Source organism: Pseudomonas mangiferae (assembly GCF_007109405.1).
Classification (GTDB): Bacteria; Pseudomonadota; Gammaproteobacteria; order Pseudomonadales; family Pseudomonadaceae; genus Pseudomonas_T; species Pseudomonas_T mangiferae.
The window spans coordinates 223,634-280,182 of record NZ_VJOY01000007.1; the positions used below are offsets into that span (position 1 = coordinate 223,634).

Genomic DNA, 56,549 nt, shown 5'->3' on the forward strand with positions numbered 1-56,549 from the left:
CGACGACATCGACAGCCGCCTGAAGTCGCGCCACCCCTACAAGCAATGGCTGCGCAAGAATGCCCTGCGCATCCGCGCCACCATGGACGACGACCACGGCGTGGCCAGCTACGACGGCGAGCAGCTCAAGCAGTACATGAAGATGTTCCAGGTCACCTTCGAGGAGCGTGACCAGGTGCTGCGCCCCCTGGGTGAGCAGGGCCAGGAAGCCGTGGGCTCCATGGGCGACGATACCCCCATGGCGGTGCTGTCGCGGCGCGTGCGGTCCCCCTACGACTACTTCCGTCAACAGTTCGCCCAGGTCACCAACCCGCCCATCGACCCGCTGCGCGAAGCCATCGTGATGTCCCTGGAGACCTGCCTGGGCGCCGAGCGCAACGTCTTCGAGGAAACCGCCGACCACGCCAACCGGGCGATCCTCAGCACCCCGGTGGTATCGCCGGCCAAGTGGCGCACGGTGATGACCCTGGAGCGCCCCGGCTTCGAGCGCCAGGTCATCGACCTCAACTACGACGAGGCCCTCGGCCTCGAGGCGGCGGTGCGCAACATCGCCGACCAGGCGGAAGAAGCGGTGCGCGGTGGCAAGGTACTGCTGATCCTCACCGATCGCCACATCGCCCCCGGCAAGCTGCCGGCCCATGCTGCACTGGCCGTCGGCGCGGTGCACCACCGCCTGGTGGAGAAGGGTCTGCGCTGCGACTGCAACATCCTGGTGGAGACCGCCACCGCCCGCGACCCGCACCACTTCGCGGTGCTGCTGGGCTTCGGCGCCACCGCCGTCTACCCGTTCCTCGCCTACGAGGTGCTGGCTGACCTGATCCGTACCGGCGAGGTGCTGGGCGACCTCTACGAGGTGTTCAAGCACTACCGCAAGGGCATCACCAAGGGCCTGCTGAAGATTCTCTCGAAGATGGGCATCTCCACCATCGCCTCCTACCGCGGCGCCCAGCTGTTCGAGGCCGTGGGCCTGGCGGAAGAGGTGGTGGACCTGAGCTTCCGCGGCGTGGTCAGCCGGATCAAGGGTGCGCGCTTCGTCGACCTGGAGAACGAGCAGAAGCTACTGGCCGTCGAGGTCTGGAGCAGCCGCAAGCCGATCCAGCAGGGCGGCCTGCTGAAGTTCGTCTACGGTGGCGAGTACCACGCCTACAACCCGGACGTGGTGAACACCCTGCAGGCCGCCGTGCAGCAGGGCAGCTATGAGCGCTTCAAGGAATACACCGCCCTGGTGGACAACCGGCCGGTGTCGATGCTGCGCGACCTGCTCCAGGTGAAGACCGCCACCCAGCCGCTGCCGCTGGACGAGGTGGAACCCCTGGAGGCGATCTTCAAGCGCTTCGACGCCGCCGGCATTTCCCTCGGCGCCCTGTCGCCAGAGGCCCACGAGGCCCTGGCCGAGGCGATGAACCGCCTGGGCGGGCGCTCCAACTCCGGCGAGGGCGGCGAGGACCCGGCGCGCTACGGCACGCTGAAGAGCTCGAAGATCAAGCAGGTGGCCACCGGCCGTTTCGGCGTCACCCCGGAGTACCTGGTCAACGCCGAAGTGCTGCAGATCAAGGTGGCCCAGGGGGCCAAGCCCGGGGAGGGCGGCCAGCTGCCCGGCGGCAAGGTCAACGGCCTGATCGCCCGGCTGCGCTATGCGGTGCCCGGCGTCACCCTGATCTCGCCGCCGCCGCACCATGACATCTACTCCATCGAGGACCTGGCGCAGCTGATCTATGACCTCAAGCAGGTCAACCCCCAGGCCCTGGTGTCGGTGAAGCTGGTGGCGGAAGCCGGGGTCGGCACCATCGCCGCCGGCGTGGCCAAGGCCTACGCCGACCTCATCACCATCTCCGGCTACGACGGCGGCACCGGCGCCTCGCCGCTGACCTCCATCAAGTACGCCGGCGCGCCCTGGGAACTGGGCCTCGCCGAGACCCACCAGACCCTGCGCGGCAACGACCTGCGGGGCAAGGTGCGGGTGCAGACCGACGGTGGCCTGAAGACCGGCCTGGACGTGGTCAAGGCGGCCATCCTCGGCGCCGAGAGCTTCGGCTTCGGCACCGCGCCGATGATCGCCCTGGGCTGCAAGTACTTGCGCATCTGCCACCTGAACAACTGCGCCACCGGCGTCGCCACCCAGAACGACAAGCTGCGCAAGGACCACTTCATCGGCACGGTGGAGATGGTCACCAACTTCTTCACCTACATCGCCGAAGAAACCCGCGAATGGCTGGCGCGCCTCGGCGTGCGCAGCCTGGGCGAGCTGATCGGCCGCACCGACCTGCTGCAGCTGCTGCCCGGCGAGACCGAGAAGCAGGGCTACCTGGACCTCTCGCCGCTGCTGGGCAGCGACCGCATCCCGGCGGACAAGCCGCAGTTCTGCGAAGTGGAGCGGAACCCGCCCTTTGACCCCGGCCTGCTGGCCGAGAAAATGGTGGAGCTGGCACGGCCGGCCATCGCCGATGCCTGTGGCGCCGAGTTCGCCCTGGATATCTGCAACTGCGACCGGTCCATCGGCGCCCGGGTGTCCGGCGAGATCGCCCGGGTGCACGGCAACCAGGGCATGGCCCGCGCACCCATCACCTTCCGCTTCAAGGGCACCGCCGGGCAGAGCTTCGGCGTGTGGAACGCCGGCGGCCTCAACCTCTACCTGGAAGGCGATGCCAACGACTACGTGGGCAAGGGCATGACCGGTGGCCGCGTGGTGATCACCCCGCCCGCGGGCAGCCCGTTCCGCACCCAGGACACCGCCATCGTCGGCAACACCTGCCTGTACGGCGCCACCGGCGGCACCCTGTACGCCGCCGGCACCGCCGGCGAGCGCTTCGCGGTACGCAACTCCGGCGCCCACGCGGTGGTGGAAGGCACCGGCGATCACTGCTGCGAATACATGACCGGCGGTTTCGTCTGCGTGCTGGGGCGGACCGGCTACAACTTCGGTTCCGGCATGACCGGCGGCTTTGCCTACGTCCTCGACCTGGACAACAGCTTCGTCGACCGGGTGAACCACGAACTGGTGGAAATCCAGCGCATCAGCAACGAGGCCATGGAGTCCTACCGCAGCCACCTGGAGCGGGTACTCGCCGAGTACGTCCAGGAGACCGGCAGCGAGTGGGGCCGGACCCTGTGGGAGAACCTGGACGACTACGTGCGCCGCTTCTGGCTGGTGAAGCCGAAGGCCGCGAACCTCGCGTCGCTGTTGACCAGCACCCGGGCCAACCCCCAATAAGCAGCGCCAGGCGGCGGGCCGACCCCAGCGGCGGCCCGCCCCGCACACCGTGATTGTCTTGCAGCTGCAGCCGGCGGCTCGTCGCTGCTGTCGAGAGGTTTGAAATGAGCGAACGTCTGAACAACGACTTCCAGTTCATCGAGGTGGGCCGCAAGGACCCGAAGAAGAAGCTGCTGCGCCAGCGCAAGCGCGAGTTCGTGGAGATCTACGACCTGTTCAAGCCGCAGCAGGCGTCGGAACAGGCCCACCGCTGCCTGGGATGCGGCAACCCGTACTGCGAGTGGAAGTGCCCGGTGCACAACTTCATCCCCAACTGGCTGAAGCTGGTGTCCGAGGGCAACATCCTCGCAGCCGCCGAACTGTCCCACCAGACCAACACCCTGCCGGAAGTCTGTGGCCGGGTCTGCCCCCAGGACCGCCTGTGCGAGGGCGCCTGCACCCTCAACGACGGCTTCGGCGCGGTGACCATCGGCTCGGTGGAGAAGTACATCACCGACACCGCCTTCGCCATGGGCTGGCGCCCGGACATGTCCCAGGTCAAGCCCACCGGCAAGCGGGTCGCGGTGATCGGGGCCGGTCCGGCGGGCCTGGGCTGCGCCGACGTGCTGGTGCGCAACGGGGTGACCCCGGTGGTGTTCGACCGCAACCCGGAGATCGGCGGCCTGCTGACCTTCGGCATTCCCGAATTCAAGCTGGAGAAGAGTGTCCTCAGCCGTCGTCGCGACGTGTTCACCGGCATGGGCATCGAGTTCCGCCTGAACACCGAGATCGGCAAGGACGTGACCATGGAACAGCTGCTCGCCGAGTACGACGCGGTGTTCATGGGCATGGGCACCTACACCTACATGCAGGGCGGTTTCCCCGGCGAGGACCTGCCCGGCGTGCACGACGCGCTGGACTTCCTCATCGCCAACGTCAACCGCAACCTGGGCTTCGAGAAGGCGCCCGAGGACTTCATCGACATGAAGGGCAAGCGGGTGGTGGTGCTGGGGGGCGGCGACACCGCCATGGACTGCAACCGCACTTCGATCCGCCAGGGCGCCAAGAGCGTCACCTGCGCCTACCGCCGCGACGAGGAAAACATGCCGGGCTCGCGCCGGGAAGTGAAGAACGCCAAGGAGGAGGGCGTGAAGTTCCTGTTCAACCGCCAGCCCATCGCCATCGTCGGCGACGGCCGGGTGGAAGGCGTGAAGGTGGTGGAGACCCGCCTGGGCGAGCCCGATGCCCGCGGCCGGCGCAGCCCCGAGCCGATCCCCGGTTCCGAGGAAATCCTCCCGGCCGACGCTGTGGTGATCGCCTTCGGCTTCCGGCCCAGCCCGGCGCCCTGGTTCGAGCAGCACGCCGTGGGTACCGACAGCCAGGGCCGCGTGGTGGCCCCGGCGGACGGCGCCTTCAAGCACCAGACCGCCAACCCGAAGATCTTCGCCGGCGGCGACATGGTGCGCGGCTCGGACCTGGTGGTGACGGCCATCTTCGAAGGCCGCAACGCCGCCGAAGGCATCCTCGACTACCTGGGCGTCTGACGGCCTGCCGGGCGCTTCGGCGCCCGGCGCCAGCCCCGCTCGGTCGAGACCGTGCCGGGCGATAGAGTGTCGGCACGTTGGTTTGCGTCGTGCGTTGCGTGATCCACGTCGTTCGCTTTAGGGCGTGTGCGGCTTTCGCTTCGTGGGCGAGGGCCGGACGCATGGAGGCGGGGCTCAGGGCCCCCTCACGGTGGCCGCGGCTCGCCCGGTCTGACCGTTCACCGTTCACCGTTCACCGTTCACCGTTCACCGTTCACCGTTCACCGTTCACCGTTCACCGTTCACCGTTCACCGATCCCGGCAGGCCGCTTTGGGCGGCTTCGTCACGGGTGTCTACGAGTCACGCGGCCTGCGCGATTCGCCCCTTCGGTCGCCCGCCTCCGGCATCAACGCCATCCGCTGCCTGACCGGGCTGCGGAAAGGCAGCCGGCACGTTCCGGCCGACCGCCGCGCTGGCCTGTGGCGGCGCAGGGTTGGGCACGAAGGCAGGGACGTCTAGAGTGTCAGCGGCGCGGTGGCGTGCGTTTCCGGCGGCCTCGGCCCAGTTCCGGACCGCTGCCCCGCGAACTTCAGATCCGGCGACCCAGGTTGTGTACGAAAAGTCGTCGAGCGAAGGTCAGGCGAGGAAAAAATGGGAGAGGAAGCGGCGTTCACGCGCTGTAAATGAGCATTCCGAACCCATTTTTAACGAAGCATCACCGAGCGCAGGCACTTTTCGTACACAACCTCGGTTAGCAATCCTGGATTGAGGGCCCTGCCATAGCGCCCGCCTCGCCGTCGTCCAGAAAAGGGAGCCGTGTCTCCCTCATCGGCCTTTAGCCCCAGGCCGGCAGCCGCCCCCGAGGACGGCCGCCGGCCTGTGCCTGGGCTCAGGCCGGATCGAGCTTGATCGAGGGGCCGGGATGCTCGGGCGGCAGGCGGTCACCGCGGCCGAACAGCTTGTGGCGCAGGGTGCCGTCGGCGTAGGCGGTGCGGTAGCGGCCGCGGCGTTGCAGCTCGGGCACCACCCGCTCCACCACTGCCTGCAGGTCGTCCGGTGCCACTCCGTAGGTGAGGTTGAAACCGTCGATGCCGGTGGCGTCCAGCCAGTCCTCCAGTTGGTCCGCCACGCTCTCGGGCGTGCCGCTCAGCACCGGTCCGCGGCCACCCAGGCCGACGAACTGGGCCGCCTCACGTACCGTCCAGCGACGGCTCGGGTCGGCGGTGGTGAAGGCCGCCAGGGCGGTGCGGCCGGCGTCGTTCTCCAGGTACTCCAGGGGCGCGTCCGGGTCGTAGGTGGAGAAATCGATCCCGGTCCAGCCGGACAGCAGCGCCAGGGCGGCATCGGTGTCCACGTAGCTGCGGTATTCCTCGAGCCGCGCCTCGGCGGCCTCGGCACTGTCGGCCACGATGACCAGGGCCTGGGCGTAGATCAGCACGTCGTCCGGGCGGCGGCCGGCGTCCACCACGGCCTGGCGGATGCTCGCCACGTAGCGGCCCAGGGCCACCTGGCTGGGCGCGCTGACGAACACGCATTCCGCGTGACGGGCGGCGAACGCCTGGCCGGTGGCCGAGGCGCCGGCCTGGAACAGCACCGGGGTGCGCTGGGGCGAGGGTTCGCAGAGGTGGATGCCGGGCACCTGGAAGTGCTCGCCAGCATGGCGGATCGGGTGCACCCGGGCCGGGTCGCTGTAGCGCCCGCCGGCGCGGTCGTGGCGCACGGCGTCGTCGTCCCAGCTCTTCTCCCAGAGCTTGTAGAGCACCTGCAGGTACTCCTCCGCCAGTTCGTAGCGCGCATCGTGGCCCAGCTGGCGCGCCAGGCCGAGGTTGCGCGCGGCGCTGTCCAGGTAACCGGTGACAATGTTCCAGCCGACCCGGCCCTTGCTCAGGTGGTCCAGGGTCGACATGCGCCGGGCGAAGGGGTACGGGTGCTCGTAGGTCAGCGAGAAGGTGATGCCGAAGCCCAGGTGGCGGGTGGCCGCGGCCATGGCCGGGACGATCAGCAGGGGGTCGTTGGTGGGCACCTGCACGCCGCCGCGCAGGGCTTCCTCGGGGCTGCCCTGGTAGACGTCGTAGACGCCCATCACGTCGGCGATGAACAGGCTGTCGAACAGCCCGCGCTCCAGCAGGCGGGCCAGTTCGGTCCAGTGCTCCAGGTCGGTGTAGCGGGTGGAGCGGTCGCGGGGGTGGCGCCACAGCCCGGGGGACTGGTGGCTGGCGGCGTTCATGGTGAAGGCGTTGAAGCGGATCGGTCGGGTCGAGCCCATGGGGCGGTCTCCTGGCGGTATGGCCTCGGAAGCGCCGGCAGCCTGCCGGCGCGGCAACGGGGCCGCTCGTGGCGGCCCGCGGGCGTCAGGGCAGCACCGACTCCGGGTAGACGGCGTCGCTCACCTTCAGCGGCTTGGGGATCAGCTGGATGCGCTGGAAGGCGTCGGCCAGCTTCTGCTGCTCGGCGACGATGCCGGCATCCAGGGCCACGGCAGCGTAGTTGCGGCGCTCGGTGGCCACCTTCAGCACGTCGGCGGGGATGCCAAGCTGCGGCGCCAGCAGGTCGGCCACCGCCTGGGGGTTGGCGTTGGCCCACTGGGCGGTCTGGCCCAGCTGCTGGAAGAACACCTTCAGCAACGGCCGGTTGGCGTCGGCGAAGGCCGCGGTGGACAGGTAGAAGGTGCGGTTGTTGGAGAGCCCCTGGCCGTCCCGCAGGGTCTTCACCGACAGGTTCTTCTGGGCGGCGGCGAGGAACGGGTCCCACAGGCCCACGGCGTCCACGCTCTTGGATTGCAGGGCGGCCACCGCGTCGGCGGCGTTGTTGACGTAGGCCGGGGTGATGTCGGCGTAGGTCAGGCCGGCTTCCTCCAGCGCCAGCACCAGCAGGTACTGGGCGTTCCAGCCGCGGCCGATGGCGACCCGCTTGCCCTTGAGGTCGGCCACCGTGGCGATCGGCGCGTCCTGGTTCGCCAGCAGGCCGATGCCCTTGGGATAAGGCTGCTCCGCGGCCAGGTAGACCACCGGTTTGCCAGCCGCCTGGGCGAACACCGAGGGCGTGTCGGCGGCGTGGCCCAGGTCGATGGCGCCGGTGGCCAGCGCTTCCAGCAACTGCGGCCCGGCGGCGAACTCGTGCCAGCTGACCTTCACGTGCTGGTCGGCCAGGGCCTTCTCTAGGGCGCCGGTGCCCTTGAGGATGTTCAGGCTGTTGAACTTCTGGTAGCCGATGCGCAGGGTGCGCTCGTTGTCGGCCGCGGCGGGCGCGGCCCCCAGGGAGGCGCCCAGGGTCGCGGCGATGAACAGGGAGGCGAAACGCTTGCCGAACTGCTTAATACTCATTGCAAGGTCCTCGTAGTGCGATTTCGATTTCTAGTTATAAGTCGAACCGCGACTATAGGAAGGGCCGCCCGGGATGCTCAACGTTTTTATTCCCTTTCGCTAGACCGTTTTGGAAAAACGATAGCTTTTCAGAATATAAACCGCTGCAGGGCCTATGCCTCGCTGCCCGGGAGTTGCCGCTGCGCCGCTGCGGCTTTCCCCTGGGGGCGTTTGCGGCGAAAATGCTCGCACTTTTTTGCCGGAAAACGCCATGACTGCCCTGAAGAACGATCGCTTTCTCCGCGCGCTGCTCAAGCAGCCCGTCGACGTCACCCCGGTGTGGATGATGCGCCAGGCCGGGCGCTACCTGCCGGAGTACCGGGCCACCCGCGCGCGTGCCGGCGACTTCATGAGCCTGTGCAAGAACCCCGAGCTGGCCTGCGAAGTCACCCTCCAGCCCCTGGAGCGCTACCCGCTGGATGCGGCGATCCTGTTCTCCGACATCCTCACCATTCCCGATGCCATGGGCCTCGGCCTGCACTTCGAGACCGGCGAGGGGCCACGCTTCCGCAAGGCGCTGCGCAGCGCCGCCGATATCGAGGCGCTGCCGGTGCCGGACGCGGAGCGGGACCTGGGCTACGTCATGGATGCGGTGCGCACCATCCGCCGCGAGCTGAATGGCCGAGTGCCGCTGATCGGCTTCTCCGGCAGCCCCTGGACCCTGGCCACCTACATGGTGGAAGGCGGATCCTCCAAGGACTTCCGCCGCAGCAAGGCGATGCTCTACGACGAGCCCCAGGCCATGCACCTGCTGCTGGACAAGCTGGCCCGCTCGGTGACCGACTACCTCAACGCGCAGATCCGCGCCGGCGCCCAGGCCGTGCAGATCTTCGATACCTGGGGCGGCAGCCTGTCCTCGGTGGCGTACCTGGAATTCTCCCTCGCCTACATGCAGCGCATCGTCGACGGCCTGATCCGCGAACAAGACGGGCGCCGCGTGCCGGTGATCCTGTTCACCAAGAACGGCGGGCTCTGGCTGGAGTCCATGGCCGCCAGCGGCGCCGACGCCCTGGGCCTGGACTGGACCTGCGACATCGGCGATGCGCGCCGCCGGGTCGGCGAGCGGGTTGCCCTGCAGGGCAACATGGACCCCAGCGTGCTCTACGCCCAGCCGGCCACCATCCGCGCCGAGGTGGCGCGCATCCTGGCCAGTTACGGCCCAGGGCCGGGTCACGTGTTCAACCTCGGCCACGGCATCACCCCGGAAGTGGACCCGGCCCACGCCGGTGCCTTCATCGAGGCGGTGCACGAGCTGTCGGCGGCCTACCACCAGGGCTGAGCCGCAGGCCCTGCAGGCCGGGCTAGCCCTCGGGCTGCACGCGGATGTCGTGGATCTCCAGCACTTCCGCCTGTTCCAGGATGGCTTCCGGGCTGTCGTCCGGGGCGGGGATCAGCAGGCTGTTCTCGGCATCGGCGTAGTGCAGCACGATCAGCCGGTAGGCGACCTGGTGCGGCGCGGGGTGCGCCTCGTCGAAGTCCAGCAGGTGCTGGCGCGGTTCCTGGCGGAACCGGTAGTGCACGGCAATGGCGGGCATGGAGCCTCCGGAAGGTCCTTGGAAAGACTTCCGGGTTGACCCGGAGGTCAGGTTCTTCGTTCCCCCCGGCGGCCCGCCGGCGTGCCAGCCCCCTGAACGAAAACGCCCCGCGGGGCGGGGCGCTTCGTGGCGGCCGAAGGCTTACTTGACCTTGGCCAGGTCGCCCTTGAGTGCGACGCCGGCGACGAACGCCCCGGCGTGGCACTCGTAGTTCTGGCTGTCGCGGTGCTCGCTCTTCTTGTAGTAGCTGACCAGGTTCACCACCGCGTTGGCGCCGGCGGCCTTGGCCGCGTCCTGCATGCGGATCAGCGCGGACTGCAGCACCCAGCTGCAGGCTTCCTCGTCGCTCTTGTTGAAGGCGTTGGTTTTCTGGTTTGTGGTCACGTTGGGCTTGATCACGCTCACCGGGCCGGCCGGCTTCTTGTTCAGGTAGAACTTCACGGTGCCGTCCAGGCGGCCGGCTGCGGTGGCTTCGGCCACGGCCGCTTCGAACGGCAGGTACAGGGCGGTATCACGGGCCTGGCTGATGCCCGGCAGCGCGGCGCCCAGGCACAGTGCGGCGACGATCCAGTTCTTGTTCTTCATGGGTACTCCTTGGGGTTTTTTAAGGTCGTGTGAAGCTGTTCAGGCCCAGCGGCGGAAGATCAGCGAGGTATTGACCCCACCGAAGGCGAAATTGTTGTTCATCACGTACTCGTGGCGCATGGTCCGCGGTTCGCCGCGCAGGTAGTCCAACGCCCCGCAGCGCGGGTCGAGGGCGTCCAGGTTGAGGGTGTGGATGTAGCGGTCGCCGTTCATCATCTCGATGCTGAACCACGACTCCAGCGCGCCGCAAGCGCCCAGGGTGTGGCCGAGGAAGCTTTTCTGTGAACTGATCGGCATGTCCGCGCCGAACAGGCTGCTGGTGGCCAGGGTCTCGGCGATGTCGCCCTGCTCGGTGGCGGTGCCATGGCCGTTGACGTAGCCGATCGCCGAGGGCGGCAGGCCGGCGTCGGTCAGGGCCAGCTGCATGGCGCCGCGCATGGTGGCCAGCTCCGGCTTGGTGATGTGCTGGCCGTCGGCGTTGCTGCCGAAGCCGACGATTTCCGCGTGGATGTGGGCGCCCCGGGCCAGGGCGTGTTCCAGGTCCTCCAGCACCAGCATGCCGGCGCCCTCGCCGATCACCAGGCCGTCGCGGCCCTCCTCGTAGGGGCGCGGGGTGGTGTGGGGCGCGTCGTTGCGCAGGCTGGTGGCGTAGAGGGCGTCGAAGACCATGGCCTCGGTGGGGCACAGCTCCTCGGCGCCGCCGGCGAGCATCAGCGGCAGGCGGCCGAACTTGATTGCCTCGTAGGCGTAGCCGATGCCCTGGCTGCCGCTGGTGCAGGCGCTGGAGGTGGGGATCAGGCGTCCGGTGAGGCCGAAGAAGATGCTGATGTTGGCCGCCGTGGTGTGGGGCATCATGCGCACGTAGGAGTTGGCGTTGAGGCCGTCGGCCACCGAGTTCAGCAGCATGTTGCCGAACGCCTTGATCTCCTCGGTGCTGCCGGTGGAAGAGCCACAGGCCACGCCCATGCGGCCGTCGCGGATGCTGGCGTCGCCCAGCAGCCCGGCGTCTTCCAGGGCCCGCTCGGCGGCCCGCACCGCCAGGCGCGAGACCCGGCCCATGCTGCGCAGCTGCTTGCGGGTCCAGGCCTTGGGCACGGCGAAGTCGTCGACGGGCCCGCCCAGCCGGGTGTTCAGTTCGGTGTAGCGCTCCCACTCGTGCATGTAGCGGATGCCGCTGCGATTGGCGGCGAAGTTCGCGGAAATCCCCGCCCAGTCGTCGCCCAGCGCGGTGATCCCGGCCATCCCGGTCACCACCACGCGCCTGAAGCCGTTCATCAGCACAACCCTCCGTTCACCGCGATGACCTGGCGGGTGATGTACGCCGCTTCCTCGGACATCAGGAAATTCACCACCCCGGCCACTTCCTCCGGGGTGCCCAGGCGCTGGGCCGGGATCATCTTGAGCATCTCGTCCACCGGCACGCGCTCGTCCAGCATGTCGGTGTCGATCAGCCCGGGCGCCACGCAATTGACCGTGATGCGGCGCTTGCCCAGCTCGATGGCCAGGGCCTTGGCGGCGCCGATCACGCCGGCCTTGGAGGCGCTGTAGTTGACCTGGCCGCGGTTGCCGATCAGCCCGGATACCGAGGTGATGCAGACGATCCGCCCGGGCCGGCGGCGGCGCACCATGGGCATGGTCAGGGGGTGCAGCACGTTGTAGAAGCCGTCCAGGTTGGTGCGCAGCACCTGGTCCCAGTCGTCGTCGCCCAGGGCCGGGAAGGCGCCGTCGCGGGTCAGACCGGCGTTGCATACCACCCCGTAGTAGGCGCCATGGGCCTCCACGTCGGCCTCCAGGGCGGCGCGGCAGGCGGCGCGGTCGGATACGTCGAACTGCAGCACCCGGGCCTGGCGGCCGAGGGCGAGCACGTCATCGCGCACCGCCTCGGCCTCGGCGCGGCCGCTGCGGCAGTGCAGCACCAGGTCGTGGCCGCCGCGGGCCAGGCGCAGGGCGATGGCGCGGCCAATGCCGCGGCTGGAGCCGGTGACGAGGATCGGGTCGGTCATGGAGCGGGTTCCTCGAGGAAGCGGGACGGCTGGGGCGGGCGGTACACGTTGAGGCGGGCCTCGGCGAGGATGCCCGGCCCTTGCAGGCGGCATTCGAACACGCCCATGCCGTTGTCGTCCTGCAGCGAGCACGTGGCGTCGATCCGCAGCTCGCTGCCGGCGGGAAAGCGCTCGACGTTGCAGGTGAAGCGGCGGGTGCCCAGCAGGAAGCCCAGGGCCACCGGCTGCCCGGCGCGGCGGGCGTGGCAGCCGGCGTAGGCGGCCACGCTCTGGGCCATCAACTCGACGCCGACCCAGGCCGGCAGGCCGCCGTCGGCGTCGCTGAGCAGGCCGGGGCGCACCTGCAGGCGGGTCGCCACGTGGTCGTCGTCGAACGCCAGCACCGCGTCCAGCAGGATCATGTCGCCGGCATGGGGCAGCAGCTCGGCGATGGGCCAGGGAATCATCAGGCGTCTCCGATAATCAGCGAAAGGTTGTTGCCGCCGAAGGCGAACGAGTTGCTCATCAGCCGGCGCTCGCCGCGGCCGGGCAGGCGGGTGCCTGGCGCCACCAGCGCCAGGGGCAGCAGCGCCGGATCCGGCTGGCCGTCCCAGAGGTGCGGCGGCAGCAGGCCGTCGGGGTTGCAGGGGCTCAGGGTCAGCCAGCAGAAGGCCGCCTCCAGCGCCCCCGCCGCGCCCAGGGTATGGCCGACCTGGCCCTTGCTGGACGAGCAGGGCAGGTCGGCGCGGAACAGCTGGCGCACCGCCAGGCTTTCCATGGCGTCGTTATGTGGCGTGGCGGTGCCGTGCAGGTTCAGGTAGTCGATCTGCGCGGGCGCCAGGCCGGCGCTGGCCAGGGCCCGGTTCATGGCCTCCAGGGCGCCCAGGCCGTCGGGCTGCGGCGCTGAGATGTGATGGGCGTCGGAGCTGGCGCCAGCCCCCAGCAGGGCGATGGCCGGGCGGCCGGCGGCGGGTCGCTCGCGGGTCATCAGGAACAGCGCGGCGCCCTCGCCGATGTTGATGCCGCGGCGGTTGGCGGAGAACGGCAGGCAGCGTTCGTCAGCCACCGCTTCCAGGGCGGCGAAGCCGTTCAGGGTGAGCCGGCAGAGGCTGTCGACGCCGCCGCACAGCACCGCGTCGCAGACCCCCAGGCGCAGCAGCCGCGCGGCGCTGAGCAGCGCGCGTCCGCCGGACGTGCAGGCGGTGGACAGGCAATAGGCCGGGCCGCCGAGGCCGAGCCAGTCGGAGAGGAATACCGCCGGCGCGCTCATTTCCTGCTGGGCGTAGCGGTACGCCGGCGGCAGGTGGCCGTTGCGGGTGTGCTCGGCGATGCCCTGGCTGGCCTCGTGGATGCCCGAGGTGCTGGTGCCGAGGACCACGCCGATGCGCTGGGCGCCATAGCGCGCCCGAGCGCGCTCGATGTCCGCCTCGATCTGCCGGGCGGCGGCCAGCAGCAGGCGGTTGTTGCGGCTGTCGCAGTCCGCCACGGGGGCCGGCAGCGGCGCCAGCGGCGTACGCACCGCGCCCACGGTGAGGCGACGGCCGGTGACCCAGCCGTCCGCCGGCGCCAGCCCGCCGGGGTCGCCGGCGAGCAGCGCGGCGGCCACCGACGGCGCGTCCGCGCCCAGGGCGCAGACCAGCCCGAGGGCGTCCAGGTAGGCGGTCATCGGGCGTCGTCCCCGTTGGCCAGGGGTTCGGTGCGGTAGCGTTCGCCGGCCGGGCCGCGCAGCTCGAGTCGCCCGGGGCCGGCCGCGGTCACCCGCCAGCGCCCCTGCAGCACCCGGCTGCCGTCCGCCTCGCGGCGCCAGTCGGCGGCGGGGTAGAGGGCGTCCAGCTGGTCGTCCGGCACCAGGCCGAACAGCAACGCGGCGAACAGTTCGCGGGCGGCCGGGTTGGGCGGCAGCAGGCCGTCGTTGTGCCAGGCGCCCTGGTCCAGGCGCTGCCGCGCCAGGGGCACGCCCAGGGGGTCGAACAGCGACCAGCGCAGCGCGTCGTCTTCTGCCTGGATCACCAGCAGGCTGTCCTCGGGCAGGCCGGCTTCGGCCGGCCCGTCCAGGCGCTGCACGTGCAGCGACAGCGGCCAGGCCAGGGCCGGGCTGCGGGCGGGCAGCGCCGGGGCCGTGGCGCAGGCAGCCAGCAGCAGGCAGAGCAGGGCGGACAGGGACGCGCGAAGGATCATGCACGGGGCTCCAGGGGTTTGCGCGCGGCGACGTTGACCAGGGTTTCGTCCCGCTGGCCCACCGGCTTGGGCCGGCTCAGGCCCCAGCGCTCCAGCAGGCCGAAGTCCTTGGACCGGCTCCACCAGAGGTAGGGGAAGGATACCTGGGACGGGCCGAAGCAGAAGCCCTGCTGGCGCAGCATGGCCAGGTATTCGTCGGCGCTGCGCTGCACCTCCATGGGGTGGCGGAACAGCCAGCGGATCACCCAAGTGTCGATGTAGAAGCGGGTGGATTCGGCGAACAGCAGCAGGCCGCCGGGCCGCAGCACCCGCCAGAACTCGGCCAGGGCCTTCTCCTGCTCCACCAGGTGGTGGAAGGTCTGGTGGCAGAACAGGATGTCCACGCTGGTGTCGGGCAGCGGGATGCCGGCGCAGTCGCCGGCCAGCAGCTCCACCGCCAGGCCGGCCTGCTGGGCCTCCGAGCGGGAGCAGTCGAGGCTGTGGGGGTCGGCGTCCAGGCCGATCAGCCGGCTCGGGCGGAACGCCCGCTGCAGCAGGCCGAACGACTTGCCCTGGCCGCAGCCGGCGTCCAGCAGCACCGGCGCCTCCGGCAGCGGGCCGTCCACCCGCCGCACCAGGTCGTCGATGGCCACCCGCAGCACGTGGTGCTGCCAGACGTGGCTGCGCAGGAACCAGACGCCGAAGCGGGTCTCCTCGACGTAGGTCTCGGCGGCGCGGGGAGCGGTCATGAAGCCTCCGGGGCGCTGGCGCAGAGTTCGGCGAGGACCTTCAGGCGCCGCCGCGGCTCGGCCACGTAGGGGTTGCCCAGGTCCCAGGCGTAGCCGGCGAGGATCGAGCTGATCATCCGGCGGATGTCCGGCGAGGCATTGGGGTGGAAGATCACGTCCTGGAAGCTGCCGTCGTACCAGCCTTCCACGTAGACCCGGAAGGTGTCCACGCCGCGCTTGAGGGGCACGGCGAAGTCCGCCTCCCAGTCCACCGTTTCGCCCTCCAGCTGGCGGTGCAGCAGGCCGGCGGCCATGCTCGCCGAGCGCATGGCGATGGTGACCCCGGAGGAGAACACCGGGTCGAGGAATTCCGCGGCATTGCCCAGCAGGGCGAAGCCCGGCCCGTGCAGGCGGCTGACGTTGGCCGAGTAGCCGTTGAGTTCGCGCACCGGGGTGTCCCAGTGGGCGTTGCGCAGCAGCCCGGTCAGTTGTGGGGTTTCCGCCAGGAAGCTGTCCAGGCAGGCCTGCAGGTCGTCGGGCCGGCCGGCGTAGCGGCTGGCGTCGGCCACCACCCCCAGGGAGCAGCGGCCGTCGCTGAAGGGAATGGTCCAGAACCACACGTCGCGGTGCTGCGGGTGGACGCTGATGAGGATCTTCTCGCGGTCGAAGTCGGCGGCGTCGATGCGGTCCTCGACGTGGGTGAACAGCGCCCGGCGCACCGGGAAGGCGGACGGCGTGTCCAGCCCCAGCAGGCGCGGCAGCACCCGGCCATAGCCGCTGCCGTCGAGGACGAAGGCAGCGCTAACGCGGTAGGCGCTGCCGTCGGCGCGGCGCACGTCGAGGCAGGGGCGGGCGCCGGAGAAGTCCGCGGCGACGATCTCCTCCTCGTAGCGGATCTCCACCCCCTGCTCGGCGGCGCGGTCGGCCAGCAGCGTGTCGAAGGCGGCCCGCTGGACCTGGAAGGTGGTGTCCTTGCCGGGGGTGAACTTGTCGCGGAAGTCGAATTCGCTGCGCCGCTCGCCCCAGGCGAAGGCCGCGCCGTGCTTGATCTGGAAGCCCGCCGCGCGCACCGCGTCGAGCATGCCCGCTTCCTCGACGAAGTCCAGGCAGTGGGCCAGCAGGCTCTCGCCGATGGAGAAGCGCGGGAAGCGCTGGCGCTCCAGCACCAGCACGTCGTGGCCGTGGCGGTTGAGCAGGGCGGCGGCGATGGCGCCGGACGGGCCGGCGCCGATGACGACGACGGTGCGCCGTTCGATCTCGAGGGTGGAGGTCATGGGGTTTCCTTGGGCTGCATCGACAGCGGGACGGTGGGCGCGCGCAGGCCGAGCAGCGCGGGCAGCAGGGTGCAGAACAGGCTCATCAGCAGCAGGCCGACGTACAGGGTCGCGTCGATCAGCGCCTGCTGGAACAACAGGTTGAGGAAGACGATTTCGGTCAGCCCGCGGATGTTCAGCAGCAGGCTCTCGCGCCACTTCGCCGTGGCCGGTTGCGAGGGCGTCGCCCAGTGCAGGCCCAGCCAGTTGCCGGCCACCTTGCTCGCCGGCGGCGCCAGCAGGAGCAGTGCCAGCAGAGCCCAGTCCGGCTGCTCGAACACCGCCCGCATGTCGACCCGCAGCACGCCGACCGCAAGGATCAGCGGTACGCAGAGGCCGTCCTGCAGGGCGCGCCACAGCGGCATCGGCAGGGGCAGGCGGAACGGCAGGCGCAGGCTGGCCAGCACCAGCAGGTAGGCGATGCCGAAGACCAGGGCATTGAGCGTGTACAGGTGCAGCAGTGGCATCAGGACGAAGAACGGCAGGCCGTAGGCGACGCCGTTGCGCAGGCCCAGGGCGCGCAACGGCAGCGGCAGCAGCGCGGCCATCAGCGGCCAGAACAGCGTGCCGGGCTGCAGGCTGCCCTGGGCGACGCCGAACACGCTCCAGCCGATCAGGTCCATGAGAATCGCCGCATGGAGCAGCCGGCGGGTGTCGTCCGGCGGGTAGCCGATGCCTTGCAGGTAGAGGTAGAGCACCGGGATCGCGGTGATGGCGAACAGCAGGCCCAGGGACAGCACGCTGAGCCAGGGCTGTGGCGGCAGCAGCCAGGCCGCGCAGGCCACGCCGCAGCAGAACGGCACGGCGAAGCTGGGCAGGGCGATGCGCAGGCTGCGGCTGTCCACCCGCAGGTCCACCACGTCGCCGAGGATGTGCCCCAGCAGCAGGGCGAAGCACACCCCGTAGAGCAGCTCGATCGCCGGCGTGTGGGTCAGCTGGGCGGCGCTGGCGCCCCAGACCGGCTCGGCCAGCCACAGCGCCAGGGGCGTCAGGCAGGCGATGGCGGCCAGCAGCTGGCTGACCACCGGGATCATGCCGAAGCGCCGGCCCACCCGGGTGGCGAGGGCGAACAGCGCCAGCACCGCCAGCCAGAACGTCAGGGTCTGCATGCCACGTACTCTTCGTCAGCGTCCGCCGCCCACGGCGACAGCAGGAAGGCGAAGCCCAGGCCGAGGCCCACGGCCAGGCCGAAATTGCTCACCGCCGGGGTGCCGGACAGCGCCAGCAGGCCGAACGACAGCCAGGTGGTGAGGGCCGCCATCAGGGTGCCCAGCAGGCTGGTGGCGGCGCCGCCGACCCGTTCGCGCATGAGAATCGCGTAGTCCACACCGATGGCGGTCACCAGCAGCAGGCCGAACAGGCTGAACAGGGTCAGCGGCTGCCCCAGCCAGCCGAGGCTGGCCAGGCTCGCCAGGGCCCCCAGCAGGGACACGCCCAGGGTGCGCAGGGCGCCGCGGGGGCCGAACGGCAGGCACAGCAGCAGGAAGATCAGCAGGCACGACAGCGCCTTGAGTTCGGCAGCGCTGACCTGGGTGGCGGCGAACAGCCGGTTCAGTTCCCCCAGGCGGTCCACCAGCTCGACCCCCGGCAGGCCCTCGGCCACGCGCGCCAGACGCGAGGCGTCGCTCAGGCCGTCGAGGCTCACCAGCCCCGCCACCCCCTCGGCGTCGGCACCCAGCCAGAGCGGCCGCCAGGGTTCTCCCAGGGGGCCGGCCAGGGCCTCGGGGATGTCCAGCGTCGGCAACTGGCGCAGTTGTTCGGCTTCCGCCGCCAGGGCCGCGGGATCGACCCCCAGGGCCTGCAGTGGCGCGCTGGCCGCCAGCAGGCGGTCGAGGCCGGCGCGCAGGCGCGCCTGCTCCGCCCGCGGCGCCACCACCTGGGCCAGGGAGCGGTAACCCTTGAGAGCGCCCTCGGCCACCAGGCGGTCGAGGCGCCGGCCCAGCTCGGCCTGGCGCTGCAGCAACTGGTCGCCGTCGGCGGCGCGCACTAGGTAGAACTGGCTGGTGGGCTGCACGTCGACGATGCGCCCGACCCGCTCGGCTTCCGCCTGCAACTGCGGCGCCCGGGCGATCCACTGGCGCAGGTCGTCCTTGAGCGACAGCTGGGCCACCCCGCCGAGGCAGAACAGCGCCAGCAGGCCCGCCAGCCAGGGGGTCGGCAACCGCCGCAGCAGGCGCCGGCGCAGGGCCAGCAGCGCGTCGGCCAGCCGCAGCGGCGCCGGCCACGGCACGATGGGCGCGCGGCCCAGCAGCGCCGGCAGCAGGCACACCGCGCAGAGGTAGGAGCCGAGCAGGCCGGCCACGGAGAAGATCGCCACCTGGGTCAGGGCCGGGAACGGCGTGAAGCTCAGGGCCAGGTAGCCAACGGCATTGGTGGCCAGGCCCAGGGTCAGCCCCGGCAGGGTGGCGCCGAGGGCGCGCCAGGTGTTCCAGGGTTGCAGGGTCCAGCTCTTGGACAGGTAATGCAGCGGGTAGTCGATGGCCACGCCGATCAGGCTCGCCCCCAGCACCAGGGTCAGGACGTGGATATGGCCGAACAGCGCCACGCAGGCCACCGCCCCGGCCAGCACCCCCACCAGCGCCGGCAGCAGCGCCAGCAGCACCCGGACGCGACGGAACACCAGCAGCAGGAGCAGCAGCGAGGCGACGCTGGAGACGCCGCCGATCAGCCCGCTCTCGCTGCGTGCCTGGCGCTGGCCCTGGGCGGCGTAGAGCAGACCGCCGGCCGCCAGCAGCTCGCCGCCGGCGGCCTGCACCGTGTCGCGGGCGGCGGACACCTGCTCGGCGACCCGCAGCGGCAGGTCGCCCTCGAAGGCATCGCCGCGGGTGCGTGCCCGCAGCAGGGTCCAGCGCTCGCCGTCGTGTTCCGCCAGCAGGCTGCCATCCAGGTCGACCACCACCCGGCCGGGGCGCGGCAGGCTGCGCGGGATGGCTTCGGCCAGGCCCAGCCAGTCCTGCTCGGCGGGCACCAGGGAATAGCCGCCGCCGAAGGCATCGTAGAGGTTCTGCACCCGGGCCTGGAGGAAGGCCTCCGGTTCGTCCAGCAGGCGCTGGCGGTCGGCGGCGCTCAGCAGGGCCAGGCGGCCGGCCAGCAGCTGCGCCCGCAACGCCGGCAGGTCGGCCTGCAGGTTCCACTGCACCCGTTCGTAGAGGCCGCTGCCCTGCAGGCGCTCGCCGATCCCGGCGACCAGCGCCTGGGCGCGGGCGTCGTCGGGGTGGCGCAGCAGCAGCACCAGGTCGCGATTCAGCGGTTCTTCCATGCGCCGTTCGGCCTGCTGGCGCAGGGCGTCGGGGGCGCCGGCGGGCAGCAGCTCCAGCAGGTTGGCGCTGACCGGCGGGCCGTCGCGCCACTGCCAGGCGGCCAGGGCCAGCAGGCCCAGCAGCGCTACGGCGAACAGCCACGGCAGGCGCCGCCGCCAGGCCAGGGGAACGCTGTCAGCCGGCGAAGTCATGGCGCTCGGCATCGCTCAAGGCGTCGTCCACCTGGCTGTCGGGCAGGCGCAGCACGGTGCGGTCGCCCTGGGTTTCCAGCAACTCGATGCGCTCGACCCGCGCGCCGCCCTGGATGCGGATGGCCTGGAAGATCTGCTGCAGCAGCAGAGCGCGGGGCGTCAGGGTCAGGGTCCAGGCTTCGGCGCTGCCCTCCAGGCTCGGCGCGAAGTCCCGTTGCAGCGCGGCGCTGTCGCCGCTCAGCAGGGCCAGGGACAGCTGGTTCTGCCGGGCGCCGGCGCCCTGCTGGGGCAGGGGCTGCCAGGCCTCGCCCTGGCGCCGGGCGATACCGGCCAGGGTGATCCGGTAGTCCTGGCGCAGCGGCGTCTCCAGCAGCCAGAGCAGGCCCTGCTGGCGCGCCAGTACGTAGTGGCCGCGGCTCACCAGGGGCTGCTGCAGGGCACGCAGGTGCTTTTCCTGGACGAAGGCGCCGCGCACCACGGCGGGTTTCTGCAACTGGCTGGCCAACTGGTCCAGGTCGAAGGCCCAGGCCAGGGGGGCGACCAGTGTGGCGACCAACGTGGCGGTCAGCAGGCGGGCGCGGCGCGCCAGGCTCATGGCGCGCCCCCGGCCAGGGCCCGTTCCACCGCCTCGACGAACACCCGCGGCGAGGCCAGCAGCATCTCGCGGCTGGCCATGTCCACGGCCACCTGCACGCTGCTGCCGCGGGTCATGCGCTCGCCGCTGGCGGCGTCGCTGATCAGGTAGTGGATCTTCAGGCGGTTCTCCCACTCCACCAGGTCGGCGCGCACCCGCAGGCGCTGCTCGAAGCAGGCGCCGCGCACGTAGCGCAGCTGCAGGTCGATGATCGGCCAGGCGTAGCCCGCCGCGCGCATGTCGCCGTAGGTGTGGCCGATGCGCTCCAGCAGGGCGCAACGGGCGATCTCCAGGTACTTCACGTAGTGGCCGTGCCAGACCACGTCCATGGAGTCCACGTCGAAGAACGGCACGCGGATCTCCACCTCGGCCTGCAGTACCCCGTCCTTACGCATAGAGCCTCCAGTGGCGGGCGCGGATGCGCGTCAGGCACAGCCGCAGCTCGGCTTCCAGGGCGCGGTCCTCCTGCAGTGGCGGGAAGTCCTCGGCAAGCGCCTGCTGCATCGCCGCCAGGGCCGGCGGCAGGGCGCGCGCGCCGTCCTCCCGCTGGCGCAGCCAGACGCCCTGGCGCGCCGCCAGCAGGGTGGCGGCGGCCACCTGCTCGGTCAGCTCCAGGCTGCGCAGGGCGTCGCGGGCGGCGATGGTGCCCATGCTCACCTTGTCCTGGTTGTGGCACTCGGTGGAGCGCGAGAAGACGCTGGCCGGCAGGGTGTTCTTCAGGGCCTCGGCGGTCCAGGCGCTGGCGCCGATCTGCACCGCCTTGAAGCCGTGGTTGAGCATCGCCGTGGCCGCCGGGGCGCCGGACAGGTTGCTCGGCAGGCCGTGGTTGTAGCGGGTGTCCACCAGCAGGGCGAGCTGCCGGTCCAGCAGGTCGGCGACGTTGCCCACCAGGTTCTTCAGGCTGTCCATGGCGAAGGCGATGTGGCCGCCGTAGAAGTGCCCGCCGTGGAGCACGCGCCCGGCCTCGGCGTCGATCAGCGGGTTGTCGTTGGCACTGTTCAGCTCGGTCTCGATGAACTGCCGCAGCAGCCCCAGGCTGTCCGCCAGCACCCCCAGCACGTGGGGGGCGCAGCGCAGGGAATAGCGGTCCTGCAGGCGGTGCAACGGCGCGGTGGGCGCGTCGATGGCCAGGTCCCGGCGCAGCCAGGCGGCGACCCGGGTCTGGCCGGGGTGCGGCTTGGCGGCGAACAGGCGCTCGTCGAAGTGCTCCGGGTTGCCGGCCAGGGCCACCACGTTCAGCGCGGTGATGCGGGTCGCCAGTTGCAGCAGGTAGTCGGCGCGGGCGTAGGCCAGGCAGGCCAGGGCGGTCATCACCGCGGTGCCGTTCATCAGTGCCAGGGCCTCCTTGGGCCGCAGCACCAGGGGGGTCCAGCCCAGTTCGGCGTGAACCTCGGCGGCCTGGCGGCGCTCGCCGCGGAACAGCACCTCGCGTTCGCCGCTGAGGGTGGCGGCCACGTAGGACAGCGGGGTCAGGTCGCCGCTGGCGCCCACCGAGCCCTCTTCGGGGATCAGCGGCAGCACGTCGTGGTCGAGGAACGCCCGCAGCCGTTCCAGCAGCTCCACGCGCACCCCGGAGACGCCCTGGCAGAGGGACTGCAGGCGCGCCGCCAGCACCGCGCGGGTGGCCTGCGGGTCCAGCAGGCGGCCCAGGCCGCAGCCGTGGAAGGTGTACAGGTGACGGGGCAGCGCCTCCACCTGGGCCAGGGGCACGGCCACCACGCAGGAGTCGCCGTAGCCGGTGGTCACGCCGTAGATCACCCCTTCCTTGTCCAGCAGGGTGTCGAGGAAGCGCGCGCCGCGGGCGATCCGCTCGCGGTAGTCGGCGTCGTCCTGCAGGGCGGGCGCCGCGCGGCCCTCGGCGAGGGCGACGATCTGCTCCACGGTCAGCGGCGTTTCGCCAAAGACCACTGCGGGTTCACTGCGAGGTGTCGTCATGATCCTTCCAGAACGGGTAGAAGTTGAACCACTGCCGTGGCGCCAGCAGGCATTGGGCGGCGAGGTGGTCGGCGTAGCGCTGCACCCAGCCGGCGATCACTGCGTCACGGGTGCCGCGGCGCCACTCGATGCGTTCGGCGAACCGTTCGAGCAGCACCGTGTAGCGGCCGTCGCGCTTCAGACAACTGAGCAGGTTGAGCGGGCAGCCCAGCAGCCCGGCCAGTAGCCAGGGCCCCTGGGGGAACGGCGCCGCGTGGCCGAGGAAGTCGACGCACACGGTGCGCCCGCCGTGCAGCGGCACGCGGTCGCCGGCGATGGCCAGCCACTCGCCGCGGTCCAGCCGCTCGCTGAGCTGCATCATGCTCGCCGGGTCCAGCTCGCTCACCTGGATCAGCCGCAGGCGGTCGGCACCGGCGCTGCGCAGCAGGCGGTTGAAGTGCTCGGCGTGCTTGGTGTGCACCAGCACGTTGAGGGTGAGGTTCTCGCCCAGCTCCGCCAGGGCCTGGCAGACCTCCAGGTTGCCCAGGTGGGCGCCCACCAGCAGCTGGCCCCGGCCGCTGTGCATGGCCGCGCGCAGGCCGGCCGGGTCGTCGATGCGCACCTGGGCCACCGCCAGCCGCCCGCCCCAGACGTCCAGCTTGTCCAGCAGGGCGTCGGCGAAGGCCATGAACTGGGCGAACAGCGAGGCGCGGGTGGGGTTGAGCCGGGGTTGCCCGCTCCAGGCGGCGAGGTAGCGCTGGTACTGGGCGATGGCGCGCCGCGCGGGCCCGCCGAAGAGGAAGAAGTAGGTGACGATCAGGTACAGCAGCGGCGCCAGGGCGCGGCGCCCGAGGTGGCGCGCGAGCCAGGCGGTGAGGCGCATCAGCTGGAAACTGCCGCGCTCGCGCTGCGCCGCCCAGTGGCGCGACTCGCGGGGTGCGCTCACCGGCGCCACCGCCGCAGGAGGATCGCCGGCGCGCGCCAGAGCATGCCGACGAACAGCCGCGCGTGCATCTTCGAGATCAGCGCGTTGTCCTGCCACAGGCGGAAGTGGGAGACGCCGTCCAGGGGGTAGTGGACCCGGACCGGTAGCCAGCGCATGGGCTGCCCGCGCCAGGCCAGGCGCACCAGGATCTCCGAGTCGAAGTCCATGCGCCGGCCGATGCGCACCTGGTCGATCAGCGCCAGCACCGGCGGCAGCGGGTAGACCCGGAAGCCGCACATGGAGTCGCGGATCGACAGGGACAGGCTGTTGATCCACACCCAGACATGGGTCAGGTAGCGGGCGTAAAAGCGGCTCTTGGGCACGCTCTCGTCGAAGCGCGGGTAGCCGCAGATCAGCGCGTCGGGTTCCAGCCGCGCCGCTTCGAGGAAGTCTTCCACGTCCTCCAGGTCGTGCTGGCCGTCGGCGTCCACCTGCAGCGCGTGGGTGTAGCCCAGGCGCGCGGCTTCCCGCAGGCCGATCATCACCGCGCCGCCCTTGCCCTGGTTCACCGCCAGGCGCACCAGGTGAACGTCGCGCTGGTCGGCCAGGGTGTCCATCACCGCGGCGCAGGCGGGGGACGAGGCGTCATCCACCAGCAGGCAGGGCAGGTGCGCCTGCACCAGGGCCTCCACCACCACCGGCAGGGCGTGTTCGTGGTTGTACACCGGCACCACCGCGCAGGGGCGGAAGAGGGGACCGCGGCCCATGGCCAGGGCGTCACGCATCGGGGGCGTTCTCCAGCAGGATGCGCCCCGACGAGCAGGGCGCGTCGCCGTTGCGGTAGGCGAAGTGCAGTTTGCCCCGCTCGGCGTCGAAGCGCAGGCTCAGGACCAGGGTGTCGCCGGGCCGTATCAACTGCTGGAACTTCAGCACCTCCAGGCCGGCGAAGCGCGGCGGCAGGGCCAGGTAGCGCCGCGCCAGCTGCTGCGCCCAGTCCACCTGGACCACCCCGGGGAGCACCGGGGTGTGGGGAAAGTGGCCGCTGAAGTAGGCCAGGTCCAATGGCACCTGCAGCCGCAGCTGCCATTCGCCGTCGGTGTCCCGGGCCTCCCCGGGCTCGCCCTGCAGCGGACGTGGCGCCGCCAGGATGCGCTCCACCTCGGCCTGGGGCAGCTTGCCCTGGCTGGTGTAGGGCAGGGCCGCCAGCAGGCGCCAGCGGCGCGGCAGGGCCAGGGCCTCGCAGTGGCCGGCCAGGTGCCGGCGCAGGGTCTCGGTGAGGGCGCGTCGTCCCTGGTTGCGCAGGGCGTGCAGGCCGGCGTCGCTGGGCACCAGCAGGGCGCCCAGGGAGGCGCGGCCCTCGCGGACTACCCCCAGGCGCGCCTCGGCCACCCAGGGGTGCTCGGCCAGGGCCCGCTCCAGCATCGGCAGGGAGATGCGCTTTTCCTCCAGCTTGACGATGCGGTCCAGGCGCCCCAGCAGGCGGAAGCGGCCGTCGGCGTCCAGTTCCGCGGCGTCGGCGGTCTGCTCGCGGTGGCCCGGCGGCAGGTAGGGCGAGGTCAGGTGCAGCGCGCCGTCGGCGTCCAGGCCCAGCGCAACCCCGGCGAACGGCTGCCAGCGCGTCTCGCCCTGGCGCCAGGCGATGCCGCCGGTCTCGGAACTGCCGTAGATTTCCGTGGGCCATTGGCCGAGGCGTTCGTGCAGGCGCGCGGCGGCCTCAGCGGGCAGCTCGCCGCCGGAGGAAAACACCCGGCGCAGTGGCCGCAGCGCCGGCCAGTCCAGGTTGTCCCCCATGCGCTTGAGCAGCGCCGGGCTGGCCACCCAGGCGAAGGCGCCGCCCAGGGCGCGGCTCTCCCGCTGCAGGTCCTCGGGGAACGGCTGCGCCCGGCGCAGGAATGGCCGGCCGGCGCAGAGCGGCCAGAGCACGCGGAACAGCAGGCCGTAGATGTGCTGGGCGGCGACGCTGCCGAGCACCGTGGCGTCGCCCAGGCCGGCGCCCCACAGGCGCTCCAGGGCCTCCACCTCGGTGGCCAGCTGGTGCAGGGTCTTGCCGATGGGCTTGGCTTCACCGCTGGAGCCGGAGGTGCACAGCACCAGGCGGCAGGCCTGGGGGTCGAGGTCGGCGGGGGCCAGCGGGGCGGCCTCCAGGCCGTCCAGGTCGTCCAGCCAGAGGGTGTCCGCGCCGGCCAGGCGCTCGCGGGTGCGTGGCTGGGGATCGGCTGGCAGCAGCACCTCGGCGCCGGCGCGCCAGGCGCCCAGCAGGGCGCTGGCCAGGTCGGCGGCGTCTTCCAGGTACAGCGCCACCCGGGTCACGCCGCGCTCGCGCAGGGCGCCGGCCACCACCAGGGTGCGGTGCACCAGGGCGGGGTGTTCCAGGCGCGGGCCGAGGGCCACCGGGCGCCCGGGGCGGTTGGCGCTCAGTTGGCGGTGCAGGTCGATCCAGGTATCCGGCAGGGGCATGGCGTGCTCAGGCATGGCGGCGTACCCGCTGGCGCACCAGCCATTCGCCGGCGAACAGTGCGCCCATCAGGCCGTAGGCGATCAGCCCGGTGTACAGGGTCCACCAGGCCAGCGGCGCCCACAGCGCCAGGGCGCAGGAGACCAGCGCGCTGCACAGGAAGAAGCCGGCCCAGACCCGGGTGACCTGGCGCGTGTAGCGCACCGCGTGGGGCGGCAGGTCGGGTTCGCGCAGGCGCGCCAGGCGCTCCACCACCGGCATGCCGCGGTACAGGCTGGCGCCGAACGCGGCGAACAGCAGCAGGTTCAGCAGCACCGGGTAGCCCCGCAGCAGGTGGGGGTCGCCGGCCAGGCCCAGCAGCACGCAGAAACCCAGGCCGGCCAGGGCCAGCCAGAGCCCACCGGGGCGGGCGCCGCCGGACAGCGCCCGCAGCAGCCACAGTGCGCCCAGCAGCAGGGCGAACAGCCGGGGCGAGAGCTGGTGTTCCAGGCCGTAATAGACGGCGAAGGGGTAGGCCAGCCCCGCGAGCAGCAGGAGCAGGCCGAACAATCGATTCATACCGGTCACGGCCGCCGCGCGGCCCTCGTCTGCGTTCGATCCTTGCGCGTCCTTGCATTCGCTGGCGGACGCCGGAGCGTCGCCGGTCACCGCGGCGTGCGGCAGGGCGGGCGCCAGCCTGGGCCCGCCGGAGCGGTCAGGCGCCGCGCACCAGGCGCTCCACCACGTTGACCACGTCGCCCACGGTACGCACCGCCTTGAAGTCCTCGGCGGCGACTTTCTGCCCGGTCTGGCGCTTGATGTGGTCGATCAGGTCGACGGCGTCGATGCTGTCGATTTCCAGGTCTTCATAGAGGTTGGCCTCGAGGGTCACCCGCGAAGGCTCCAGCTCGAACAGTTCCACCATGGCGTCGCGCAGGGCGGCGAAGATTTCATCACGGTTCTGCATGGTGCGTCCTCAGGCGGCCTGGTGTGCCGAAACGAAGGCCGCGAGGCTGGCCACGTTGGCGAAGTGCGTGCGGGTGTCCTTGGCCTCGGCGTCGATCTTGATGCCGAAGCGCTTCTGGATCGCCAGGCCCAGTTCCAGGGCGTCCACCGAATCCAGGCCGAGTCCCTCGCCGAACAGGGTCAGGTCCGACGGCAGGTCGGCCGGGGTCATGTCTTCGAGGCCGAGCGCTTCGATGATCAGGTTCTTAATCTCGAGATGCAGATCGCTCATCGGCGGCGAGCTCCTTCATGAAGTACTGATGCAAATGATCGTTGAGCCGCCGCGAGGCGAGCGGTGCGGGTCCCAGGCTGGCGAACCGGGCGGGGTCGATGGGTTCGCCGACCCGCAGGCAGACGTGGAAGCGCCGGGACGGGATGCGGTACCAGGGCTCGGCCTTGGTCAGGGTGGTGGGGTACACGCTGATCACCACCGGGGTGACCAGGCGTGCCCCGCGCAGGGCGATGGCGGCGGCGCCGCGATGGAATTCCGGCGGCCGCCCGGGAGTGGTGCGGGTGCCCTCGGGGAAGACGATCAGGGTCTGGCCCTCGCGCAGGGCGCCGGCGGCTTCGTCCAGCATGTCCAGGCTGCCGCTGTTGCTGATGTAGCCGCAGGCGCGGATCGGCCCGCGCATGCAGGGGTTGTCCCACAGGCTCTGCTTGACCACGCAGTTGCTGTCGCGGATGCAGGCGATGAGCATCACCACGTCGATCAGCGAGGGGTGGTTGGCGATCACCATCTGCCCGGGCTGGCCCAGGCGCTCCACGCCCTGGATCTCGTAGCTGAGCACGCCGCTGCGGGACATGAACTGGACGAACAGGTGGAACAGGCGGCTGACCGTGGCCCGGGCGCGGCGGCGATGGGTCAGGCGATCGCCCGGCAGCAGCGCGAGCAGCGGGAAGATCGCCACCCGCAGGATCACCCCGCCGATGCCGAACAGCGCGAAGCTCAGCGCGGTCGCCAGCAGCCGCCAGGCGAAGGGCGGGCTGTAGCGCTTCACGGATGTGGGCGTGACCAGGTCCATTGCCGGCGCTTCCAGTGGTGGCGGAGGGAGGGCTGCAGGCCCAGCAGGCAGCGCAGCAGGTTCAGTGAGTGGGGCCAGTCGGCGCGGGGGCCGTCGCCGTTTTCCAGGGCCAGGCTCCAGCCCTGCCCGGCGCTCAAACGCAGGGCTACGGCGTAGGGGAAGGGCACGTCGTCGATGTGACCGTCGAACAGCGCCGGCGGCGCCTCCTCGGCCACCACCAGCAGCACCGCCGGCGCGCCGTCGGCGAGCAGCCCGCAGGCGTCCAGTACGGCCTGCTCCAGGCCGTCGCCCTCGGCGGCCAGGGCGGTCATCTCGCTGGTGTCCTGGCGCAGGATCGACCACAGGCCGATGATCGCGTTGTGCACGGAGAGGCTGAACTGGGTCGGCGACAGGGGTTCGTCGCGGGCGAGGTCGGTGAGGATCGCCAGGGTCCGCGGCGTCTCGCCGTGGCGGGACAGGAACACCAGGGGCAGCGGCGGGTGGTCGGCGGCCAGGGGCCAGGCCACGTGGAACATCATCCGCGCCAGCCGGCTCAGGCGACGACGCTGCAGGGCGGGAAGGAAGCCGACATCCGGCTGCTGCTGCGCATCGATCAGCCGGCGCGGTGCCGCGCACCAGGCACGCCAGTCTTCCGCGCTGTCCAGGCCGGGGGCCCAGGCACGCCATTGGTCGATATCGAATTGCATCACGCGTACAGCTCAGTCCCGGCCCTGCGGGTTGTTTTTATCCACCGGATTTCACTGCGTAACGACCGAGGGCTTGTCGTCATTTGCACCGGCAAGGGTGCCGGCATTATCCCGGCCGATCGGGGTCCAGGCAAACGCTGCGGCCGTTTTCCGACGAGAGGCCGATAAAGGTGGAACCAACGGGCATGGGTACTGTCTGGCGGCTCAGCGCACCAGCAGCAGGTCGCAGGGTGGCGCCTGCAGCATGCGCTGCGCCAACTGGCCTGGATGGGGCTGGGCGTAGGGGCCGCGGGCGTGGTGGCCGAGGGCGAGCAGGGCCGTGCGGCGCTGGGCGATGGCCTCCAGAAGGGTCTCCGGCAGGCACCCGCGCCGGACGTCCAGGCCCAGCCGAGGCCCGTTGTCTGGCAGGCCGGCGCGCTCCTCGCTGAAGCGCCGCTCCATCAGCGCGCCCCGGGCCTGCCAGTAGGCGTCGGCCGGGTCCGGCGCCGCGCCGGCGTCTTCCTCGAACACGTGCAGGGCCCGCAGCTCAGCGTCGGCCGGCAGCAGCAGGTAGGTCAGCTCCAGGGCCAGCCGTGCGCAGCGGGAGGCATCCAGGGCCACCAGGGCGCGGCCATAGGGGCCGGGCTCGTCCCCGGTGGCCAGCAGCAGCGGCACCGGGCAGTCCCGGGCCAGGCGTTCCAGGTTGCTGCCGGCGAAGCGCGCTGGCGCACGGTGGTGGGCGCCCAGCACCAGGAGGTCGCAGCCGTCCTCGGCGAGGCAAGCCAGGATCGCCTCGGCGGGGCGGCCGGCGACGACGCGGATGCGCGGCTCCGGCGCCTGGGCATCGCCGGCGTCCAGGCGCTGGCGCAGCTCGGCCTCCACGTCCTCGCGCAGGGCGCCCAGGGGCGCCGCCTCCGGCAGCACGTGGAGCAGGGTCAGCCGCGCCCGGTGCTGGTCCGCCAGGTGTAGCGCGCGGCGCAACGCCCGGTCCGCCTCCAGGCTCAGGTCGTGGGCGATGAGGATGTGCTTGAACATGGGAGGCCCTCCGCGAAGGAGGGCAGTCTGCGGGGGCGCCGGGGCGGCTGCGTTGATCTACGGCAACGGGGCGATGCCCTGGCCGCGCAGCCAGTCGAGCAGCTGTGGCAGCGGCAGGGCGCCGCTCTGGCGCGCCACCTCGCGGCCGTCCCGGTACAGCAGCAGGCTGGGGATCGAGCGGATGCCCAGCTGGCCGGCCAGGCGCGGGTGGGCCTCGCTGTCCAGCTTGGCCAGGCGGCAACGCCCGCGCAGGCGCGCCGCGGCCTGTTCGAACACCGGCGCGAAGGCGCGGCAGGGGCCGCACCAGGCGGCCCAGACATCCACCAGCAGCGGCAGGTCGCCCCGCGCCTGGCGGGCGAACCCGGCCTCGTCCAGGGCGAACGGCGCGTCGTTCAGCACCGGCTGCTTGCAGTAGCCGCAGCGCGGGGCATCGTCCAGCCGAGCGGACGGCAAGCGGTTGAGGCCGCCGCAGTGGGCGCAGGGGATCATCAGGGGATCGCTCATGGGAGGCTCCGTCGGGTCGAGGCTTTCCTATATGCGGCCCGTCCCGCCGGGATCAAGCCCCGGCCGCCGCCAGCGCCTGCTCCAGGTCGGCGCGGATGTCGTCGAAGTGCTCGATGCCGATGGACAACCGCACCATGTCCCGGGGCACGCCGGCTTTCTCCAGTTCCTCGTCGTTGAGCTGCCGGTGGGTGGTGGAGGCCGGGTGGCAGGCCAGGGACTTGGCATCGCCGATGTTCACCAGGCGCACCACCAGCTGCAGGGCGTCGATGAAGCGGGCGCCCGCCTCCTGGCCGCCGCGGATGCCGAAGGAGAGGATCGCCGCCGGCGTGCCGCCGGTGTAGCGCTGCGCCAGGGCGTGCTCGGGGTGATCCTCCAGGCCGGCGTAGTTGACCCAGGCCACGAGAGGGTGGCGTCGCAGGTACTGGGCCACTTTCAGTGCGTTTTCGGTGTGGCGCTCCATGCGCAGGGCCAGGGTCTCCAGGCCCTGGAGGATCAGGAAGGCGTTGAATGGCGACAACGCCGCCCCGGTGTTGCGCAGCGGCACCACCCGGCAGCGGCCGATGAAGGCGGCGGGGCCGAAGGCCTCGGTGTAGGTGACGCCGTGGTAGGACGGGTCCGGCGTGTTGAGCAGCGGGAAGCGCGCCGGGTGATCGGCCCAGGGGAAGCGGCCGGCGTCCACCACGATGCCGCCGATGCTGGTGCCGTGGCCGCCGATGTACTTGGTCAGGGAGTGCACCACGATGTCCGCGCCGTGCTCGAACGGACGGCAGAGGATCGGCGTGGCCACGGTGTTGTCGACGATCAGCGGCACGCCGTGGCGGTGTGCGGCGTCGGCCAGGGCCTGCAGGTCGACGATGTTGCCCGCCGGGTTGCCGATGGACTCGCAGAACACCGCCTTGGTGCGCGCGTCGATCAGGGCTTCCAGGGCCGCGATGTCGTCATGGGCGGCGAAGCGGGTCTGGATGCCGAAGCGCGGCAGGGTGTGGGCCAGCAGGTTGTAGGTGCCGCCGTACAGCTTGGCCACCGAGACGATGTTATCGCCCGCCTCCGCCACGGTCTGGATGGCATAGGTGATGGCCGCCATGCCGGACGCCACCGCCAGCGCGCCGACCCCGCCTTCGAGGGCGGCGACGCGCTTCTCCAGCACGTCGTTGGTGGGGTTCATGATCCGCGAGTAGATGTTGCCGGCCACCTTCAGGTCGAACAGGTCTGCCCCGTGCTGGGTGTCGTCGAAGGCGTAGGAGCTGGTCTGGTAGATCGGCACTGCCACCGCCCGGGTGGTGGGGTCCGGCGAGTAGCCGCCGTGGATGGCCAGGGTTTCCGGCTTCAGGCGGGGCGGCGTAGGGGCATCGTTGCTCATGCGGGGGCGTCCTTGTGCGGGCTGGGAGGAGCCGTAGCATGGGAAGCGGGACGCGGCCCGGTCAATAACCCGCTGGCCAGGTCCATGGGTTTATCTAGACGTTATTCTTCTATGCATGTGCCGAAGCCGTAGCGATCTAGCGCGCGGTCATGGACGGCAGGGACAGGGAAGGCTGACAGAATCTGTGGGCTGGCCGTCCTTGCGGCGGCCGCGCATGCCTCCGACACTGAGGTCTTTCCCGTCCCCAGGAATTCGCCATGAGCACTGCCCGTCCCCCGTTGCCGCCTTTCGACCTGGACACCGCGCGGCAGAAGGTCCGCGCCGCCGAGGATGCCTGGAACAGCCGCGACCCGGCCACGGTGGTGCAGGCCTATACCGCCGACAGCCGCTGGCGCAATCGCGACGAATTCCTCACGGGGCGCGCCGAGATTCAGGCCTTCCTGGCGCGCAAATGGCAGCGCGAACGGGAGTACCGCCTGATCAAGGAACTCTGGACCTTCACCGGCGCGCGCCTCGCCGTACGTTTCGCCTACGAGTGGCAGGATGCGTCCGGCCAGTGGTACCGCGCCTACGGCAACGAGAACTGGGCGTTCGACAGCCAGGGCTTGATGGAGGAACGCCACGCCAGCATCAACGACCTGCCCATCGCTGAGGCCGACCGGCTGTTCCGCTGGCCCCAGGGACGGCGTCCCGAAGACCATCCGGGGTTGAGCGAATTGGGGCTCTAGGCGTTTGGCAGACGGTCGGCGATGCGCCGGTGGAAGCGGGTTCGGGCTGCTCGTTCACCGCGCGTAGAGGCCGCTTTCTCATCCGTTCGCCTGGCCCGACCGTCGCCCGACGACCTTTTTCGCACAGACCGCAGGCACCGCACCGCGCCAGGCCGGTCAGGACGAGCAGCTGATCTCCAGGTGCCGGCCCCAGTCCGGGGGTGGCTCGGCGTAGCGTTCCTCGCCGGGCTGCTCGTCGAAGGGGCGCGAGAGGACCTGGTGCAGGTGGCGCACGTCGTCGTAGTCGCCCTGCTCGGCGGCGGCGATGGCCTGCTGGGCCAGGTAGTTGCGCAGCACGTAGCGCGGGTTGACCGCGTGCATGCGGGCGCGGCGGGTGTCGGCGGGGCCCGGGTCGCGCTGACTGCGGGCCAGGTGCTCGGCGCCCCAGGCGTCGAAGCCGGCCAGGTCGACGAAGTCGTCGCGCAGCCGGGCCAGGGCCTCGGCGGGCGGCTGCTCGCCGAGGCGGCGGAAGAACAGGCTGTAATCGACGCCGCTGCCCTGCATCAGCTGCAGCAGGCGCTGGAGGTGTGCCTCGTCGCCATCCTCGGCGCCGGCGAAGCCCAGCCGGCGGCGCATCAGGTCCAGGTACTCGGCCTGGTACAGCGGCAGGAACAGCGCCAGGCTCTCGCGCAGCGCGTCCAGCTCCACAAGCGGTGTCAGGGCCTGGGCCAGGGCGGCCAGGTTCCAGTGGGCGATGGGCACCTGGTTGCTGAAGGAATAGCGGCCGGCGTCGTCGGAATGGTTGCAGACGTACTGGGCGTCGAACGCATCGAGGAAGGCGTAGGGGCCGTAGTCGAAGGTGATGCCGAGGATCGACATGTTGTCGGTGTTCATCACCCCGTGGCAGAAACCATAGGCCTGCCAGCGGGCGATCATCGCCGCGGTGCGCTCCACCACCTCGCGGAACATCGCCGCCACCGGCTGCGGCTGCTCCCGGCAGGCGGGGAAGTGCTGGTCCAGCACGAAGCCGGCCAGGGTCTCCAACTGCTCGTGCTGGCGGGTGTAGTAGAAATATTCAAAGTGGCCGAAGCGCACGTGGCTGGGCGCCAGGCGCAGCAGCATGGCGGCGGTCTCCTGGCGCTCCCGGTAGACCGGGGTGCTGGAGCCGGTGACGCATAGCGCCCGCGAGGTGGGAATGCCCAGGGCGTGCAGGGCCTCGCTGGCGAGGAACTCGCGGATCGCCGAGCGCAGCACCGCGCGGCCGTCGCCCATGCGCGAGTAGGGCGTCTCGCCGGCACCCTTGAGGTGCAGGTCCCAGTGCTCGCCGGCATCGTTGAGCACTTCCCCCAGCAGCAGGCCGCGGCCATCCCCCAGGCGCGGGTTGTACACGCCGAACTGGTGGCCGGAGTAGACCATCGCCCGGGGCTCGCCGGTGGCCCACAGCTGGTGGCCGCTGAACAGCTCGGTGAACAGCGGCCGCTGGCTTTCCGCCGGGTCCAGGTCCAGCAGCGCCAGGGCGGCTGGGCTGGCCACCACCAGCCGCGGGTCGGCGATGGGGTCGGGCAGCACGCCCGTGGAGAAAGCGTCGCCGAGGCGCGCGAAGCGGTTGTCGAATTGCAGGTCTTCCAGGCGCTTCATCGGGCCTCCTTCGGGACGCTCCCGGTCAGGGCTTGGGCGCCGGCAGCGCCGGCACCGGCTCGGGTTCATCCGGGCGGGCCGCATTAGGAGCGGCGGGTTGCACCGGGCCTTCGGGGGCCAGGGTGTCCATCAGGGCGCCGTTGATCTTCAGTTCCTGGCCGTCGCGGTTGCTCACCGTCACGTCCATCTTCGGCACGGCGGCCACGTTGATGGAATGTTCGCGGAACAGCTGGTCGATGCGCCGGTTCAGTTCGTCGGTGGCCGGGCCGCGGTCGCCCAGGTCGCGCACGTAGATCTTCACCTCGTGGTCCAGGGTCGAGGCGCCGTAGGTGGTCAGTTGCACCGAGGGCGCCGGGTCGCGCAGCACCCGCGGGTTCTCCTGGGTCGCCTGCATCATCAGGTTGCGCACCAGTTCCAGGTCAGTGCCGCGGGCGACGCTGAAGGTGAGGACGATGCGGGTGATGGTGTCGGTCAGGGTCCAGTTGATCAGCTGGCTGGTCAGCAGGATCTGGTTGGGCACGATCACCGCCTTGCGGTCGCCGTCGGTGATGTGGGTGGCGCGGATGTGGATGCGGTTCACCGTGCCGGTCACCGAGCCGATGGTGATCAGGTCGCCGATCCGCACCGGGCGCTCGAACAGCAGGATCAGCCCGGAGATGAAGTTGGCGAAGATCGCCTGCATGCCGAAGCCGATCCCCAGGGAGAGGGCCGCCACCAGCCATTGCAGGCGGTCCCAGCTGACCCCCAGGGTGGCCAGGGTGGCGACGATGCCGATGCCGCTGATGGCGTAGGAGAGCAGGGTGGTGGTGGCGTAGGCGGTGCCCTGTGCCAGGTTCAGCCGCGAGAGGATCAGCACCTCCAGCAGGCCCGGCAGGTTGGCCGCCAGAACCACGGTGATGACGACGATGATCAGCGCGCTGATCACGTCCAGCAGGCTGATGGGCATCTGCGCGGCGGCCGCGCCGGTGCCGCTGGTGTACTGGTAGAGGGTGATGTTGTCCAGGTAGGCGAACACGCTGATCAGGTCCGCCCACACCCAGTACAGGGCACCGAAGAAGATGCCCAGCAGCGCGAGGCGGATCAGCCGCAGGGACTGCTGGTTGACCTGCTCGATGTCCAGGGCGGGCTCTTCGATCACCTCGGCGCCGTCCTGGTTTTCCTTCTGCTGCGCCTGGCGCTTGGCCACCGCGCGCTGGTAGGCCAGGCGCCGCGCGGCCACGCTCAGGCCGCGGATCAGGGTGGCCTCGATCACCAGCCAGAGCACCAGCAGGTAGAGGGTGTCGATCAGCCGGTCGGTGAGCTTCAGGGCGGTGTAGTAGTAGCCGAAGCCCACCGCCACGATCAGGCAGGCCGGCAGCGCGGTGAAGGCCAGGCCGATCAGGGTGCGCAGGCTGGAGCTGCGGGACTTGGCCGGGCCGGTGAGCAGCAGCTTGCCGATCAGCAGTACCATCAGCGCGTAGCAGGTGAGCACCACGACGATGCCGATCACGTCCTCGGCGAGCATCGCCGGCTGGTGCTCGGCGATGGTCACCACCGCCAGCAGCGCCAGCACTACGAAGCCCAGGCGGCGCACCTGCACGTTGAGGAAGTTGACCTGCTCGCGCTCCCAGCGGAAGTGCAGCTCGGCCACGCCGCCAGGGGCGAGGATGCGGTAGGCGGTGTAGAACACCAGCCAGGCCTGAGCCATCTGCAGCAACGCCGCGCCCAGGTTGGCGTTCTGCCCGCGGGCGTCGATCTGCAGGGCGAAGCCGCAGAGCGCCAGGAACAGGCTGACCGGCAGCGCCAGGAGGATGTTGAACATCAGCGCCAGGGGCGTGTGCAGCTGGCTGTCGCGCTTGAAGTGGCCGACGTCCTCGTGCAGGGCGTTGAGCTTGGCGTAGATGGCCCGGCGCCGCCACAGCAGCACGCCGATCATCATCAGCAGCGGGATGAACACCCAGGGCCGGTCGGTGAGGCCGGTGCCCAGTTCGGTCAGGGCCGAGCCCCAGTCGATCACCTTGATCTGCCGCTTGAGGTACTCCGGCGCCAGCTTCAACCAGCTGACGTCCAGCGGGCGGTTGCTGGGAATCCAGAACATCTGCTCGTCCAGGGTCGCCCGCAGGGACTGGCTGGTGCTGTACAGGTCCTTCTGGTTCAGCTGCAGGGTGATGGATTCGTTGAGCACCGCGCTGAGTTCGCGGTTCAACTGTTCCAGCAGGTCGTTGCGAGTGTTGGCCAGCTCCAGCAGCTGCTTGCGCAGCTCGGGGGTGACCTGGTCCGGGGGCTGGTTGGCCAGCAGCCGGTCGACGTAGCCGGCCGGGCTGTCCATGTCGTCGCGCTGCTGGTTCAGCTCGAACTGGTACAGGCGGATGTCGGCGATTTCGTCGGCCAGGTGGCCGTCGATCTTCACCTGGGGCAGGCCCTGCTTCTGCTGGTAGAGGATCTTCGACAGCAGCAGGCTGCCCTTGAGCACGCTGATCTGCTCTTCCAGGGCCTGGTCGGCCTGGTTCAGGCTGTCCTGCTGCTGCTTGGTCTGCAGGTTGCGCTGGGTCAGCTCGTTGAGGCGGTCGGTGGCCTGCAGCAGGTAGTCGGAGAGCTTGAGATTCCGCGCGCTTTCCTGGGCCAGCAGGCTGTCGGGGGAGGCGTCCTTGGCTTCCTTGGAGAGTTCGGCGACGGTCTTCTCGGAATGTTCCCGGCGCTTGCCGTTGATCAGCGACTGCAGGTCGACGATGTCCTGCTCGATCCGCTCGATGCGCAGGGTCAGCAGCTCGCGCTGGGCGGCGCCCAGGTCCTGCAGCAGGCTGTTGCCGGCCAGTTCCTGGCGGCGCAGCTGGGTCTGTGCGGCGAGGGCCGCCAGCTCGGCGTTGAGCTGGTCGCGGCGCTCGGCGCCCAGGGGCTTGCCGGTGTCCTTGCCGCTCTTGAGGGTGGCGTTGATCTGCTGGCTGCGGGTCTGGTTGCTGCTGATCTCCGCCTGGGCCCGCTCGGGGCGGGTCTGGGCGGTGATGATCAGGCTGTTGGCGTCGGCGCTGGCCTTCTGCCAACTGGCCAGCTGGGCGGAGCGCTCGTTGAGGGTCTGCTCCAGCTGCGGCACCATGGCGCCGCTGTAGCGCTGGGCCGCCGGCGTCGCGGCGCTGTTCTTCAGGCGCGCCAGCTCGCGCTGGGCCTCGGTGATCAGCCGCGGGGCATCGGTCAGCTGCTGCTTGAGGTCGGCCAGGCGCTTCTCGGCGTCGGCCTTGGAGGCCAGCAGCTTGAGGGTCTGCTCCAGGGTGTCCTTGATCGCCGCCTGCTCGGCCTCCGGCAGCTTGCGGTCGGCCAGCCCGTCCAGGCTGCTCTGCACGCGGGCGGCGTCGGGGGCTTCGTCGGCGAGGACGGAAACGGAGGTCAGGCAGAGGCCGAGCAGCAGCGCGGCGAAGGTCTTACGCAGAAAAGCCATGGGTTCGGTCGGGGACGTCTGAGGTGAATAGGAGGGACTTCAGAGGAACAGGCCGGGACCGGGGCGCGCTCCTTCGGGGAATCTGACGCCCACCTTGCGCACCTTGTTCCCTTCCATGGACGCCACCGTCCAGGTCAGGCCGTTCCACTCCACCTGGTCGCCCACCACCGGCTCGCCGCCGATCTGCTGCACGATGAAGCGGCTCAGGGGCAGGCTGCCGTCCACGTGCTCCAGCTTCAGGCCGTACAGGGCGGCGATGTCGTTCAGCTGGGCCTCGCCTTCCAGCACGAAGTCGCCGAAGAAGCGCAGGTCCTGGCCCCGCTTGGGCGCCTGGCTGAACAACCGGCCGAGGGCCGGCAGGTCGTGCTCGTGGCCGATCACGCAGAGGATGTCGCCGGCTTCCAGGATGGTGCTGCCGGACGGGTGCAGCAGCTCGCGGCCGCGGAACAGCGCGGCGATGCGCGTGTGATCGGGCATCTTCAGCTCCCGCAGGGCGGCGCCGATGCACCACTTCTGCGGGCCAAGGCTGTAGACGAACAGCTCCCACTCGCTGGTGGGGTGGATCTCCAGGCCGGCGCGGGAGATGGGCGCCGGCTCCGGCGGCACGGTGACCCGCAGCAATCTGGCCGCCAGGGGCAGGCTGGCGCCCTGCAGCAGCAGCGACACCAGCACGATGAAGAACGCCAGATTGAAGTACAGCTGGGCGTGGGGCAGGCCGGCCATCATCGGGAACACCGCGAGGATGATCGGCACTGCGCCGCGCAGGCCGACCCAGGCGATGAACCCTTTCTCGCGGTCGTGGAAGGCGCGAAACGGCCACAGCCCCACCAGCACCGAGGCCGGCCGCGCCACCAGGATCATCCACAGCGCCAGGGCCAGGGCCGGCACGGCGATGGGCAGCAGGTCGTGGGGGGTGACCAGCAGGCCGAGGACCAGGAACATGCCGATCTGCGCCAGCCAGGCCATGCCGTCCAGCATGTGCAGGATGCCGTGGCGGCCACGGATGGTGCGGTTGCCCAGCACCAGGCCGCAGAGGTAGACGGCGAGGATGCCGCTGCCGTGCAGGGCGTTGGTCAGGGCGAACACCACCAGCCCGCCGCTCACCACCAGCAGCGGGTAGAGGCCATGGGCCAGGTTGATGCGGTTGATGGTCTGCAGCAGCAGCCAGCCGCCACCCAGGCCGAGCAGCGCGCCGATGCCGAATTCGCTGAGCAGGTGGCCGAGGAAGCCGAAGCTGAAGTCGGTCTGCCCCTTGGCCAGCATGTCGATCAGGGTGACGGTGAGGAACACCGCCATGGGGTCGTTGCTGCCCGACTCGATCTCCAGGGTGGCGCTGACCCGTTCGTTGAGGCCCTTGCCGCCCAGCAGGGAAAACACCGCCGCGGCGTCGGTGGAGCCGACGATGGCGCCGATCAGCAGGCCCTGCATGAGGTTGAGGTCGAACAGCCAGGCGGCGGCCATGCCGGTCAGTCCGGTGGTGATCAGCACCCCCACCGTGGCCATGGAGAGCGCCGGCCAGAGCGCCACGCGGAAGCTCGACACCCGGGTGCGCAGGCCGCCGTCCAGGAGGATCACCGCCAGTGCCAGGTTGCCCACCAGGTAGGCCAGCGGGTAGTTGCTGAAGCCGATGCCGCCAGGGCCGTCGACCCCGGCCACCATGCCCACGGCGAGGATGATCACCAGGATCGGGATGCCCACCTTGGAGGAAATCGAGCTGACCAGGATGCTCGCGCCCACCAGCAACGCGCCGATCAGGAACAGGCTGTTGATGGTACTGGCGTCCAAGGTGTACTCCGGGAGGTCGACAAGGCGGGGGACGGACATCGTGCCGGGGGACGGCGACACCGTTGCCGGATTCTAACCTGCGGATTTGGCGGGCTGTAAAGGCGTTTTTCCAGCTTTTGCCAAGGCACTGGCACTTTGCCGGGCCGCGCGCCACGGCGGGTTCGCCCGCGGCGCGCCGTGCCCTCGGCGATACGAGGGCACGGCCGCCTGGCCGGACGTCAGAACCAGGCGTCGGCCATGGTCAGGCAGGTGTCGTCCCGGGCTTCCAGCAGGCTCAGGGCGTGGTGGCAGGCCGGCACTTCCCAGGTGAGGAAGTAGCGCGCCGCCTGCAGCTTGCCGCGGTAGAAGTCGGCGTCCGCCGCCTGGCCGGCGTCCAGCCCGCGCTGGGCACGGACCGCCTGCTCCAGCCAGCGCCAGCCGATCACCGCGTGGCCGAAGGCGTCCAGGTACAGCGCCGAGTTGGCCAGGCCGCGGTTCACCTCCCCCTGCAGCAGGTCGCCCAGCAGCGCCATGGTCACGGTGGAGAGGTGCCCCAGCAGCTGCTCCAGGGGCGCCCGCAGGGGTTCCAGGGCCGGGTGGCCGGCGGCCTCGGCGCAGGTGGCCTGGATCAGCCGGGTCAGTTGCTTGAGGGCGGCGCCGCCGTTCTGCCCCACCTTGCGGCCCAGCAGGTCCAGGGACTGGATGCCGTGGGTGCCCTCGTGGATCGGGTTGAGGCGATTGTCCCGGTAGTACTGCTCCACCGGGTATTCGCGGGTGTAGCCATGGCCGCCGAGGACCTGGATCGCCAGCTCGTTGGCCTTCAGGCAGTGGCTGGAAGGCCAGGACTTCACCACCGGGGTCAGCAGGTCCAGCAGTTCGCCAGCGGCGCGGCGTTCGTCCGCGTCCGCCAGGGTCTGGCTGTCATCCACCAGCCGCGCGGCATACAGGGCCAGGTCGAAGGCGCCCTCCACGTAGGCCTTCTGCGCCAGCAGCATGCGGCGGACGTCAGGGTGCTGGATGATCGCCACCTGGGGCGCGCTGGCGTCCTTGCCGTCCGGCAGGCGGCCCTGGGGGCGCTGGCGGGCGTAGTCGAGGGCGTACAGGTAGCCGGCGTAGCCGAGCATCACCGCGCCCATGCCGACGCCGATGCGCGCCTCGTTCATCATCTGGAACATGTAGGCCAGGCCGTGATGGGGCTGGCCCACCAAGTAGCCGACGCAATGGCCCTGGTCGCCGAAGTTCAGCGCCGTGGAGGTGGTGCCGCGGTAGCCCATCTTGTGGAACAGCCCGGCCAGGGTGACGTCGTTGCGGGCGCCGAGGCTGCCGTCCTCGTTCACCAGGAACTTGGGCACGATGAACAGCGAGATGCCTTTCACCCCGGGCGGCGCGTCCGGCAGCTTGGCCAGCACCATGTGCACGATGTTCTCCCCCAGGGGGTGGTCGCCGCCGGAGATGAAGATCTTGTTGCCGCGGATGCGGTAGCTGCCGTTGTCGGCCGGCTCGGCGCGGGTACGGATGTCCGACAGGGAGGAACCGGCGTGGGGCTCGGTGAGGGCCATGGTTCCGAAGAAGCGCCCCTCGATCATCGGCTGCAGGAAGCGCCGCTTCTGCGCGTCGCTGCCGAAGCTCTCGATCAGGTTGGCGGCGCCCATGGTCAGGAACGGGTAGGCGGCGCTGCCCACGTTGGCCGCCTGGAAATGGGCGAAGCAGGCTTGGGACAACAGGGTCGGCAACTGCATGCCACCTTGCTCGAAATCCCGGGTGGCGTTGTGGAAGCCGGCTTCCAGGAACGCCTCCACCGCCGGCTTCACCTCGGGGATCAGTTGGGCGGCGCCGTCCACGTACTGCGGCTCCTCCTCATCGCCCTTGCGGTTGTGGGGGGCGAAGTACTTCTCGGCGACGCTGCGGGCGGTATCCAGGGCCGCGTCGAAGGTCCCGCGGCTGTGGTCGGCGAAGCGTTCGCGGCGGGTCAGCGCCTCGGCGTCCAGCACTTCGTAGAGCTCGAAGGCCAGGTTGCGGGAACTGAGCAGGGTCTCGGACATGGCTACCTCCAGTGGCTGGCGGGCAGTCTAGGAGCAGGTCACGAACCCTGCCTAGCACCATGCACCGCGGTGATGGGCCGCCAAAGCCGGCGCACCCGGCGGCCCTGCCGCGCCTGCTAGAATCGCCCACCGCTGCGAGGACCGCCGATGAACTACCGCCACGCCTTCCACGCCGGCAACCACGCCGACGTGCTCAAGCACCTGACCCTGACCCGGCTGATCGCCCTGCTGTCGCGCAAGGAGGCGCCCTTCGCCTACCTGGACAGCCATGCCGGCATCGGCCTCTACGACCTGGCCGGCGACGCCGCCAGCCGCACCGGCGAATGGCTGGCCGGCATCGAGCGCCTGTGGCAGGCCGAGCGGCTGCCACCGGCGGTGGCCGAGTACCGCGCGGTGGTGGCCGCCCTGAACCCCGACGGCGCCCTGCGCTACTACCCCGGCTCGCCGGAGCTGGCGCGGCGCCTGAGCCGCGAGCAGGACCACCTGTACCTGAACGAGAAGCACCCGGAGGACGGCCGCCTGCTCAAGGAGAACATGGCCGGCGACCGCCGCGTGGCCGTACACCTGGGGGAGGGCTGGCACCTGCCGCGGGCGCTGCTGCCGACTCGGGAGAAGCGCGCGCTGCTGCTGATCGACCCGCCCTTCGAACAGGCCGACGAGCTGCAGCGCTGCGTCACCGCCCTGGACGAGGCCGTCGGCCGCATGCGCCAGGCGGTGGTGGCGATCTGGTACCCGATCAAGGAGGAGCGCCAGCTGAAGCGCTTCTATCAGGCCCTGGAGCGTTCGGCGGCGCCGAAGCTGCTGCGCGCCGAGCTGTTGGTGCACCCCGCCGACGACCCCGGCCGCCTGGCCGGCTCCGGGCTGGCCATCGCCAACCCGCCCTGGGGCCTGGAGGAGGACCTGCGGGAACTGCTGCCGTGGCTTGCCGAGCACCTGGCCCAGAGCCAGGGCGGCTGGCGCCTGGACTGGCTGGTGCCGGACTGAGCTAGGCCAGCCCGTCTGCCCGGGCATTTGCCGGCCAGGAAGCGGCATACAGAAAGAACCGGGGAGGGCGCTGGGGAACGGGCCCGCGTCCGCCAGCAGTTCCCGGGCCTGGGGTTCTGTACGAAAAGTCGTTGAGCGAAGGTCAGGCGAGGCAAAAAAGGGAGAGGAAGCGGAGTTTACGCGCCGTAAACGAGCATCCCGAACCCGTTTTAATGAAGCATCACCGAGCGCAGGCCCTTTTCGTACAACACCTAGCGCTTCGGCTGGCGCGGGTCGACGTAGTAGGTCAGTTGCTGGCGTGGGTTGAGGTAGTCCAGGGCCTCCGGCGGCAACTGCGCCGGTCGCACGGAGCGGGCAATGGCGAGCTGCGGCTCCTGCTCCAGGTTGACGATCAGCGCTTCCGCCTTGGGCACTTTCTCGTCGTAGAGGATCAGCGTCGGCTTGAGGGGCAGGGTCGGGTGCATGCCCAGCACCAGTCCGTAGCGGTCGTCCTCCAACTGCACCAGGCTGCCCGGCGGGTACACCCCCATGCAGCGGATGAAGGCCTTGAGCGCCACCTCGTCGAACTGCGACCGCTGCTGGCCATACATCCGCGACAGCGCCTCGTGGGGGCTGATGCCATTGCGCGGGTCGAGGGGGTTGCACAGCTTGTCGAAGTGGTTGGTGATGGCCACCACCCGGCTCAGGCGGCCAATGGCGGCCTCGTGAAGCTGGCGCGGGAAGCCGCTGCCGTCGCAGTGCTCATGGTGCTCGTGGATGATCCGCAGCACCTCGTCGTCCAGCATCAGCAGGCGCCCGCGGCGCACGCCGAACTCGGTGTGCAACTGGTAGAACTGCAGCTCCGCGCGGGTCAGCGGGTCGGGCTTGAGCAGCACCTTGCTGGGCACGTCCAGCTTGCCGATGTCGTGGAGCAGTGCCCCCAGGCCCAGGGTGTGGATGGCCTCGGCGTCGTAGCCCAGCTGGCGACCGAGCATCATCGACAGCACCGCCACGTTCAGCGGGTGGAAATAGGCATCGTCGGCCGCCTTGCCGTTGATGCTGTGGAGCACCACGCCATCCTCGCAGAGCATCGCCTGGAGCAGCTCGCCCACCACCGCCCCGGCCTGCTTGAGGACTTCCTCGGGCTTGTTGCGCAGGGTCTGGTTGAGCTGCTTCATCTGCTGGCTGGTCTGGATGAACTTGCGGTCCACCTCCGCCAGGCGCTTGCGCAGCACGCTGAGCTTCTGCGCCCGTTGCTGCCGCGCCACCTCCTCCGCGCTGGGCGGGGCCGGTTCTTCTTCCGCGGCCGTTTCCGGCTGTACCGGCACCAGGGGCAACGGGTAGCCGTCGCTGCGCGCCGGGTCATAGCGCACCTTCTTCAGGCCCAGGGCGCGCAGGGCCTTGAGCTGGGCCTCGTCCTTGATCTTGAAGTTGCTGAAGGCGAAGGAATGTTCCCACCACCCCAGGTCCAACTGGACATAGAGGCCGACGCAGAGCTGCTCGGGGGCGATGTAGACGGGCGTATCGGGCATGCCGGACTCGCGTGACGTTCGGTTGATGGCTATTGGCTAGATACTAGTGCGCCCCCACGCCAGGCGCACGGCCCGCCCGGCGGTTCAGCCCGGCATGCACACCCCGGTGCCGCCCAGGCCGCAGTAGCCGCCGGGGTTCTTCGCCAGGTATTGCTGGTGATAGGTCTCGGCGTAGTAGAACGGCGGCCGCTCGGCGATCTCCGTGGTGATCGGGCCGTAGCCGGCGCGGTCCAGTTCCGCCTGGAACGCCGCCTGGCTGGCGCGGGCCGCCTCCAGCTGGGCCGCATCGCCGCAGTAAATGGCCGAGCGGTACTGGGTGCCGGTGTCGTTGCCCTGGCGCATGCCTTGGGTCGGGTTGTGGGCTTCCCAGAACACCGTGAGCAGCCGCGCGTAGGACACCTGCTGCGGATCGAACACTACCAGCACCACCTCGGTATGCCCGGTGAGCCCGGAGCAGACCTCGTCGTAAGTGGGGTTGGGCGTCGAGCCGCCGGCATAGCCCACGGCGGTGGTCCACACCCCCGGCTCCTGCCAGAAGCGCCGCTCGGCGCCCCAGAAGCAACCCAGGCCGAACACCGCCTGCTGCAGGCCGGCCGGGAACGGCCCGCTCACAGGGCGGCCGTTGACAAAGTGGTTCGCCGGGATCGGCATGGGCGTGTCGCGTCCCGGCAGCGCCTGTTCCGGCGTGGGGATTTCCTGACGGTGGACGAGGATCTGGGAGCGCAGGGCCATGGGGCATCTCCTGGTGGCGGGAACCCTGATGGTAGCCGGATTCGACAGCGGGGCGCAGGGCGGCTGGTGACCGGCCGATGGACGCGGCCGCGCCGAAGACGCGGATCCCGGGGTCACCGATGGCTTGGGTCTAAATCGGGCCGGGAGCGGAGTGCCGCAGTGTCCACGGCAGACCAGCGCCCCGAGCCGCTTCTCGCGAGGCCCGGTCTGTAGACCTAGAGTGGCGCGTCGCTCGCCTGGTTCCGGCAGGGGTAGCGGCGCAGGCTGGCCAGCAGTTCGCTGCCGGGGATCGGGCGGTCGAACAGGTAGCCCTGGCCCACGTCGCAATGTTGCCGGCGCAGGAAGGCGAGCTGGGCGGGGGTCTCGACGCCCTCGGCCACCACCTTGAGCTTGAGGTTGTGGGCCATGGCCACCACCGCCGAGGTGATCTCCATGTCGTCCTGGCTGTCGGGAATGTCCTTGATGAAACTGCGATCGATCTTGATCACGTCGATGGGGAATTTCTTCAGGTAGCTCAGGGACGAGTAGCCGGTGCCGAAGTCGTCCATCGCCAGGGTCACGCCGAGGCTCTTCAGGCGCCCCAGCTGCTGGCGGGTATCGTCGGTGGCGTCCAGCAGCAGGGATTCGGTCAGCTCCAGCTCCAGCAGGTCCGCCGAGAGCTGCTCTTCGTGGAGGATCGCCGCGATGGAGCCCACCAGGTCCGGGTCGCTGAACTGCTTGGGCGACAGGTTGATGGCCACCTGCAGGTCGCCCAGGCCGCCGGCGCTGAGCTGGCGGCTCATGCGGCAGGCCTCGCGGATCACCCATTTGCCGATGGGGATGATCATGCCGGTCTCTTCCGCCACGCTGATGAACTGGTCCGGGCGGATCATGCCCTTCTCCGGGTGGTTCCAGCGCAGCAGCGCCTCCATGCCCAGCAGCTGGCCGGTCTTCAGGCACAGCTTGGGCTGGTAGAACACCTCCAGCTCGTTCTGCGCCAGGGCCCGGCGCAGGTTGTTCTCGACGAACAGCTTGTAGCTGGCCTCGGCGTTGAGGGCTTCGGTGAACAGCTGGACCTGGTGCTTGCCGTTGGCCTTGGCCTTGTGCAGCGCCAGGCCCGCGTGCTTCATCAGGGTCTGCGGGTCGTCGCCGTGCAGCGGCGCGCAGGCCAAGCCCACCGAGCCGGTGACGCTGATCAGCTGGTTGTCGACGAACAGCGGCTTGTCCAGGGTCTGCAGCAACTGGTTGGCCATGCGCTGGCCGGCCAGCAGGTCGGCGCCGTCCAGCAGCACGGCGAACTCGTTGCTGGCGAAGCGCGCCAGGGTACCGCTGGGCGCCAGGGTATTGCGCAGGCGCCGGGCCAGGCTCATCAGCAGTTTGTCGCCGGTCTGGTGGCCGAGGCTGTCGTTGATCCGCTTGAAGTTGTCGATGTCCACCAGCAGCAGGCTGAGGGGCTTGCCGTCGTCCTGCTGGAAACGCTCCTCCAGGTTGCGGATGAAGCACGGCCGGTTGCCCAGGCCGGTGAGGTTGTCCTGGTAGGCCAGCTTCTCGATACGCTGCTGGGCCAGCTTGCTCTCGGTGACGTCCTCGTAGATGCCGATGTAGTGGGTCAGCTCGCCCTTCTCGTTGTGCACCTTGGAGATGGACAGCTGTGCCCAGTAGGGCTCGAGGTTCTTCCGCCGGCTGCGGAACTCGCCTTGCCAGCTGTGGCTCTGGGCCAGGCTGGAACGGGCGTCGAACAGCTGCTCGCCGAGGTTCTCCAGCACCGCCAGCTCCGCCAGGCGGCGGCCGTAGACCTCGTCGGTGGAATATTGGGTGATGGCCGTGAAGCTGGGGTTGACGTACTCCACCCGGCCCTCGCGGTCCACCAGGAGGAAGGCACTGGCGCTCTGTTCCACGGCGCGCTGGAACAGGTGCAGGGCGCTGGAGGCGTTGCGCCGCTCGTGGTTCATCAGCACCTGGGCGTACTGGTCGGCCAGCTCGCCGGCGAAGGCGATCTCGTCGGCCTGCCAGTGGCGCTCGCTGCCCATGTGCTCCAGGCACAGCACACCCACCACTTCGCCATCGATGCGGATGCTGGCGTCCAGCAGGGCGCTTATCCCGGTGGGGCGCAGGTAACTTTCGATCAGTTCGCGGGTGCGCGGGTCGTGCTGGGCGTTATGGGCATCGATGGCCCGCCCGCTCTGCAGCGCCTCCAGGTAGTGGGGGTAGGCGCTGGCGTCGATGGGGTCGGGCCGCTCGTGGCAGGTCAGGGTGCGGTCGTAGCGCACCACTGCCTCCAGGCGGTCCTCGCGCAGGCCCCAGATGCTCACCCGGCCCACCTCGTAGAGCTCGCTGGCGGCCTGAGTGATCAGCTCGGCGGCCTCCCGCAGCGGGTCGTCGGACACGTAGCGGTGGCGCGCCAGGCGCACGATCAGGTTCTGCTGGGCGCGGGAGCGGACCAGGTGCTGGCGGTGTTCTTCCTGGGCGCGCCGGTACAGGTCCAGGGTGGTGCGCAGGCGATCGTTCTGGCTTTCCAGCTCGGCCACCCGGGAGCTGTCGCTGGCCACGGCGGCCGGGGCCTCGTCCAGCACCTGCAGGTAGCCCCGCAGCAACTGGCGGCCGTGCTGCTGGAACGGCTCGCCCAGCTCCAGCAGGGTCAATGCGCCCAGCGGCGTGTGCAGCGTGTAGCGCACCAGGTAGTGGGAGCGTTCGCCCAGCTGGCGCTGGATCACGTCGTGGAGCCGGTAGCGAGCTTCCGGCTCCATCAGGCTGGCGTAGGGGGCGTCCAGCAGGGCGCACAGGGCGCTGGCGGGCAGACCCAGGCGGCGTTCGCAGCCCGGGTCGAGGAAGAGCAGGGCCCAGCTCGCCTCGTTCAGCCGCTCGAAGCGCAGGAGGCCAAGCCGCGACGGGACTGGCAACTGCGTCACAACCTCGGCCGCCGTACGGCTGGCGGCATCGGGATGGCTTTTCATCGGGCGGTGGGCTTCCAGTATGCTGACCGGGTTCGGGCCTCGGCCCGCGTTGACTCTCGCGTTGACCAAGGGTGCATCATGGGAATGGGACTGACAAGACAACTCGGCGCGGCAATGGCGCTGGCACTGGCCTGCTGCGCGTCGGCGGCGTCGGCTGCCGAAGGGAATGCACGCCTGGAAGATTCCGAACAACAACGCTACATCGCCGGCCTCAAGCGCTTGTACCTGACCGGCGACGAGCGCCGCGCCCTGCTGGAGCACTGCAACAGCCTGCTGGGGACCTATGCCCTGCGCGCCGGCTACCAGGTGGGCCAGCCCCAGCGCGACGATCTGTCCTACCGCCTGAGCGTCGGCCACCCGGGCGAGTTGCTGGCCCGGGAAGAGCAGCGCGCCGAACACGGCACCCGACTGGCGGTGCGCACCGAACGGCTCTCGGTGTTCGGCCTCGACCCGTTCATCCGCTACGAATGCCCCCAGAGCGGCATCACCTGCACCTTCTACAACCCCGCCGACGGCAGCCCCTGGCTGCGCACCGTGCGCGACCTCAAGGGCGCCGAGGAACTGGCCAAGGCCCTGAGCTTCCTGGTGCGCAACGTACAGAAGGGCTGAGGCTCATCGGCGCCGTCGGGTGACGCGGCGGCAGCGAGGGCGCCGCCCCGCTTTTATTGGCTGTGTGCCTGGTCAGCCCGCCGCCCGCATCGCCTCGCGGATGTCCGCCGCCAGTTCCCGTACCCGGGCCTCGTCGGTGTCCCAGGAACACATGAAGCGGGCACCGCCGGCGCCGATGAAGGTATAGAAGCGCCAGCCCCGCTCGCGGAGGAGGTCCAGGGCCGGCTCGGACATTTGCAGGAACACCCCGTTGGCCTCCACCGGGAACATCAGACTGACGCCCGGAACGTCCGCCACTTCCTCCGCCAGCAGGCGGGCGCAGCGGTTGGCGTGGTTGGCATGGCGCAGCCAGGCGCCGTCCTGCAGCAGGCCGACCCAGGGCGCCGAGAGGAAGCGCATCTTCGACGCCAGTTGCCCGGCCTGTTTGCAGCGGTACTCGAAGTCTTCGGCCAGGTCATGGTTGAAGAACAGGATCGCCTCGCCCACCGCCATGCCGTTCTTGGTGCCGCCGAAGCACAGCACGTCGACCCCGGCCTTCCAGCTCAGCTCGGCCGGCGTCGCGCCGAGGAACGCGCATGCGTTGGAGAAGCGCGCGCCATCCATGTGCAGGTGCAGGCCCAGCTCGCGGCAGGTGGCGCTGATGGCACGGACTTCGTCGGGCCGGTAGACGCTGCCCACCTCGGTGGCCTGGGTCAGGGTGACCACCCGCGGCTTGGGGTAGTGGATGTCCTGGCGCTTGAGCGCCACCTCGCGGATCGCCGCCGGCGTCAGCTTGCCGTTCTCGGTGCGCGCCAGCAGCAGCTTGGAGCCGTTGGAGAAGAACTCCGGTGCGCCGCACTCGTCTGTCTCGACGTGGGCGGTCTCCGAGCAGATCACGCTGTGGTAGCTCTGGCACAGGGACGACAGCGCCAGGGAGTTGGCAGCGGTGCCGTTGAAGGCGAAGAACACTTCGCAGTCGGTCTCGAACAGCCGGCGGAAATGGTCGGCGGCACGGGCGGTCCACTGGTCGTCGCCGTAGGCGCGCTGGTGGCCCTGGTTGGCTTCGGCCATCGCCGCCCATGCCTCGGGGCAGATGCCGGAATAGTTGTCGCTGGCGAACTGTTGGGTCTGATCGGTCATGGTCGATTCCTTGTGACAGGGTGTCCGGCGCGCCGGGGCCGGAGCATGGGCGCTACTGTATGCGGATCGAGCGGGGGAAAGCGAGGCGCCGGTGGGAGGAACGCCGCCGCCGGCGTCCGGCGAGGAACTCCGCGGGCCGCCCGGCCTCACAAAGGGAACGTCCGCCTGGCGGACTGCCGCCCCCGATACAGGAGCCTCGCCCCATGCGCTACCTCTCCCTGCTCGCCCTCTGTGCCCCCCTGTTCGCCGCACTGCCCGCCCACGCCGCCGAGTGGCCGTCCGGCGCCCGGGCGTCTTTCGTCAAGGAATGCATGGCCAGCGCCGAGTCCAACGTCGCCCACGACAAGCTGCAGGGCTACTGCGACTGTGCGGCGGAGAAGATCAGCCACGACCTGAGCGAGGCGGAGATCCAGGAAATCGCCACCCAGAAGACCCCGTTGCCGCCGAAGACCCACGAGCGGATGCTCGCCGTTTCCAAGAGCTGCCTCAGCCAGCTGAACCGCTGATTCCCGAGCCGCGAGCCTCAGCGCTCGCGGTTGTCGGTAAAGGTCGACCCCAGCAGATCGTCGCATTCGCCCTCGTCGCAGGCGTGATACGTGGTACCCGACGGGCAGGCGAGGGTGCCGATGGCGCTGGCGTACAGCTCCCAGCTGCAGCGTTCGTTCCCGGCCTGCAGGGTGCCCACCAACTTGCAGGGCGCCCACAAATAATCGCGGATCAACGTCTCCGACGACACCTGCCTGGCACGCGTGAAGAAAGCGGCCACCTGCGCGGGCTTCAACGACAAGTCGTCCTTCGTGCAACTGGGTGAGCTGGAAACAAATTGATTGACCCTCACTTGTTTAAGGGCAGGTTCTGGTGAGCCTGCCGCTGAAGAGACCGTAAAGATCGTACCCAGTAAGACTCCAATCATCCTTATTTCCATAGGGCTGTGCCTGCCTCGCCTGGGTTCTTGTAAGAAACCTGGGGGTGCTTATACACATCGTTGGAGGTTATCGAATAAAGTTCGTAAACGATATCGATGAGGTATTGAAGCGACGTATTTTGTTGAGCGGATACTGCTTGGTAAGCATTTGTTGTCTTCTCGAATTTGCCGACCAACTCGATTCCTACTGAGTCGGAGTTGGTCGGGTAACGATCAGGGTAAGTTTTTTGTCGCTCTAATTTATCTATTGCTGCTATGGAGTAACCTAAGCCGGCTGCGAGCATTTTGGCGCGCGTGGCGTCACATGTATTCATTTCCAAGTCTACGCATTTGGACTTGATCCGTTTACCTACATGGAAGCAACGTTTTTTGAGACTGGCTGTTTGGTAGATTTTGCCATCACGCTCTATAAGAAAGTGAGCGCCGATACCACTATTGCCGCTGTAGCTACTAAATACAGAGTCAGAATCATAGCTATCCGTCTGATGCACGATGATAGCGTTCAATACTTTGAGATCTCCATGCTCCAGCGCGGTATAACGGCGCGGTGTGATTAACACATCGATGAGCATTCCATCCGAATCGACAATGGCCATAGCTTCGTCCTTGTAGGTTGGCTGATGGCCTCAGCATAGCGAGGCTGTCTTTCGGTTTCTGTGATCATCCACGCATGGACGCGCGAATGCCGCCTGGAAGAATTCGTCGGGTATGTGGATTCCGCTGGCTATGCTCTGGAGGCGCTCATGATGCCGAGGGCGGCTGGGTGGATGGAACTGACGGCATTGATCGTTCAAGGAGAAGCCCCATGCCCGCGCCTCGCCGCCTGCGTCGCCTGTTCCTGCTGCTCGCCCTCCTGGTCGCCCCGCTGCTGGTGGCGCCGGAAGCCTTCGCGGTCTCCCAGCCGTGCAACGCGGAGCCCACCTGGATTTCCCACCCCAACCCGCCGGCGGAAGTGCCGGATGGCGCCAACGCGGAGTTCTGCCAGTTCTACCAGTTCGCCTGGCAGTGGTTCCTGGCCCTGGTGAAACCCTCCGCCGATGGCACCTCCCGGGTGTTCCAGGTGCCGGCCAACTACCCGCTGCTGCAGGCCACCGGGACCGACTCCTGCGCCGAGGGCGTGCCGGCCGAGGCGATGTTCGTGCGCACCGTGAAGCCCATGGCGGAGGACACCCCGTTCATCCTGCCGGAGCGCACCGGCCAGGCCGGGGGCGGCGCCACCATCTTCGACCAGCAGGGCAACGTGGTCTTCTACGAGATCCGCTTCAGTCGCACCCTGTGCAACGTCGGGCAGATCCAAGCGTCGCCGAACTTCCCGCCGGGCACCACGGAGATCAAGACCGCATGGCGGATCATCACCCCGGCCGAGCGCGGCAGCTATTTCTGGATCGAGGCCAACGTGGACGGCGCCCCGGGCAACGAGTTGCTGGGGCTGGTGGGCTTCCACCTGGCGATCGCCACCGCACTGCATCCCGAGTTCGTCTGGGCCACCTTCGAGCACCGCAGCAACCTGCCGGAGTGCAATGCTGCCTCCACGGCGCCCGCCGAGGGCTGGTCGTTCACCAGCGCCAGCTGCGCCAGCCAACTGCCCACCCAGCCGCCGGCGTGCCAGTTCAACACCGCGGCGCCCAGCAAGAACCTCACCGGCACGCCGTCGGAGCTGTGCCGGGTGTACCACGACGGCACCGACCTGACCGATGACAAGGGCGCCGAGAACATCGCCATCGTCGATGGCCTCAACAGCCAGCTGCATGGCTTCCTGGCGGGCCTGGGCAGCGACGACCCCATGGCGGTCTGGCAGAACTACATGAACATCGGCGCCCTCTGGGAAAGCGACATCAAGCAGCCGTCGCAGATCATCAGCAACCAGCGCGGCTCGATCCGCCTGGCCAACGCGGTGATGGAGACCACCTTCCAGAGCGTCGACCCCAGCAAGTCCTTCGTGTCCAACTGCTTCGGCTGCCACAACTACACCACGCCGGCCAGCAACACGCTGCCCAGCTCTGGCCTGAGTCACATCTTCGATGACATCGCCGGCGGCCAGTGCCGCAACCTGGACGTCAATGCCGGCCCTATCTGGAACAACGACGACGCCCAGCAGAAATGCGTGCAGACCTGCAAGGACAAGGGCGGCTGGAGCGGCAACTGGACCACCACCGTGCAAGGACGCAGCTCGGTGTGCGGATGCTGCGGCGGATGAGGGGCTGAGTGAAATATCGGCGCCTGGGTGCAGCTGGCGCCCTGCCTGGGATAGGGCAGGGGCCACACAGGTTATCCCCAGGCTGATGCACAGTCCTTGTGTATAACGCCGGGTGATTTCCGGAGCAGGGCTGGGTCGGGCCGTTCGGAGGGAAGTGGACACTTTTCACAGCGGATGCACCGCTTGTACAACGGTTGCCCACAGATTCATCCACAGGCCGCAGCCATCTGCGGCCTCTCGCTTCCCCTCCGCCTGTTTTGCGCTCCCGACCCGGTGAAACCCCCTGATAGCAAGACTGCCCGCGTTCCCGGTGAGCGAAAATCGAGCAGCCGGCGCAGGCCGCGCCCACTCGGGGCGGTGGCGTTTGTCCAACAGGTTGTCCACAGGACCGTCCACGGAAGATGTGGGCAAACCGGCGCGGGCTGATCGAAATCTGTCCAGTTTCCGCGGGCGGCGTGTTCCGCGGTTCCCTCCCGCCTGCGGACAGGTTGTCCACAGGCTCATCCACCGAAACGGTGGAAAAGCTGACGCGGGGTTGCCCGCCGAGCGCCTGAACGCCGTGCCGGCTGCCCACCCTGAGGGCTTCTGATCAACTCCCCGCCCACGCCGCCACCGGATCGCCGGCAACGAATTGTCGAGGGCGATGCGTTGCCTGTGTTTCCTCGGCGATGCCACACTGCGCGGCTGACGTCCGGCCGACCGCGCAGCCGCGCCTGCCTGGGCAAGGACATTCCCGACTTCACAGCTCAGCGGACGGACCTCGACACACCATGCCTCCCGTGGATAACCGCCTCGGCAAACCCGCCATCGGCCTTGCCCAGCACCTGACCTTCACCCTCGGCAGCGCCCTGCTGCTGATGCTGCTCTACAGCCTCCTGCGCCTGGCCCTGCTGGCCTACAACAGCGAACAGATCGGCGACACGCCGGTGGCCACCCTGGCCGAGGCCTTCGGCAACGGCCTGCGCTTCGACCTGCGCCTGGTGGTCTACGCCTGCGTGCCGCTGCTGCTGGCGCTGCTCTGGCGGCCGGCGATGAATGCCCGCGGCCTGTTCCGCGCCTGGCTGACGCTGTTCGCCAGCGTGACCCTGTTCCTCGGCCTGCTGGAGCTGGACTTCTACCGGGAATTCCACCAGCGCCTGAACGGCCTGGTGTTCCAGTACGTCAAGGAAGACCCGAAGACCGTGATGAGCATGCTCTGGTATGGCTTCCCGGTGCTGCGCTACCTGCTGGCCTGGCTGCTGGCGACGCTGCTGCTGGCCTGGCTGTTCAAGCGCCTAGACCTGGCCACCCGGCCTCGGCCGCCGCGGGCCCTGAGCCTGGCGCCGGCCACCCGCCGCAGCCCCTGGTACGCGCACCTGGCGGTGTTCGTCGCCTGCCTGCTGGTGGCGGTGCTGGCGGCCCGCGGCACCCTGCGCCAAGGCCCGCCGCTGCGCTGGGGCGATGCCTTCACCACCGAGTCGATGTTCGCCAACCAGCTCGGCCTGAACGGCACCCTGACCCTGATCGGCGCGGCCAAGAGCCAGCTTTCCGACCACCGCGACAACGCCTGGAAGAGCACCCTGCCCGACGACGAGGCCCGCCGGGTGGTGCGCGAGATGCTGCTGGGCGCCGACGACCGCCTGGTGGATGCCGACAGCGCCGTGGTGCGCCGCGACTACACGCCGCCGGCCGAGCGCACCCTGCCGGTACGCCACGTGGTGGTGATCCTGATGGAGAGCTTCGCCGGCCATTACGTGGGCGCCCTGGGCGCGCCGGGGAACATCACCCCGAACTTCGACGCCCTGGCCAAGGAAGGGGTGCTGTTCGAGCGCTTCTTCTCCAACGGCACCCACACCCACCAGGGGATGTTCGCCACCATGGCCTGCTTCCCCAACCTGCCCAGCTTCGAATACCTGATGCAGATGCCCGAGGGCGGCCACAAGTTTTCCGGCCTGCCGCAGCTGCTCAGCGCCCGCGGCTTCGAGGACCGCTACGTCTACAACGGCGACTTCGCCTGGGACAACCAGGCCGGGTTCTTCGGCAACCAGGGCATGACCACCTTCATCGGCCGCGGCGACTACGTGGACCCGGTGTTCTCCGACCCCACCTGGGGCGTGTCCGACCAGGACATGTTCGACCGCGGCGCCCAGGAACTGGCCGCCCTCGACCCGGAGAAACCCTTCTACGCGCTGCTGCAGACCCTCTCCAACCACACCCCGTACGCCCTGCCGGAGCAACTGCCGGTGGACCCGGTGACCGGTTTCGGCTCTCTCGACCAGCACCTCACCGCCATGCGCTACTCGGACTGGGCCCTGGGCCGCTTCTTCGAGAAGGCGCGCCAGTCGCCCTACTTCAAGGACACCCTGTTCGTGGTGGTGGGCGACCATGGCTTCGGCAGCAACGAGCAGCTCACCGAGATGGACCTGTTCCGCTTCAACGTGCCGCTGCTGCTGATCGGCCCGGGCATCCAGGAGAAGTTCGGCGCGCGCCGCGACACCGTCGGCACCCAGGTGGACATCGTGCCCACCATCATGGGCCGCCTGGGGGGCGAGACCCGCCACCAGTGCTGGGGCCGCGACCTGCTGAACCTGCCCGAGGGCGACCCGGGCACCGGGGTGATCAAGCCCTCCGGCAGCGACCAGACCGTGGCCATCGTCTCCGGCGAGCGCATCCTGGTGCAGCCGCGGGACATGCCGGCCAAGGTCTACGACTACCGGCTCGGCGCTAAGCCGTCCAGCCGGCACGTGGAGAACGCGCCCGACGAAGCGTCCCTCAAGCGCCGCCTCGACGCGTTCCTGAAGAGCGCCACCGAGAGCCTGCTGGACAACACCGCGGGGGTCGTCGACGCCAAGCCGTGACGCGGCGGCGGCCCTGGCACGGGGCCGCCGGCTTGACCGGCATCAAGCCGGGCGGCCGCTTCGCACCGTAGGATCAAGGACACATTCGAGGACGGGAGGGAATCGATGAAACGGACTCGCACGCAATCCATCGCCTGGGGCGCCGTCGCCCTGCTGGTCGCCGCCGGCGCCTTCTACGCCTGGCGCAGCCTCGCACCCCAGGGCCTGGGGGAGGGCTTCGCCAGCGGCAACGGCCGGGTGGAAGCCACCGAGCTGGACGTGGCCACCAAGCTGGCCGGGCGGGTCGCCGAGCTGCGGGTGGACGAGGGCGATGTGGTCGAGGCCGGCCAGGTGCTGGCGCAGATGGACACCCAGGTGCTCCAGGCCCAGCTGGAGCAGGCCCGGGCCCAGGTCCGCCAGGCGCAGAACGCCAAGCTCACCGCCGCCGCCCTGGTGGCCCAGCGGGAGAGCGAGAAGGCCAGCGCCCAGGCGGTGGTGGTCCAGCGCCAGGCGGAGCTGACCGCCACCCAGAAGCGCCTGGCCCGCACCGAGGCGCTGGTCAAGCGCGCCGCGATGCCCCAGCAGCAACTGGACGACGACAGCGCCACCAGCCAGAGCGCCCAGGCCGCGCTGTCCGCCGCCCGCGCCCAGGTGATCGCCGCCGAGGCGGGGATCGAGGCGGCCCGCTCCCAGGTGGTGGAGGCCCAGTCCGCCATCGAGGCGGCCAGCGCCAGCACCGCGCGCCTGCAGGCCGACCTGGAGGACAGCCAGCTCAAGGCGCCCCGCAGCGGCCGGGTGCAGTACCGGGTGGCCCAGGTGGGCGAAGTGCTGCCGGCCGGCGGCAAGCTGCTCAACCTGGTGGACCTGTCCGACGTCTACATGACCTTCTTCCTGCCTTCGGCCCAGGCCGGCCGGGTGCGCCTGGGGGACGACGTGCGGCTGGTGTTCGATGCCCTGCCGGACTACGTGATCCCGGCCCGGGTGTCCTACGTCGCCAGCGTCGCCCAGTTCACTCCCAAGAGCGTCGAGACCGCCAGCGAGCGGGAGAAGCTGATGTTCCGGGTCAAGGCACGCATCGACCCGGCACTGCTGCGCGCCCACCAGGACTATGTGAAGACCGGCGTGCCGGGCATGGCCTACCTGCGCCTGGCGCCGGATGCCCAGTGGCCTGAGCACCTGCAGATCAAGGTCCCGCAATGAGCGGCGCGGACCCGGTAGCGCGGCTCGACCGGGTGACGCTGCGCTACGGCGAGACCTGCGCGCTGGAGGCGGTCAGCCTGGACCTGCCGGCCAACCGCATGGTCGGCCTGATCGGCCCGGACGGGGTCGGCAAGTCCAGCCTGCTGGCGTTGCTGGCTGGCGCGCGGCGCCTGCAGCAGGGAACGGTGGCGGTGCTGGGCGGCGACATGGCCTCCGCCGCCCATCGCCGGGCGGTCTGCCCGCGGATCGCCTACATGCCTCAGGGCCTGGGCAAGAACCTCTACCCGACGCTGTCGGTGTTCGAGAACGTCGACTTCTTCGGTCGGCTGTTCGGCCAGGACCGCGCCGAGCGCGAGGCGCGCATCGCCGACCTGCTGGCCAGCACCGGCCTCGCGCCGTTCGCCGAGCGGCCGGCGGGCAAGCTGTCCGGCGGCATGAAGCAGAAGCTCGGGCTGTGCTGCGCGCTGATCCACGACCCGGACCTGCTGATCCTCGACGAGCCCACCACCGGCGTCGACCCGCTGTCGCGCAACCAGTTCTGGCAGCTCATCGAGCGCATCCGCGCCGCCCGCCAGGGCATGAGCGTGCTGGTGGCCACTGCCTACATGGAGGAGGCGGAGCGCTTCGACTGGCTG

At 69.9% G+C, this 56,549-nt stretch carries 48 protein-coding genes (2 of these 48 running past the window's edge); 11 read left to right on the forward strand and 37 right to left on the reverse strand.

Annotated elements, in window-relative coordinates; translation table 11 throughout:
- Positions 1–3,211, forward strand: the 3' portion of a protein-coding gene (gene gltB / locus FM069_RS11940) for a glutamate synthase large subunit (RefSeq protein WP_143488559.1). Its footprint begins 1,235 nt before the window's first position; the window shows 3,211 of its 4,446 coding nt (coding positions 1,236–4,446); its start codon lies off the left edge, out of view; it ends in the stop codon at positions 3,209–3,211.
- Between the two features lie 104 nt (positions 3,212–3,315).
- Positions 3,316–4,734: an FAD-dependent oxidoreductase gene (locus tag FM069_RS11945; protein ID WP_143488561.1), complete on the forward strand. Its 1,419-nt coding sequence runs from the start codon at positions 3,316–3,318 to the stop codon at positions 4,732–4,734.
- Positions 4,735–5,603: 869 nt separating this feature from the next.
- Here FM069_RS11945 and FM069_RS11955 read toward each other — a convergent pair.
- Together FM069_RS11955 and FM069_RS11960 are read right to left on the reverse strand one after the other, a co-directional pair.
- Positions 5,604–6,980 (reverse strand): LLM class flavin-dependent oxidoreductase, encoded by a 1,377-nt coding sequence (locus FM069_RS11955; RefSeq protein ID WP_143488564.1) that lies wholly within the window; start codon positions 6,978–6,980, stop codon positions 5,604–5,606.
- 85 nt (positions 6,981–7,065) lie between these two features.
- The gene (locus FM069_RS11960) at positions 7,066–8,037 is read right to left on the reverse strand and encodes an aliphatic sulfonate ABC transporter substrate-binding protein (protein WP_143488566.1); all 972 of its coding nucleotides are present in this window, start codon (positions 8,035–8,037) and stop codon (positions 7,066–7,068) included.
- Positions 8,038–8,287: 250 nt separating this feature from the next.
- Between FM069_RS11960 and hemE the strand changes: the two genes are divergently transcribed.
- Positions 8,288–9,355, forward strand: a complete 1,068-nt coding sequence (hemE, locus tag FM069_RS11965; protein WP_143488568.1) for a uroporphyrinogen decarboxylase — start codon at positions 8,288–8,290, stop codon at positions 9,353–9,355.
- Between the two features lie 22 nt (positions 9,356–9,377).
- On the opposite strand, the gene FM069_RS11970 is transcribed toward hemE, so the two are convergent.
- From FM069_RS11970 to FM069_RS12090, 25 genes are all read right to left on the reverse strand, one after another.
- Positions 9,378–9,611: a hypothetical protein gene (locus FM069_RS11970; RefSeq protein ID WP_143488570.1), complete on the reverse strand. Its 234-nt coding sequence runs from the start codon at positions 9,609–9,611 to the stop codon at positions 9,378–9,380.
- A gap of 141 nt (positions 9,612–9,752) precedes the next feature.
- Positions 9,753–10,196: an excinuclease gene (locus FM069_RS11975; RefSeq protein WP_143488572.1), complete on the reverse strand. Its 444-nt coding sequence runs from the start codon at positions 10,194–10,196 to the stop codon at positions 9,753–9,755.
- Between the two features lie 39 nt (positions 10,197–10,235).
- Entirely contained in the window at positions 10,236–11,471 is a 1,236-nt protein-coding gene (locus FM069_RS11980; protein WP_143488574.1) for a beta-ketoacyl-ACP synthase, read from the reverse strand.
- Positions 11,471–12,199 (reverse strand): 3-ketoacyl-ACP reductase FabG2, encoded by a 729-nt coding sequence (locus FM069_RS11985; protein WP_143488576.1) that lies wholly within the window; start codon positions 12,197–12,199, stop codon positions 11,471–11,473. The genes FM069_RS11980 and FM069_RS11985 overlap by 1 nt, the downstream gene beginning before the upstream one ends.
- Positions 12,196–12,645: an ApeP family dehydratase gene (locus FM069_RS11990; RefSeq protein WP_143488578.1), complete on the reverse strand. Its 450-nt coding sequence runs from the start codon at positions 12,643–12,645 to the stop codon at positions 12,196–12,198. Before FM069_RS11990 ends, FM069_RS11985 begins: the two co-directional genes overlap by 4 nt.
- Positions 12,645–13,844: a beta-ketoacyl-[acyl-carrier-protein] synthase family protein gene (locus FM069_RS11995; protein WP_143488580.1), complete on the reverse strand. Its 1,200-nt coding sequence runs from the start codon at positions 13,842–13,844 to the stop codon at positions 12,645–12,647. Before FM069_RS11995 ends, FM069_RS11990 begins: the two co-directional genes overlap by 1 nt.
- Positions 13,841–14,356: a hypothetical protein gene (locus FM069_RS12000; RefSeq protein WP_143488581.1), complete on the reverse strand. Its 516-nt coding sequence runs from the start codon at positions 14,354–14,356 to the stop codon at positions 13,841–13,843. The genes FM069_RS11995 and FM069_RS12000 overlap by 4 nt, the downstream gene beginning before the upstream one ends.
- The gene (locus FM069_RS12005) at positions 14,353–15,084 is read right to left on the reverse strand and encodes a class I SAM-dependent methyltransferase (RefSeq protein ID WP_143488583.1); all 732 of its coding nucleotides are present in this window, start codon (positions 15,082–15,084) and stop codon (positions 14,353–14,355) included. Before FM069_RS12005 ends, FM069_RS12000 begins: the two co-directional genes overlap by 4 nt.
- Positions 15,081–16,337 carry an NAD(P)/FAD-dependent oxidoreductase gene (locus FM069_RS12010; protein ID WP_143488584.1) on the reverse strand — a complete coding sequence of 419 codons (1,257 nt, stop codon included), beginning with the start codon at positions 16,335–16,337 and terminating at the stop codon, positions 15,081–15,083. The genes FM069_RS12005 and FM069_RS12010 overlap by 4 nt, the downstream gene beginning before the upstream one ends.
- Positions 16,334–17,485, reverse strand: a complete 1,152-nt coding sequence (locus FM069_RS12015; protein ID WP_143488585.1) for a cation:proton antiporter — start codon at positions 17,483–17,485, stop codon at positions 16,334–16,336. Before FM069_RS12015 ends, FM069_RS12010 begins: the two co-directional genes overlap by 4 nt.
- Positions 17,473–19,827 (reverse strand): MMPL family transporter, encoded by a 2,355-nt coding sequence (locus FM069_RS12020; protein ID WP_143488586.1) that lies wholly within the window; start codon positions 19,825–19,827, stop codon positions 17,473–17,475. Before FM069_RS12020 ends, FM069_RS12015 begins: the two co-directional genes overlap by 13 nt.
- On the reverse strand, positions 19,811–20,422 hold the full coding sequence (locus tag FM069_RS12025) for an outer membrane lipoprotein carrier protein LolA (protein WP_143488587.1): 612 nt from the start codon (positions 20,420–20,422) through the stop codon (positions 19,811–19,813). The genes FM069_RS12020 and FM069_RS12025 overlap by 17 nt, the downstream gene beginning before the upstream one ends.
- Positions 20,419–20,856 (reverse strand): acyl-CoA thioesterase, encoded by a 438-nt coding sequence (locus tag FM069_RS12030; protein ID WP_143488588.1) that lies wholly within the window; start codon positions 20,854–20,856, stop codon positions 20,419–20,421. The genes FM069_RS12025 and FM069_RS12030 overlap by 4 nt, the downstream gene beginning before the upstream one ends.
- Positions 20,849–22,396, reverse strand: coding sequence for an HAL/PAL/TAL family ammonia-lyase (locus FM069_RS12035; protein ID WP_143488589.1), 1,548 nt, complete (start codon positions 22,394–22,396; stop codon positions 20,849–20,851). The genes FM069_RS12030 and FM069_RS12035 overlap by 8 nt, the downstream gene beginning before the upstream one ends.
- A complete protein-coding gene (locus FM069_RS12040) occupies positions 22,377–23,258 on the reverse strand; it encodes an LpxL/LpxP family acyltransferase (RefSeq protein WP_143488625.1) in 882 nt (293 codons plus the stop codon). The genes FM069_RS12035 and FM069_RS12040 overlap by 20 nt, the downstream gene beginning before the upstream one ends.
- 59 nt (positions 23,259–23,317) lie before the next feature.
- On the reverse strand, positions 23,318–24,085 hold the full coding sequence (locus FM069_RS12045; RefSeq protein ID WP_233282025.1) for a glycosyltransferase family 2 protein: 768 nt from the start codon (positions 24,083–24,085) through the stop codon (positions 23,318–23,320).
- Positions 24,078–25,772 (reverse strand): AMP-binding protein, encoded by a 1,695-nt coding sequence (locus FM069_RS12050; protein ID WP_407681578.1) that lies wholly within the window; start codon positions 25,770–25,772, stop codon positions 24,078–24,080. The genes FM069_RS12045 and FM069_RS12050 overlap by 8 nt, the downstream gene beginning before the upstream one ends.
- Positions 25,765–26,313, reverse strand: a complete 549-nt coding sequence (locus FM069_RS12055) for a COG4648 family protein (RefSeq protein ID WP_143488590.1) — start codon at positions 26,311–26,313, stop codon at positions 25,765–25,767. Before FM069_RS12055 ends, FM069_RS12050 begins: the two co-directional genes overlap by 8 nt.
- A 136-nt stretch (positions 26,314–26,449) precedes the next feature.
- Complete coding sequence (locus FM069_RS12060; protein WP_143488591.1) at positions 26,450–26,701, reverse strand: acyl carrier protein; 252 nt, start codon at positions 26,699–26,701, stop codon at positions 26,450–26,452.
- A 9-nt stretch (positions 26,702–26,710) separates the two neighbouring features.
- A complete protein-coding gene (locus FM069_RS12065) occupies positions 26,711–26,971 on the reverse strand; it encodes a phosphopantetheine-binding protein (protein WP_143488592.1) in 261 nt (86 codons plus the stop codon).
- Complete coding sequence (locus FM069_RS12070) at positions 26,946–27,761, reverse strand: lysophospholipid acyltransferase family protein (protein ID WP_143488593.1); 816 nt, start codon at positions 27,759–27,761, stop codon at positions 26,946–26,948. The genes FM069_RS12065 and FM069_RS12070 overlap by 26 nt, the downstream gene beginning before the upstream one ends.
- Positions 27,734–28,447, reverse strand: coding sequence for a beta-ketoacyl synthase chain length factor (locus tag FM069_RS12075; protein ID WP_143488594.1), 714 nt, complete (start codon positions 28,445–28,447; stop codon positions 27,734–27,736). Before FM069_RS12075 ends, FM069_RS12070 begins: the two co-directional genes overlap by 28 nt.
- A 204-nt stretch (positions 28,448–28,651) precedes the next feature.
- Positions 28,652–29,461, reverse strand: a complete 810-nt coding sequence (locus FM069_RS22070; protein ID WP_143488595.1) for a universal stress protein — start codon at positions 29,459–29,461, stop codon at positions 28,652–28,654.
- Positions 29,462–29,518: 57 nt separating this feature from the next.
- Positions 29,519–29,965, reverse strand: coding sequence for a thioredoxin TrxC (trxC, locus tag FM069_RS12085; protein WP_143488596.1), 447 nt, complete (start codon positions 29,963–29,965; stop codon positions 29,519–29,521).
- Positions 29,966–30,017: 52 nt separating this feature from the next.
- Positions 30,018–31,295 (reverse strand): bifunctional O-acetylhomoserine aminocarboxypropyltransferase/cysteine synthase, encoded by a 1,278-nt coding sequence (locus FM069_RS12090; RefSeq protein WP_143488628.1) that lies wholly within the window; start codon positions 31,293–31,295, stop codon positions 30,018–30,020.
- 287 nt (positions 31,296–31,582) lie between these two features.
- On the opposite strand from FM069_RS12090, the gene FM069_RS12095 reads away from it, so the two are divergent.
- Positions 31,583–32,053, forward strand: a complete 471-nt coding sequence (locus tag FM069_RS12095; protein WP_143488597.1) for a nuclear transport factor 2 family protein — start codon at positions 31,583–31,585, stop codon at positions 32,051–32,053.
- Positions 32,054–32,209: 156 nt separating this feature from the next.
- On the opposite strand, the gene selO is transcribed toward FM069_RS12095, so the two are convergent.
- The 4 genes from selO to FM069_RS12115 form a co-directional block, all read right to left on the reverse strand.
- Positions 32,210–33,670 (reverse strand): protein adenylyltransferase SelO, encoded by a 1,461-nt coding sequence (selO, locus tag FM069_RS12100; RefSeq protein WP_143488598.1) that lies wholly within the window; start codon positions 33,668–33,670, stop codon positions 32,210–32,212.
- Between the two features lie 25 nt (positions 33,671–33,695).
- Positions 33,696–37,082: a mechanosensitive channel MscK gene (mscK, locus tag FM069_RS12105; protein WP_143488599.1), complete on the reverse strand. Its 3,387-nt coding sequence runs from the start codon at positions 37,080–37,082 to the stop codon at positions 33,696–33,698.
- 39 nt (positions 37,083–37,121) lie between these two features.
- Entirely contained in the window at positions 37,122–38,867 is a 1,746-nt protein-coding gene (locus FM069_RS12110; RefSeq protein ID WP_143488600.1) for a potassium/proton antiporter, read from the reverse strand.
- Positions 38,868–39,085: 218 nt separating this feature from the next.
- Positions 39,086–40,888: an acyl-CoA dehydrogenase gene (locus tag FM069_RS12115; protein ID WP_143488601.1), complete on the reverse strand. Its 1,803-nt coding sequence runs from the start codon at positions 40,886–40,888 to the stop codon at positions 39,086–39,088.
- Between the two features lie 147 nt (positions 40,889–41,035).
- Between FM069_RS12115 and FM069_RS12120 the strand changes: the two genes are divergently transcribed.
- Positions 41,036–41,872 carry a 23S rRNA (adenine(2030)-N(6))-methyltransferase RlmJ gene (locus FM069_RS12120; RefSeq protein WP_143488602.1) on the forward strand — a complete coding sequence of 279 codons (837 nt, stop codon included), beginning with the start codon at positions 41,036–41,038 and terminating at the stop codon, positions 41,870–41,872.
- A 251-nt stretch (positions 41,873–42,123) separates the two neighbouring features.
- On the opposite strand, the gene FM069_RS12125 is transcribed toward FM069_RS12120, so the two are convergent.
- From FM069_RS12125 to FM069_RS12135, 3 genes are all read right to left on the reverse strand, one after another.
- Positions 42,124–43,383: an HD-GYP domain-containing protein gene (locus tag FM069_RS12125; RefSeq protein WP_143488603.1), complete on the reverse strand. Its 1,260-nt coding sequence runs from the start codon at positions 43,381–43,383 to the stop codon at positions 42,124–42,126.
- A gap of 84 nt (positions 43,384–43,467) precedes the next feature.
- Positions 43,468–44,115, reverse strand: coding sequence for a peptide-methionine (S)-S-oxide reductase MsrA (gene msrA / locus FM069_RS12130; protein WP_143488604.1), 648 nt, complete (start codon positions 44,113–44,115; stop codon positions 43,468–43,470).
- A 215-nt stretch (positions 44,116–44,330) separates the two neighbouring features.
- Positions 44,331–47,048, reverse strand: a complete 2,718-nt coding sequence (locus tag FM069_RS12135) for a putative bifunctional diguanylate cyclase/phosphodiesterase (RefSeq protein ID WP_143488605.1) — start codon at positions 47,046–47,048, stop codon at positions 44,331–44,333.
- 114 nt (positions 47,049–47,162) lie between these two features.
- On the opposite strand from FM069_RS12135, the gene FM069_RS12140 reads away from it, so the two are divergent.
- The gene (locus tag FM069_RS12140) at positions 47,163–47,657 is read left to right on the forward strand and encodes a hypothetical protein (protein ID WP_233282026.1); all 495 of its coding nucleotides are present in this window, start codon (positions 47,163–47,165) and stop codon (positions 47,655–47,657) included.
- 72 nt (positions 47,658–47,729) lie between these two features.
- Here FM069_RS12140 and FM069_RS12145 read toward each other — a convergent pair whose 3' ends face one another.
- Positions 47,730–48,776: a threonine aldolase family protein gene (locus FM069_RS12145; protein WP_143488607.1), complete on the reverse strand. Its 1,047-nt coding sequence runs from the start codon at positions 48,774–48,776 to the stop codon at positions 47,730–47,732.
- Positions 48,777–48,979: 203 nt separating this feature from the next.
- On the opposite strand from FM069_RS12145, the gene FM069_RS12150 reads away from it, so the two are divergent.
- A complete protein-coding gene (locus FM069_RS12150; RefSeq protein WP_143488608.1) occupies positions 48,980–49,282 on the forward strand; it encodes a hypothetical protein in 303 nt (100 codons plus the stop codon).
- A gap of 17 nt (positions 49,283–49,299) precedes the next feature.
- Here the strand turns inward: FM069_RS12150 and FM069_RS12155 are convergent, their stop codons facing one another.
- Positions 49,300–49,563 carry a hypothetical protein gene (locus FM069_RS12155; protein WP_143488609.1) on the reverse strand — a complete coding sequence of 88 codons (264 nt, stop codon included), beginning with the start codon at positions 49,561–49,563 and terminating at the stop codon, positions 49,300–49,302.
- A gap of 128 nt (positions 49,564–49,691) precedes the next feature.
- Positions 49,692–50,297, reverse strand: coding sequence for a peptidoglycan recognition protein family protein (locus FM069_RS12160; protein ID WP_143488610.1), 606 nt, complete (start codon positions 50,295–50,297; stop codon positions 49,692–49,694).
- Positions 50,298–50,506: 209 nt separating this feature from the next.
- Here FM069_RS12160 and FM069_RS12165 point away from each other — a divergent pair, with 209 nt between their 5' ends.
- The 4 genes from FM069_RS12165 to FM069_RS12180 all read left to right on the forward strand — a co-directional run.
- Positions 50,507–51,898, forward strand: a complete 1,392-nt coding sequence (locus FM069_RS12165; protein ID WP_178106725.1) for a mannan-binding lectin — start codon at positions 50,507–50,509, stop codon at positions 51,896–51,898.
- A gap of 770 nt (positions 51,899–52,668) precedes the next feature.
- On the forward strand, positions 52,669–54,735 hold the full coding sequence (locus FM069_RS12170) for an LTA synthase family protein (protein WP_143488612.1): 2,067 nt from the start codon (positions 52,669–52,671) through the stop codon (positions 54,733–54,735).
- Positions 54,736–54,840: 105 nt separating this feature from the next.
- Positions 54,841–55,914, forward strand: coding sequence for an HlyD family secretion protein (locus FM069_RS12175; RefSeq protein WP_143488613.1), 1,074 nt, complete (start codon positions 54,841–54,843; stop codon positions 55,912–55,914).
- Positions 55,911–56,549: part of an ATP-binding cassette domain-containing protein coding region (locus tag FM069_RS12180; RefSeq protein ID WP_143488614.1), annotated on the forward strand (this coding region is incomplete at its 3' end). 940 nt of the annotated region lie beyond the right edge of the window; the window shows 639 of its 1,579 annotated nt. The genes FM069_RS12175 and FM069_RS12180, both read left to right, overlap by 4 nt.

Coding starts and splice junctions, on each gene's coding strand:
- FM069_RS12170 (WP_143488612.1), top strand. CDS start 52,669: ATGCCTCCCGTGGATAACCGCCTCGGCAAACCCGCCATCGGCCTTGCC.
- FM069_RS12135 (WP_143488605.1), bottom strand. CDS start 47,048: ATGAAAAGCCATCCCGATGCCGCCAGCCGTACGGCGGCCGAGGTTGTG.
- trxC (WP_143488596.1), bottom strand. CDS start 29,965: ATGAGCGATCCCCTGATGATCCCCTGCGCCCACTGCGGCGGCCTCAAC.
- FM069_RS12005 (WP_143488583.1), bottom strand. CDS start 15,084: ATGACCGCTCCCCGCGCCGCCGAGACCTACGTCGAGGAGACCCGCTTC.
- FM069_RS11960 (WP_143488566.1), bottom strand. CDS start 8,037: ATGAGTATTAAGCAGTTCGGCAAGCGTTTCGCCTCCCTGTTCATCGCC.
- FM069_RS12055 (WP_143488590.1), bottom strand. CDS start 26,313: ATGAATCGATTGTTCGGCCTGCTCCTGCTGCTCGCGGGGCTGGCCTAC.
- FM069_RS11955 (WP_143488564.1), bottom strand. CDS start 6,980: ATGGGCTCGACCCGACCGATCCGCTTCAACGCCTTCACCATGAACGCC.
- FM069_RS12050 (WP_407681578.1), bottom strand. CDS start 25,772: ATGCCTGAGCACGCCATGCCCCTGCCGGATACCTGGATCGACCTGCAC.
- FM069_RS11995 (WP_143488580.1), bottom strand. CDS start 13,844: ATGACCGCCTACCTGGACGCCCTCGGGCTGGTCTGCGCCCTGGGCGCG.
- FM069_RS12070 (WP_143488593.1), bottom strand. CDS start 27,761: ATGGACCTGGTCACGCCCACATCCGTGAAGCGCTACAGCCCGCCCTTC.
- FM069_RS12020 (WP_143488586.1), bottom strand. CDS start 19,827: ATGACTTCGCCGGCTGACAGCGTTCCCCTGGCCTGGCGGCGGCGCCTG.
- FM069_RS11970 (WP_143488570.1), bottom strand. CDS start 9,611: ATGCCCGCCATTGCCGTGCACTACCGGTTCCGCCAGGAACCGCGCCAG.
- FM069_RS12045 (WP_233282025.1), bottom strand. CDS start 24,085: ATGCGTGACGCCCTGGCCATGGGCCGCGGTCCCCTCTTCCGCCCCTGC.
- FM069_RS12160 (WP_143488610.1), bottom strand. CDS start 50,297: ATGGCCATTGTCGATTCGGATGGAATGCTCATCGATGTGTTAATCACA.
- FM069_RS12015 (WP_143488585.1), bottom strand. CDS start 17,485: ATGCAGACCCTGACGTTCTGGCTGGCGGTGCTGGCGCTGTTCGCCCTC.
- FM069_RS12150 (WP_143488608.1), top strand. CDS start 48,980: ATGCGCTACCTCTCCCTGCTCGCCCTCTGTGCCCCCCTGTTCGCCGCA.
- FM069_RS12010 (WP_143488584.1), bottom strand. CDS start 16,337: ATGACCTCCACCCTCGAGATCGAACGGCGCACCGTCGTCGTCATCGGC.
- selO (WP_143488598.1), bottom strand. CDS start 33,670: ATGAAGCGCCTGGAAGACCTGCAATTCGACAACCGCTTCGCGCGCCTC.
- FM069_RS11945 (WP_143488561.1), top strand. CDS start 3,316: ATGAGCGAACGTCTGAACAACGACTTCCAGTTCATCGAGGTGGGCCGC.
- FM069_RS12120 (WP_143488602.1), top strand. CDS start 41,036: ATGAACTACCGCCACGCCTTCCACGCCGGCAACCACGCCGACGTGCTC.
- FM069_RS12030 (WP_143488588.1), bottom strand. CDS start 20,856: ATGCGTAAGGACGGGGTACTGCAGGCCGAGGTGGAGATCCGCGTGCCG.
- FM069_RS12065 (WP_143488592.1), bottom strand. CDS start 26,971: ATGAGCGATCTGCATCTCGAGATTAAGAACCTGATCATCGAAGCGCTC.
- FM069_RS12040 (WP_143488625.1), bottom strand. CDS start 23,258: ATGCGCCTCACCGCCTGGCTCGCGCGCCACCTCGGGCGCCGCGCCCTG.
- hemE (WP_143488568.1), top strand. CDS start 8,288: ATGACTGCCCTGAAGAACGATCGCTTTCTCCGCGCGCTGCTCAAGCAG.
- FM069_RS12095 (WP_143488597.1), top strand. CDS start 31,583: ATGAGCACTGCCCGTCCCCCGTTGCCGCCTTTCGACCTGGACACCGCG.
- FM069_RS12035 (WP_143488589.1), bottom strand. CDS start 22,396: ATGACGACACCTCGCAGTGAACCCGCAGTGGTCTTTGGCGAAACGCCG.
- mscK (WP_143488599.1), bottom strand. CDS start 37,082: ATGGCTTTTCTGCGTAAGACCTTCGCCGCGCTGCTGCTCGGCCTCTGC.
- FM069_RS12140 (WP_233282026.1), top strand. CDS start 47,163: ATGGCGCTGGCACTGGCCTGCTGCGCGTCGGCGGCGTCGGCTGCCGAA.
- FM069_RS12165 (WP_178106725.1), top strand. CDS start 50,507: ATGCCCGCGCCTCGCCGCCTGCGTCGCCTGTTCCTGCTGCTCGCCCTC.
- FM069_RS12075 (WP_143488594.1), bottom strand. CDS start 28,447: ATGCAATTCGATATCGACCAATGGCGTGCCTGGGCCCCCGGCCTGGAC.
- FM069_RS12145 (WP_143488607.1), bottom strand. CDS start 48,776: ATGACCGATCAGACCCAACAGTTCGCCAGCGACAACTATTCCGGCATC.
- FM069_RS11990 (WP_143488578.1), bottom strand. CDS start 12,645: ATGATTCCCTGGCCCATCGCCGAGCTGCTGCCCCATGCCGGCGACATG.
- FM069_RS12000 (WP_143488581.1), bottom strand. CDS start 14,356: ATGATCCTTCGCGCGTCCCTGTCCGCCCTGCTCTGCCTGCTGCTGGCT.
- FM069_RS12175 (WP_143488613.1), top strand. CDS start 54,841: ATGAAACGGACTCGCACGCAATCCATCGCCTGGGGCGCCGTCGCCCTG.
- FM069_RS22070 (WP_143488595.1), bottom strand. CDS start 29,461: ATGTTCAAGCACATCCTCATCGCCCACGACCTGAGCCTGGAGGCGGAC.
- FM069_RS11980 (WP_143488574.1), bottom strand. CDS start 11,471: ATGAACGGCTTCAGGCGCGTGGTGGTGACCGGGATGGCCGGGATCACC.
- FM069_RS12115 (WP_143488601.1), bottom strand. CDS start 40,888: ATGTCCGAGACCCTGCTCAGTTCCCGCAACCTGGCCTTCGAGCTCTAC.
- FM069_RS12060 (WP_143488591.1), bottom strand. CDS start 26,701: ATGCAGAACCGTGATGAAATCTTCGCCGCCCTGCGCGACGCCATGGTG.
- msrA (WP_143488604.1), bottom strand. CDS start 44,115: ATGGCCCTGCGCTCCCAGATCCTCGTCCACCGTCAGGAAATCCCCACG.
- FM069_RS12125 (WP_143488603.1), bottom strand. CDS start 43,383: ATGCCCGATACGCCCGTCTACATCGCCCCCGAGCAGCTCTGCGTCGGC.
- FM069_RS11975 (WP_143488572.1), bottom strand. CDS start 10,196: ATGAAGAACAAGAACTGGATCGTCGCCGCACTGTGCCTGGGCGCCGCG.
- FM069_RS12025 (WP_143488587.1), bottom strand. CDS start 20,422: ATGAGCCTGGCGCGCCGCGCCCGCCTGCTGACCGCCACGTTGGTCGCC.
- FM069_RS11985 (WP_143488576.1), bottom strand. CDS start 12,199: ATGACCGACCCGATCCTCGTCACCGGCTCCAGCCGCGGCATTGGCCGC.